The sequence below is a fragment of the Mesorhizobium argentiipisi (SeqCode) genome (genome assembly GCF_037179585.1).
Taxonomy (GTDB): Bacteria; Pseudomonadota; Alphaproteobacteria; order Rhizobiales; family Rhizobiaceae; genus Mesorhizobium; species Mesorhizobium argentiipisi.
The window spans coordinates 1-54,261 of sequence record NZ_JAPYKO010000010.1 but is presented as its reverse complement, the minus strand read 5'-3'; the positions used below and the strand labels follow the sequence as shown (position 1 = coordinate 54,261).

Genomic DNA, 54,261 nt, shown 5'->3' with positions numbered 1-54,261 from the left:
GAACTGCCTCTAGCGTAGCCGGTGCCCGGGTCCCCTCAATGTAGGCTAGCGGCGGCTGGCGCAAACCGTTTTCGGCCGATGCCCAGCGCTACCTCGACACAGGGTTTACAAAGCGTCGACATGTGAGGCGAAATCCCGTGGCGGTACACGGAATACGCGAACCCGCTGACGGATCAGCCCTTGTCGAGCAGCGCCAGATTGGCGTTGACCACCGTCTGGTCGGCCATGCCGGCCTTGGCCTCGAGCAGCAGCGCGCGCGCCCTTTTCTTGTTGCCGCGCAGAAGCTGCGAATAACCCATATTGTTGACGATCTGCGGCTTGCGCCCGGCGACCTTCAACAGCTGCGCGTAGGCGCGATCGGCGAAGTCGAAGCGGCCAAGCTCGTCATAGGATGCGGCAAGCCCCATCCAGGCCTCGGCATTGTCGGATTTGAGCTCGACCGCCTTGCGGAAATGCTGTTCGGCAAGGCCGAAATTCGCCTCGCGGAACTGCGCCTTGCCTTCGACCAGGTCGTTGGCGCTGACATCCTTGGCCACCGGCTGGATCGCCGTGGTCTTGGTCGTGTCGACGTTGTTGTTCGTCGTGCAGCCGGTAATCATCAAGACGGCCGCCAACACCGCCGCTGCCCTGGGAAGTCTCTGACGCATGCCCCTGCCCCATCGCCCGATTTGCCCGGTCGTTCTTCAGGAAAAAAACTACAGGAAAGCGATTAAGCTTCGGTGCCGAAATGCAGCTAAAATTAGGTTGCGCGCCAAGGATGCGTTAACCAGCGCTCGCGTCGGCTTTGAGCCATGTTGATATTCAGGCCAGGCCGGCCTCACCTGAATATCAACGCACCTCAGTGTGCGCTCAGCTTCACGATGATCGGTATGATAGCGACCATCAGCACCACCGGCAGGATGCAGACCGTCACCGGGACCGACATCTTGGCCGGCAGGGCATGAGCCTTCTCCTCGGCCAGCGACATGCGCTTGTGCCGCATTTCGTCGGAAAAGACGCGCAGCGAGCCCGACAGGCTGGTGCCGAGCTCCTTGGATTGCTGCAGCAGCGTCGCGAAGGAGCGGACCTCGTCGAGGCTGAGGCGGTCAGCAAGCGCCTTCAGCGCATCGTCGAGGCTGCGCCCGGCCCGCAGTTCCAGCGACACCAGGATCAGGTTCTGGCTGAGCGACGGATAGGTCCTGGCAAGCTCTTTGGAGACCCGCTCGATACCGGCCTCCATGCTCATGCCGGCATCGGAACAGACGATCATCAAATCCATGAAATCGGGAAAACCGTTGCGGTATTCGCGCATCTTGTCCCGAATTTTCTGCGTCAGCACCAGGCCCGGCAGGAAATAGCCGCCGGCGCCGGACAGGATGATGAAGGTCCAGCGGCTGGTCATGGTCGATTCGGCACTGGCCGCCCAGTGGTTGATCAGGAATGAGCCGAGCGCCGCGCCGACCAAGGTGGCGAAACGGATGAGGAAGAACATGCCGACGGCGCGCGGCTCCATGTAGCCGGCCTGGATGAGTTTCATGCGCAGCCGGGCGACATTTTCCGGATCGCTCTTGGCATAGAACTCCTGCGCCCGTTTCACCGCCTTCTCGCGCACGGCATTGGTGCTTTTCTTGGGCGCGGGCTCCGCCTGCTCGGCCGGCTGCAATGTCTCCACCTTCAGCCGTCGCTTGACCTCGCCGCGATCGCCCTTGGCGAGCACCAGCGGCCATGCTACGGCGCCGGCGCCCAACACAAGGAGCAGCACGGCGACCGGCACCAGCGAGGTCGGCGCGAGCGAGGCGAGGAAGCGGACGACGTCTTCCATCTCAGAACCTGAAATTCGACATCTTGAACATGATGGCGTTGCCGAGCAGCAGCCAGGCGATGGAGCCGCCCATCATGTACCAGGTCTTCGGCACGTCCCAGACATCCTGGTAGAATTGCGGCATCAGCACCATGATGGCGGTGAACAGAAGCACCGGCACCGCGGTCAGGATGTAAGCCGACATACGCCCTTCCGTCGAAATGGCGCGCACCTTGCGGCGCAGCTTGCCGCGCTCGCGGATCGTCGCCGACAGGCCGTCGAGGATCTCGCGCAGATTGCCGCCCGAACTGCTCTGGATCGAAACCGCCGTGACGAACAGCGGCAGGTCCTCATGGCCCACCCGGTCGAAGAGATTGTTCAGCGCCGAGACCAGGTCGGAGCCGTAGGTCACCTCGTCGGCAACGACGCCGAACTCGGTGCCGATCGGATCGGCCATCTCGCGCGCCACCATGGCAATCGCCACGGGCACCGGATGGCCTGCCTTCAGGCCGCGCGTGATGAGCTCCAACGCCTCGGGCAATTGGATCCCGAACCGCTTGTGCCGGCGCTTGCGCATGAAGCGCATGACCATCACCGGCAGTACCGGCGACAGCACGACAAACAGGATGAGGCCGAACAGGAGCGGCAGGCCCTTCCAGATGCCTAAAAGCGCCAGCGCCGCGGCCACACCCGCGGTGATCGTCAGGAACTTCGGTAGCGGCATGGTCATGCCGGACTGCGTGCGCAGGGCGTGGAAGCGGTCGAGGGAAAAGATGGAACTGCCACCGTCTATCCCGCGCTCCTTGCGCAGTTGGATCAGCACCTGCTCCTGGCTGATCTTATTCTCCGCGAGCCGCATGCGACGATTGATGGCCGTGCGCTTGTCGCTGCGCCCGGCATAGAGCAGGTAGCAACCCTCGGCGATCATGATGCCGGTGAGCGCCGCCGCGGCGTAAACGACGTAGACCGGGCTGAATCCCTCGAACACCGGCCTAGTCCTGCGGCCGGCCGGGCTCGAAATACCTGCCCGGGAATTCGATGCCCATGTTGCGCAGGTCCTCGAGGAAGCGCGGGCGGATTCCGGTCGCTTCGAAATGGCCGAGTATCTTTCCGTCCGCTTCCATGCCGGTGCGCACGAAGCGGAAGATCTCCTGCATCTGGATCACGTCGCCTTCCATGCCGGTCACCTCGGCGACGCTGGTCACCTTGCGCTTGCCGTCGGAAAGGCGCGTCAGTTGGACGATGATGTCGATGGCGCTTGATATCTGGCTGCGGATCGACTGCACGGTCATCGGCATGCCGGTCATGCCGAGCATCTGTTCCAGGCGCGAGATGGCATCGCGCGGCGTGTTGGCATGGATGGTGGCCATCGAGCCTTCGTGACCGGTGTTCATCGCCTGCAGCATGTCGAAGGCTTCCTCGCCGCGGCACTCGCCGAGGATGACGCGGTCGGGACGCATGCGCAGCGCGTTCTTGACCAGGTCGCGCTGCTTCAGTTCGCCGTGGCCCTCGATATTTGCGGGCCGCGTTTCCATGCGCGCGACATGCGGCTGCTGCAGTTGCAGTTCGGCCGCATCCTCGATGGTGATCAGGCGCTCGTCTTCCGGAATGAAGGCCGACAGCGCATTGAGCATCGTCGTCTTGCCGGTGCCGGTGCCGCCGGAGATGATCGTGGTCTTGCGGGCATGCACCGCCGCCGCCAGCACCTCGGCCATGTTCTGTGTGATGGCGCCGAATTCGACGAGCTTGTGCAGGCCGAGCTTGTTTTTGGAGAATTTGCGGATCGACACCAGCGGCCCGTCGACGCCGACCGGCCGAATCGCGGCGTTGAAGCGGGAGCCGTCGAGCATGCGGGCGTCGACCATCGGCTGCGATTCATCGACGCGCCGGCCGACAGCAGCGACGATTTTATTAATGATTCGAAGCAGATGCGCCTCATCCTTGAACGGGATGTGAACCTGCTGCAGCTTGCCGCGTTTTTCGACGAAGCAGTTCTGGTGGCCGTTGATCAGGATATCGTTGATCTCGGGGTCCTTGAGCAGCGGCTCCAGCGGGCCGAGGCCGACCATCTCGTCGACGATGTCGTCGACCAGCGCGTCGAGCTCGGCATTGTTGATCGCCATCCGCTCATTGCGCGTCTTTTCAGAAACGAAATCATGCACCTGACGGCGCATTTCATCCCGGGGAAGCCGCTCGAGCGCGACCAGGTTGATCTCTTCGAGCAGCATACGATGTATACGCACGCGTGCGTCCAGCACCTTGTTGGCGCTCTTTGCGGGCGCCGCTTCAGGCTTTGGCGGCGCCGGCTTACGAGTCGTCGGAATGATCACCGCATGGTGGGTGGTGGGCGCGGGCTCCGGCGCGCGCTGCGGACGAACATCGCGGTTCTGCAGGTTGGAAAAGCGGCTGTTCATCCTGCCTTCCTCTTCAGCAAGCCCTTGCCCAGGCCGAACAGCGATTTCGACTTGACCGTGGTCTGGATGGCCTCCTCCGGCAGGATGATCTTCTTCAGGTCGTTGACGACATTGGCATTGGGGTCGATGGCGTGCAGCGGCACGCCGCGGTCGACCGCTTCGCGCACCAGCCGGTAGTTGTTGGAGATACCGCCGACGAAATGCTCGCCGAGTATCTCCTGAACGTCGGCCTGCTTGATGCCGCTGTCGAACATCTTCTGCTCGAAGCGGTTGACGATGACGTTCGGCTTCACTTCCTTGCCGGCTGTCTCATAGACGGCTTGGATCAGGCGCTGCGTATGGCGCAGGCAGGGCACCGTCATCTCGGCGACGATATAGAGCTTGTTGGAACCCAGCAGCACCGTCTCGGTCCAGGGGAACCAGGTGCGCGGCATGTCGATGACGACGTTGTCGAAATAGGCCGCCACGAGGTCGAGCATGCGCACCACGACATCGGTTTTGAACGAGCGCATCTCGGACGGGCGCGTGGGAGCGGCAAGCACACATAGCCCGCTCGCATGCTTGGACAGCATCACATCAAGCAATTGCCGGTCGAGGCGCTCCGGCTGGTTCTCAATTTCCGTGATGTCGAAGCGCGGCTCGAGGTCGAGATATTCGGCGCAGGCGCCCTGCTGAAAATTGAGATCGACGACGCATGTCGAGGCGCCGCGCGTCACGGAATGATGCAACTGGAAGGCCGTCTGCAAGGCAAGCGTGGTGGTGCCGACGCCGCCGGCTGCCGGCATGAAAGTATAGATATGCGATTCGGTGTTCTCTTCCCGCCCCGGCCCTTGCAGCGCACGGATGACGGAACGCACGAGGTCGGCCGTGGTGATCGGCTTGACCAGGAAATCGGCGACCTTGAGCTGCACCAGGATGCGCACCGCCGCCGCGTTGAATTCCTGCGTGACGACGACCACCGGAACGCTGCCTTCCAGCCGCCGCATGACGCGCTGCAGCGACTCGATTTCCTCGAGCTTGGCCGCGTCCATGTCGATGATGACCGTGCCGAAGTCCGCTTCGAGGATCTCGCCGCGCAGCTCGTTGACGCTCTTTTCCAGCGTCAAAAGCTCGATGACCTCGGAGGCCGCAAAAGCGGTCCGCGTGTCCTGCAGAAACGTCCTGTCCGTCGAAACGAGCAGGATCTTCTTCGTCTTGGTACCAGATGCCATCGGCGTCAGCCCATCAGTTCGATGTGGTTGATGATGTCGTCGATGACGGCGCGGAGCCGGCTTTCGCGCCAACGGCAACGCTCTCCGAACCCGGACGCCGGGCCGGCACCAGAAGCCTTGTGTTCTGCACGCCGTATTTCCATGGATCGACCATCTGCATGACAGTGTTGGATGCCTGCGCGTTGCCGGCCGCCAAGGTCACCCCTTCGGCGCGTACATAATCGTCGCTGGTGCAACCGCCGGCGAAACCGGCCAGGAGCAGAGCGATGCAAGCGGGGATGCGCATGGCTTAGTCCTTTGGCAGATCGAGGAAGTGGCCGGACGTGGCGGCAGCCACCGGGCGGGCGGCGCTGCCGTCTGCCAGCGCCACCGGACGCTTCGGCGCCGAAGCGTCCACTTCGTCAGTGTTGTTCAGGAAGTAATCGGCGGGACTTGCCGGCTGGGTGCCGTCGGTCGGCTCGACCATCTTCTTCGAGGGATCGACCGGCTTGACCAGGTAAGGCGTGACGATGATGACCAGATCGGTCTCGCGCCGCTGATAGGATTTCGAGGAAAACAGTGGACCGAGCACCGGCAACTTGCCGATCCCAGGCACCCGCGACGTCGTGATGTCGTTCTGCGATTGCAGGAGGCCGGCGATCATGAAGCTCTGGCCGTTCTTGAGATCGACCGATGTCCTGGCGCGGCGCACGATGAAGGCCGGAATGGAAATGCCGCTGCTGACTTGGATGGAAGCGGACGGATCGATCGAGGACACTTCCGGCGCGATGTCGAGGCTTACCAGCCCGTCCTTCAGCACCGTCGGCGTGAAATCCAGGCCGACGCCATACTTCTTGTACGTGACGCTGATCTTGCCATTGTCCTCGGAAACCGGGATCGGGAACTCGCCGCCGGCAAGGAAGCTTGCGGTCTGGCCCGAACGCGCAATCAGGTTCGGCTCCGCCAGCCGCCGCGCAAGGCCGCGTTCCTCCAGTGCCTTGATGGCGATGTCGATCGAAATGCCGTTCGACAGCAGGCTGCCGATGATCTCACCTGTTCCGGCAGCCGGCAGGTCTCCCCCACCCGGGTTCAGCACGACTTTGCGGTTGCCGATGCCATAGGCAAAATTGGCGGCATATTTGGCGCCGAGGTCCTGGCCGGCCTGACGGTTGATCTCGACGAAGCGGACGTTGAGCTGCACCTGCTGCGAGGACGAGATGTTGACCGAGTTGATGACTTCCTCGTTGCCGGAAAAGCGCGACGCGATCTTGCTGGCCTTGTCGGCGGCGACCGCATCGTCGGCCTCGCCCGACAGCACGACGCGACCGTTCGCCGAACCGACCTTGATCTTGGCGTCGGGCACGCTGGCGCGGATGGTGCTGGCCAGCTGGTCGGTATCCAGCGTCACCTCGATGTCGATAGTGCCGACAAGCTGCTTGTTCTGGTCGAACAGGGCAATGCCGGTGGTGCCCAGATTGTTGCCGAGCACATAGAAGGACTTGTCGGTCAGCGGGTTGACGTTGGCGATCTCCGGATCGCCGATGACGATCTGGTAGAAGGCGGCGCTCGTCATGATGGTCTTCGGCTTGCCCTTGGCGACCTTGATCGAGGCGTTCTTGTTCGCCGAGACATAGACGACGTCATTGCCCGCCTTTGCCGGCGCGGCGACGCCAAGCATTGCCGCCACCAGCACGATCGCGCCGAGAAGACGCCATCCCCCGGTCGTCCGAAATGCATCAAACCCGAACATCCTGCCCCGTCCCCGCCGGTCCCCACCGGCTATTGCTGCAGTTCCTGCGGCGGTTGCCGCGAAGGAACCTTGTATTCCTCGACCTTGTCGCCACGCGTCACGATCACCGTCCTGAATTTCGGCTCGTCCTGGTCCTTCGTCACCGCATTGACGAGCGAGGCCGCGCTTGCCTGTGCGCTTGCGGCAACCGAACCGCCGAAGGACGAGATGGTCGTCAGCCCGCTTTTGCTGGCGCTGGCGTCGGCCGCGGACCGCAAGGATAGCGACAAGGTGCCGACGGTGCGGGCGAGCGCCACTTTCTGCGCCCCTTCGTTGGTCACCTCGATGGTCACCGAATTGGCGACTTGCGGCTCGGTCTTGCGCTCGTCGGCGCCCTGCCCGACCGAAAGCACCTTGACGTCGGCGACGACGACCTCGGACGTCACCGTCGAGCCGGCAGCCCCTTGAGCATTCTTGGATACTTCCTGGATATCGCCAGCGTCGCGCGTCAGGACGACGTCGACGCGGTCTCCCGGCGTGATGAAACCACCGACGCCGGCGATCTCGTCGGTGCGGATGGTGACGGCCCGCATTCCCGGCGACAGCATGTTGGAAAGGGTGGCGCGCCCGTTCGGTCCCGACAGTTTGGTGAGCAAGACCGGTTCGTTGACCTCGATCGGCGACAGCACGACCCGGCTGCCGTCGGCGAGCAGCTTGTCGATGGTCGGGAAGGCACCTTGCGGCACGGAATCCTGCGGCCACGGAATCTCGGCGAGCTGCGGTCGGCCGAGCTCCATGCCGTAGCGCAGCGGCGCTTGAGCCACCACGATGGTCTTGAACTCGACCTTGGGCTGCTGCGGCGCCACGACGACCTTGACCTCTGGTTGAGCCTTCGCCTGGCTTTTGACCCAGAAATCCGCGGCAAAGATCGAGATCGCGCCGAAAACGGCGGCGATGCCGATCATGGTTATGGCCCTGCCCCTCACAATGGAATCCCTGACGCCCGTGGTCTTTTGTTGGTTGGGCCTCACGCTAGGCGTTAATGTTAAAGAATCAGGAATCCCGCGACCCGCCGACCGCCCTATTTCGGCCGGCTTGGTTATCGAATGGTTTTGGAATAAGAGACAGTTTGAATCCCTGAACGGAACAGGAACTCGTTCGCCCGCCAAAAGCGTGGCAGTATCCACGAATGATTCGCATTACCGGACGCTAGGCCTCGCATGGACGACAACAACGACCTCTTCGGCAAGATGGAAAAGCCGGCACAGCAAGTGCGCGCGCCCTCGCGGCCCGCCGATCCGCTGGTGCAGGCCGCGAAGCGTTCCACCGCCACCCGCGACGGCAGCGAAAGCTACAGCGCCGCCGATATCGAGGTGCTGGAAGGGCTCGAGCCGGTGCGCCGCCGTCCGGGCATGTATATCGGCGGCACCGACGACAAGGCGATGCATCACCTGTTCGCCGAGGTCATCGACAATTCGATGGACGAAGCGGTGGCCGGCCATGCCACCTTCATCGACGTCGAGCTTTCCGCCGACGGATTCCTGACCGTCACGGACAACGGCCGCGGCATCCCGGTCGACCCGCATCCGAAATTCAAGAAGCCGGCGCTCGAGGTCATCATGACCACGCTTCATTCGGGCGGCAAGTTCGACTCCAAGGTCTACGAGACCTCTGGCGGCTTGCACGGCGTCGGCGTCTCGGTCGTCAACGCGCTGTCCGATCATCTCGAGGTCGAGGTCGCGCGGGGTCGCCAACTTTACCGCCAAAGATTCTCCCGCGGCGTCCCGGTCAGCGGGCTCGAGCACCTCGGCGAGGTCCACAACCGTCGCGGCACGAAGACCCGCTTCCATCCCGACGAGCAGATTTTCGGCAAGGGCGCCGCCTTCGAACCGGCGCGGCTTTACCGCATGACGCGCTCGAAGGCCTATTTGTTCGGGGGCGTCGAGATCCGCTGGACCTGCGATCCGTCACTGATCAAGGACAAGGACAAGACGCCGGCCAAGGCCGAGTTCCATTTCCCCGGCGGCCTTAAGGATTATCTCAAGGCGACGCTGGGCGACGAATTCCAGGTCACGCGCGAGGTTTTCGCCGGGAAGAGTGACAAGCAGGGCGGCCACGGTTCGCTCGAATGGGCCGTCACCTGGTTCGGCGGCGATGGTTTCCTCAACTCTTACTGCAACACCATTCCGACCCCCGAAGGCGGCACGCATGAGGCGGGCTTCCGCAACGTGCTGACGCGCGGACTGCGCGCCTATGCCGATCTCATCGGCAACAAGCGCGCCTCGATCGTCACCACCGACGACGTGATGATTTCTGCCGCAGGCATGCTGTCGGTATTCATCCGCGAGCCGGAATTCGTCGGCCAAACCAAGGACAGGCTGGCGACGATCGAGGCGATGCGCATCGTCGAGAACGCCATCCGCGATCCGTTCGACCATTGGTTGGCCGACAATCCGCAGGAAGCCTCGAAGCTCCTCGACTGGGTCATCGCGCGCGCCGACGAGCGCGTTCGGCGCCGCCAGGAGAAGGAAGTCTCGCGCAAGAGCGCGGTGCGCAAGCTGCGCCTTCCGGGCAAGCTCGCCGATTGCACACAGAACGCCGCAGCCGGCGCCGAGATCTTCATCGTTGAGGGCGACTCGGCCGGCGGCTCGGCCAAGCAGGCGCGCGACCGCGCCAGCCAGGCAGTGCTGCCGCTGCGCGGCAAGATCCTCAACGTCGCTTCCGCCGGCAACGACAAGCTTGCCGCCAACCAGCAGATTTCCGACCTGATCCAGGCACTCGGCTGCGGCACGCGCTCCAAATACCGCGACGAGGATCTGCGCTACGACCGCGTGATCATCATGACCGACGCCGACGTCGACGGCGCGCACATCGCTTCGCTGTTGATCACCTTCTTCTATCAGGAAATGCCGAACCTGATCCGTGGCGGCCATCTCTACATGGCCGTGCCGCCGCTCTATTCAATCAGGCAAGGCGGCAAGGTCGGCTATGCCCGTGACGACGCGCACAAGGACGAATTGCTGCGCACCGAGTTCACCGGACGCGGCAAGGTCGAGATCGGCCGCTTCAAGGGCCTGGGCGAGATGATGGCCTCACAGCTCAAGGAGACCACGATGGATCCGAAGAAGCGCACGCTTCTGAGGGTCGATGTGATCGATGCCGAGCAGGCCACCAAGGATGCCGTCGACGCGCTGATGGGCACCAAGCCCGAGGCGCGTTTCCGCTTCATCCAGGAGCGCGCCGAATTCGCCGAGACGGACGTGCTGGATATCTGAACGCCGTCCGGTCCATAACAGGCTCCGGCATGGAGACGGGCATGTGACCTGGGCGCGGCTGAAAGAGCTTGCCGAGACACCGTTAAGCGGCCTGGCACAGCCGACCCGTTCGGATTGGATTTTCGCCTTGCGCACGGTTTCGGCGGGGCTGATCGCGCTTCTTGCCTCTTACGCGCTGAAGCTCGACCATCCGCAATGGGCGATGATGACGGTGTTCATCGTCGCGCAACCGGTGGCCGGCATGGTGCTGGCGAAGGGCTTCTACCGGCTGCTCGGCACGCTGGCGGGCGGCTTGGCCGCCATCGGCATCACCTCACTGTTCGGCGCCAATCCGTGGCTGCTTGTCACCGTGCTGGCGCTGTGGATCGGCGTCTGCACGCTGGTCTCGTCGCTGCTGCGCAACCCGGAAGCCTATGGCGCCGCGCTTGCCGGTTATACGGCGATGATCATCAGCCTGCCGGCCCTTGGACAGCCGCATATCGTCGTCGAACTGGCGATCGCGCGGTGCGCCGAGATCGTGCTTGGCATCGTCTGCGCCGGCGTCACCAGCCGGCTGATCCTGCCGAAGCTCGCGGCCGACGCCATCATCTCCCGGCTGAAACGCAGCATCCTCGACCTCGCCGAATATGCCGGTGGCGCCTTTTCCGGCGGCGATCCGGCAAGCCTTGCCGCGCTCCAGCGCAAGCTGATCGCCGATGCCCAGACGCTCGCAGAGATGCGGACCTATGCGCGGCTGGAGGCGCCGAGCTTCGCCACCCGCGCCCACTCGGTGCGGCGCACGATCGGCCAGCTTCTGTGGGCGCTTTCGGCGGCGCGCGCCCTGCACAGCCACCGCAGGCCGAAGAACGCAGCGCTCATTCCCATGCGCAGCGAATTGAAAGCCTTCGTCGGTGAACTGGCGGCGACGCCCGGAGCGCTCGATGACACGAGGCCATGGGTGGCACGGCTCGACGCGATCGCGAGCAAGGCCAGGGAGATGCCCGAACTGCCCAACGATACCGGTCCCAACGATAACGGCGAAGACAAGGTCGGCACCATCACCCGCCTGACCATCGCCGGCGATTTCGCCGAGGCGCTGAAGCAGGTGATGCGCGGCCTTGACGCGCTTCGGTCGCCCGTCTCCCGGACATCGAGCGAGCGGGGCCAGCCGGCGTTGGTCGTCCACCGCGATTACCAGGCCGCATGGCGCAATGCCGTGCGCGCCGCGCTGGCGACGTTGCTCGTGGCGATCTTCTGGCTGACGACCAAATGGTCGGAAGCGGCCGGCACCGTCATCCTCGTCGCCGTCGTCTCCAGCCTGTTCGCATCGCGCCCCGATCCCGTGCAGTCCGCCTGGGGCTTCTTCACCGGCACGCTGATCGCGCTGCCTTTTGCATTTCTGGTCGGCCAGGTCGCGCTGCCGGCACTGCCGGGCTTCGGCTGGTTCACGCTCTTCGTCGTGCCGATCCTGGTGCCCGCAGCGCTCGGCATGGCCAATCCGCGCCATGTCGGCGTCGCCACCGCCTTCGCCATCAACTTCCTCGCCTTCCTCAGTCCGCATCAGCAGATGATCTATGATCCCGGGCCGTTCTTCGCCGGCTCGGCCTCGATCCTGGTCGGCATCCTGATTGCGATCGGCGTCTTCATCGTCGTGCTGCCGGCCGATCCCTGGGTCACCGTGGAGCGCATCTCGCAGGCGATGCGTGAGGATCTGGCCAGGCTTTGCCTGCATGAGCGGATACCCCGGCGCTCAGCCTTCGAAAGCCTCGCCTATGACCGGATCAACCAGTTGATGCCGCAGGTGCAGCAGACGGGCCGCAAGGGCGACCCCATGCTTGGCGGAAGCATCGCCGCCGTCACCGTTGGGCTCGAGGTGCTGCGGCTGCGCCAGGCGCAGCTGAACTCCGCCATCCCGCGCGAAACAGTCGAGTTCATCGGCAATTTCCTGCGCGGCCTGGCGCGCGAATTGCTGTTTCGGCGACCGGGCGAGCCGCAGACCGCGCCCGTAGCGGTGGCGAGGCAATATGCGGCCAGCATCGCCCAACGCAGCGACCGGCTCGAAATGCTGCAGATCGCCGCCTCGCTGCGCATCATCGCCGCGGCGATGGAGGACTATCCGGATTTCTTCGCGAAGGGTCGCGCTTAACCAGATCGGGACGTGCCCGGGTCCGACCCCTTCCGGGAATAGGTCCTTGTTGGACTGGTAGACACCTTTTAGGTTGGACACATGGCGCTCAAGCGGATGGACAACATCGGAATCGTCGTTGAAGACCTCGACGCGACGGTTGATTTCTTTCGTGAGCTTGGCCTTGAACTCGAAGGGCGTGCCACGATCGAAGGAGAATGGGCCGGGCGTGTCACCGGGCTCGGCGATCAGCACGTCGAGATCGCCATGATGCGCACGCCCGACGGCCACAGCCGACTCGAGCTGTCCCGCTTCATCAAGCCGCCCGTCATCGCGGATCACCGCAATGCCCCGGTGAACGCATTGGGTTATCTCCGCGTCATGTTCGCCGTGGACGACATCGACGACACGATTGAGAGGCTCCGCAAGCGCGGCGCTGAACTCGTCGGCGAAGTCGTCCGGTATAAGGACGCGTATCGGCTTTGCTACATCCGTGGGCCTGAAGGGCTTCTCATCGGACTCGCCCAGGAACTCAGTTGAGACCTGATCGTCAATCCGCCTAGGCCGCGGCGATGGCCAGCGCATGTCCGCGCGCGTTTTCGCGCAGCGCGTCGAGATGGATCGACTTCACCAGCCCGGCAAGATCGCCCTCGGCCGATTGGCCGCCGAGCTCCTTCAGCATCAGCCAGCTCACTTCCTGGACGCCGGCCACACGCCGGCCGTTGGCGACCTCGCGCCAGACTTTCAGCGCGCGCAGGATGATGCCATGCGTGGCCGGCGCTAGCCCGGCGCTACGGAACAGCGCCTGCAGCGCCACGTCGTGCCCGCCGGCGAGAAGCGCGGTCACCCGCTGCTCGGACTGTTGGGCTAAAGCCACCAGCGTCGAGCCGAAGAAGTCGACCTTGCCATGCGCGATGGTGCGGATGATGAAACCGGCGGTGAGGTCGCCGCGCAGCCGCAGATGCTCGATCAGCGCGGCATGCTCCTCCATGCGCGTTCCCTCGATCAGCGTGACCGAGGCCTTCACGCAGGCATCGCGCATGACGCGATCGGCACGCGCCGCCCCCATCATCGCCAGCACCAGGGGCGATCCTTTCAGGGTCTCGCCGAGCTTGACCAGCAGCATGTGCCGGCAGTCGGCAGGCAGGCGCCGATCGGCGATCAGCGCCTCGCGCACCAGCGGCAGGTGGCCATGCCGCTCGGCCATGCGGCGGAAGCTGAGCGAAGCAATCTCGGCACCGCTGTTGCTAATCAGCACGGCGCAGGCTTCCGGTTCGCCGATCTCGGCGATTGCCGCCGCCAGCGACATCGACACCACCGGACGGTTGGCAATCAGCTTCTGCGTCGCCTTCTGGCCGCAGGCGACGCGCTCGACCAGGTCGGCATCGGTAAGCAGCGGCGAACGCGCGATCACCAGCGCCGCCACTTCCGGCTGGTCGGCGGCCAGAGCGCTGATCACCTGCGGCGGCGCGTGATGGCTCATCGACAGCGCCTCGGCAAGCGCCAGGCGCACCTTGGAGGAAGTGTCATCCAGAAGCAGCGTCAGCGCCGCCTCTGCGGCGCAGCGATCCTCGAACGGCAGATCGGAATTGATATAGGCGCGCGCCAACGCGCTCGCGGCGGCGGCGCGCTCGGAAACCCTTGCCGTGTCAACCCATTTTAGAAAGTGCGAAACAATCATACTGACCAGCTACGCCCTCGCCGGAAAGATCCCGGCCCCATTGCGAACGGTAGGCTGGAAATGGTTTACGAACGGTTCACCATGTTTCTTAACCGGCTTGATGGGGGCGCAGCCAACGCCTATCAAGCAACGACATTGGAGGAGATCGAACTATGGCCGGGCTTTATCTGGAAGAGTTTGTCGTCGGCCATGTCTTCCACCACACGCTGCGCAAGACCGTGACCGAGAGCGACAACATGCTGTTTTCGGTGATGACGCTCAACCCGCAGCCTTTGCACATCGATTTCGACTTTGCCGCGAAAACCGAGTGGGGCAAGCCGCTGGTGAATTCGCTGTTCACGCTCGGCCTGATGATCGGCATTTCGGTGAACGACATCACCGTCGGCACCACGGTCGCCAATCTCGGCATGAGGGAAACGGTGTTCCCGCACCCCGTATTCCACGGCGACACCATCCGGGTCGAAACGACGGTCGTCTCCGTGCGCGACTCCAAGTCGAAACCCGATCGGGGCATCGTCGAGTTCGAGCACCGCGCCTACAATCAGAACGACGTTCTTGTCGCCAAATGCACCAGGCAGGCAATGATGCTGAGGAAGGCGGCCTGATGCGCTCGCTGCTGTTCGTGCCCGGCGATTCCGAGCGCAAGCTGGAAAAGGGATTCGAGGCCGGCGCCGACGTGGTCATCGTCGATCTCGAGGATTCGGTCGCCGCCGCCAGCAAGGCAGCGGCACGCGCGACCGCAGCCGGTTTCATCTCCAGCCAAAGGCACCGGACGGGTTCGGCCTTCTATGTGCGGGTCAACGATCTTTCCACCGGCCTGACAGACGACGACCTTGCGGCTCTTGTCCCGGCCAAGCCCGACGGCATCATGCTGCCGAAATCGAACAGCGGGCAGGACGTCCAGCAGCTGGCGGCAAAGCTGCGAGTCCATGAGGCCGAAAACGGGCTGCTGGACGGTACCATAAGCATCCTGCCGATCATCACCGAGACCGCGTCGGGCGTGCTGGCGGCGGCAAGCTATGCCGGAACGAGCCCGCGGCTTGCCGGCCTGACCTGGGGCGCGGAGGATTTGTCCGCCGCGATCGGCGCGCGCACGGCCCGCGACGAGAGCGGCCGCTACACTGACGTGTTTCGCCTGGCGCGCACCATGACCATTCTGGCGGCGGGCGCGGCCGAAGTCGCCGCGATCGACACCGTCTTTCCTGATTTCCGCGACATGGCCGCCTTCGAGACAGAATGCCGAGAGGCCGAGCGCGACGGCTTCACCGGCAAGATGGCGATCCATCCCGCGCAAGTGCCGGTCATCAATGCCGCCTTCACGCCATCCGCCGAAGCGGTCGCGCGATCGCGGGCGATCGTCGATGCCTTCGCGGCGGCGGGAAATCCGGGCGTCGTCGGCATCGACGGCAAGATGTACGACCGACCGCATCTGCGGCTGGCCGAGCGTTTGCTGGCTCGCGCCAGGGCGGCGGGCAGCCTTGCCTGAGCTTACCAGACCATCGGGATCAGTTTGTAGCGCACGCGCGCGGCGTAATCGTCATAGCCTTGCAGGCCGGTTCGCAACGTCTTTTCCTCGATGAAGGTGCGGATGGCGAGCAGGAGGATGAAGGCGAGGACCGAGGCCAGCCCCCACCAGGAGCCAAGCAGCAGCGCCGTGCCGGCGAAATAGAGTATGGCGCCGGCATACATCGGATGGCGGACATAACCGTATGGACCGGTGGTGATCACCCGCTGTCCACGCTCGTCCTGGATCTTCACGACAGGCGCAGCGAAGCTGTTTTCCAGCATCGTGAGATAGCAGATCCAGATACCGACGAGCAGGACCAGCACGCCGACCACCCGCACCCAGACGGGAGCTGCCGACCAGCCGAAACGGAAGTCGAGCCCCATCAGGGCCAGCCAGGCGAAGATGCCGAGCAGCAATATGCTCAGCAATATCTTGTCGGCCGCTGTCTGGGTCTTCTGGATCGGCGGGCGGAGACGCTCATTCATCAGGCCTGGATCGCGCCGGGCCAGCGCCACACCCATGGTAAGGCTCAGTCCGACCATCACGACTATGTACACCCAGGCTCCGGTCCAGTGCAGCGTGCCGGCCGACAGAAACAGCAGCACGCCCATGATGCCGAACCATACGAATGTCTGGAAAACCAATCTCGAGATCATGACCAACCTTCCGTGACGTCCCCGCCGCTACTGGCCGCCCGCCGCGCCGTTCCTCCGGAAATCCGCAAAAGGTCCTAACCGGCCCAGGGACCGGCGTAATCCGCGTAGAGCTTCGCCGGATCGGGCCGGGGCCGCTCCGGCGCCGGCCCTTGATAGGAACCGATATGGACAAAGCCGATGACGCGCTCCTGCGGCGAGAGCCCGAGGATCGCCCTGCCCTCCGGCACGTCGGAATACCAGTTGCTGATCATGTTGGTGCCATAGCCCAGCGCGTTCGCCGAGATCATCAGGTTCATGGCCGCCATGCCGCCCGACAGGAACATCTCCCATTGCGGGATCTTCGGGTTCTCCCTCGGCACCGACACCACGCCGATCACCAGCGGCGCGCGCGAGAAGCGCGCCAGTTCCTGGTTGCGCCGTCCTTCCGGCAACGGGCCTTCGCGCTGCTCGGCAAGTGCCGCCAGCTTCTTGCCGATCTCGACGCGCGCCTCGCCGCGATACAGGATGAATCGCCAAGGCTCGAGCCGGCCATGGTCGGGGACGCGCGAGGCCGCCGCGATCATCGTCGCGATCTCGGCATCGCTCGGGGCCGGCTCCTTGAGGTCGGGGATCGGCGCGGAATTGCGGGTGAGCAGAAAGTCGATGATCGGCGACGCCATGGGCGCAAGTCTCCTGAAGGCATTCGATTTTGAGCTGAAGCACGCCATCGGGAGGTCGGGCGGCTCGGGCGGTGGCGTTTTGCGCCTGATAAGAAGCCGCCGCGCCGGGCGGCGCGCTTCTAGGCCTTGAAATTGCCACCGCCTTGGGCTTCAACGCAAGGCATGTTTGAGGGGACCCTGCGCCTTTTCGTGATCGCACTCGTCGCTGCGTTGTTCGCGGTGCCGGTTTCCTTCGCGCTGGCCCAAAACGCCAACGACATCGGCGACATCAAGCTTCCAGGCATTTCGAGCTACGCGACGCCGAAGACCGAGGGACCGCTGGCGCTCGGCAATGGCGGCGCCATCACGCTGTCGGCGCAGTTGACCGACAAGGGCGCCGACATCACCCGCGGCATTGTCTGGCGGGTCTTCAGGCCGCAGCCCGCCAGCGACGGCAAGCTGCCGATGGTGGCATCCGCCCATGGCGGCACGGCCGTGTTCCAGCTCGACCCCGGCAGCTATCTTGTCCATGCCTCCTACGGACGCGCCGGCGCCACCAAGCGCATCACCGTCGGCAAGGAGGCAAGGCGCGAAAGCCTTGTGCTCGATGCCGGCGGCCTGAAGCTCGACGCGGTGACATCGGGCGGCGCGCCCATCCCGCCGAAGAAATTGCGCTTCTCGATCTATGAAGGCCAGGCCGCGGCCAATGGCGACCGGGCGCTGATCGCCCCCGACGTCGCGCCGAACACGGTGGTGCGGCTGAACGCCGGCACCTACCATGTCGTCTCCACCTACGGCGCGGTCAACGCTGTGATCCGCTCCGACATCCGCGTCGAGGCCGGCAAGCTGACGGAAGCGACCGTGGAGCACCGGGCCGCCGAGATGACGATGAAGCTGGTGCGCGAGCCCGGCGGCGAGGCCATCGCCGACACGTCCTGGTCATTGCTCAACGAGAGCGGTGATCCGATCAAGGAAGCGGTCGGCGCCTTCGCCTCGATGGTGCTGGCCGAGGGCCAGTACACAATCATCGCCAAGAACCGCGACCGCATCTATCAGAAGGATTTCAGGGTCGTTGCCGGCCAGAACCAGGAAATCGAGGTCGTGGCCAATGAACAGTCCGCCATCGATCCCGAGGAAGGCGCGGACTAGCTTTTATTCAGGCCGCCTTGCGCATCCGCTTCGGCAGGAAGGGCACGCGGCCACGCTGCGCGGAAGGCGTCGCCAAGTCGAAAACCGCGCGATAGAGGCGATCGAGCAGCACCTTGCGGTCGCGCAGCGGTTCGAGGTCGCTCCAGCTCAGCACGTCGCCGATGCGCACCTCGATCGCCTTGCCCGAGAGGCGGGCGAATTCGCGGATAAGCAACGAGGTGCGCAATGTCAGCGATGCCTTGCCGATGAACTTCGCCACGCGGCTGTCGCGCTCGGCCATGTTCATCGGGCCGCTGACGAGATGGAACAGGCGGCCGTTCTGGCCGGAAAAATGCATCGGGATGACCGAGGCCTTGGCGTCCTGGATTAGCTTGGCCGGGAACATCTTCCACGGCAGGTCGACGGCGCGGCCGAAACCCTTGGGCGCCGTGGCGACGCCGCCGGCCGGGAAGACGACGATGGTGACACCTTCCTTCAACAGCCGCACCGCTTCATGGCGCACCGCCAAGTTGTTCTTCAGCGCTTCCTTGGTCTCGGAGAAATCGATCGGCAGCGAATATGGCTCCATCTCGCGGATCCTCATCAGATCCTTATGGATCATGACCCGGAACGGCCGGCCCAGTTGCTCGACCAGCGACAGCACCGCGATGCCGTCGCCGATGCCGAAAGGATGGTTGGCGATGATGACCAGCGGCGTGTCCGGCAGTTCAGCCGGCGGCCATTGCACGGCGTTGCGGACCTTGACGTCGATCAATTCCAGCATGCGGCTGAACACCCGGTCGCCGGTCGGCACCACCTGGCGGCGCCAGAAGTCGTAAAGCACGGCGAAGCGATCGCGCCCCGACAGGCCCTCGACCGAATGGATGAACCAGCGCGTCAGCACCGGTTGATGCGGGTTGGCGTAGGAGAGCTCGGGAAACCGTCTTTCCCGCAGTTTCAACTTGAGCATGGCGGCTCGTTACAAGGCTGGCGTGACAGGCATGTGAAAATGGCGGTGGACACGCCACCGCCATTTCAAGACGTGCGGGTATGTCAGGCGGCGCGACGCTTGCGGTCGGGCGAGACCGCCTCGTCCGCGAGAGACTTCACGGCATCCTCGAGCTTGAGCGATTCCTGGTCGCGCGAACCCAACCGGCGGACATTGACGGTTTCATCCTCGGCCTCGCGCTTGCCGCAGACGAGGATGACTGGCACCTTGGCCAGGGAGTGCTCGCGCACTTTGTAGTTGATCTTCTCGTTGCGCAGGTCGGTCTCGGCGAGCAGTCCCGCGGCCTTCAGCCGCGCGACCACCTTCATGGCGTATTCGTCGGCATCGGAGGTGATCGTCGCCACCACCACCTGCAACGGCGCGAACCACAACGGGAAATGGCCGGAGTAGTTCTCGATCAGGATGCCGAGGAAGCGCTCCATCGAACCGCACACTGCGCGATGCACCATCACCGGCTGCTTCTTCTCCGAATCCGAGCCGATATAGAAGGCGCCGAAGCGCTCCGGCAGGTTGAAGTCGACCTGCGTGGTGCCGCACTGCCATTCGCGGCCGATGGCGTCCTTCAACACATATTCGAACTTTGGGCCGTAGAAGGCGCCCTCGCCCGGATTGATCGAGGTCTTGATGCGGTTGCCGGAGCGCGTGCGGATCGTCTCCAGCACGTTGCTCATGATCGCCTCGGCATGGTCCCAGGCCTCGTCGGTGCCGACGCGCTTGTCCGGCCGCGTCGACAGCTTCACGCTGACCTCGTCGAAGCCGAAATCGGCATAGGTGGACAGGATCAGATCGTTGATGCGCAGGCATTCGGCCGCGAGCTGCTCCTCGGTGCAGAAGATATGCGCATCGTCCTGCGTGAAGCCGCGCACGCGCATCAGCCCGTGCAGCGCGCCCGAGGGCTCGTAGCGATGCACATTGCCGAACTCCGCAAGCTTGACGGGCAGTTCGCGATAAGACTTCAAGCCATGCTTGAAGATCTGCACGTGCCCGGGACAGTTCATCGGCTTCAGCGCAAAGACACGGTCGTCGTCGGTGTCGTCGCCGGCGACCGTGACCTTGAACATGGCGTCGCGATACCAGCCCCAGTGTCCCGACGTCTCCCACAGGCTCTTGTCCAGAACCTGCGGCGCGTTGACTTCCTGATAGCCATGCTCGTCGAGGCGCCGGCGCATATAGTTGATCAGGTTCTGCACCATCTTCCAGCCCTTGGCATGCCAAAAGACGACGCCTGGCCCCTCTTCCTGGAAATGGAACAGGTCCATCTCGCGCCCGAGCTTGCGATGATCGCGCTTCTCGGCCTCTTCGAGCAGCGTCTGGTAGGCATCGAGTTGCGCCTGGTCGGCCCAGGCGGTGCCGTAGATGCGCGTCAACATCGGGTTGTTCGAGTCACCGCGCCAATAGGCGCCCGCCACCTTCATGAGCTTGAAGGCATTGCCGATCTGCCCGGTCGAGGCCATGTGCGGACCGCGGCACAGGTCGAACCAGTCGCCCTGCGCGTAGATCTTGAGGTCCTGGTCTTCCGGAATGGCGTCGATCAGCTCGAGCTTGTAGCGCTCGCCCTTTTCGGCGAAGACCTTCTTCGCCTTCTCGCGCGACCACACTTCCTTGGTGAAGGGTTTGTTGCGCGCAATGATCTCGCGCATCTTCTTTTCGATCACCGGAAAATCGTCCGGCGTGAACGGCTCGTTGCGCGCGAAGTCGTAATAGAACCCGTTCTCGATGACCGGCCCGATCGTCACCTGCGTTCCCGGCCACAATTCCTGCACGGCCTCTGCCAGCACATGCGCCGCATCGTGGCGGATGAGCTCCAGCGCGCGCGGATCCTCGCGGGTGATGATCTCGACCTTGCCCGACACGCCGAGCGGATCGGAAAGATCGCGAACGATGCCGTCGAGGCTATAGGCGACAGCCTTCTTGGCCAGCGACTTGGAGATCAATTCGGCAAGACCGGCGCCGGTCAGTGCCGCATCGTAGTCGCGGACCGAACCATCGGGAAATGTCAGGGAAACGGAATTCGGCATCAGGGTTCTCCTATCCAGTCCCGCAAACGAGCGCGGGTGGTGAAATGCATGTCGCTGGGCGCGTTGCGGCTTGCAGAGGGTTAGCCGGAGGCATCCGGCGCGGCATCTTTTATGAGGAGTTTCCGCCGCCGTAAAGCCGCATGCCGTTCTATTTGATAACGTCCGGCAAGTCCTTCAGGAACGCCGCCCGTGTCGCGAGACCCTTCGGCTCTCCGGTACGCTTGGCATCGACGACCAGCCTTGCAAAGACGATGCGACGGCCGTCCTTCTCGGCCCAGCCGACGAACCAGCCGAGCGAGCGCTTGCCGTCCTGGCCGAGCCTGGTGCTGCCCGTCTTGCCTTGCACAGTCCAGTCCCCTGCCGCGAAGGTCGGCAGGATCGCCCTGGTCATCTCATGCGCCTTCGTCGACACCGGCATCTTGCCGGCGAGCAGCTGGCGCAGGAAAGCCGTCTGCTCGACCGGCGATATTTCGAGCGAGGAATTGATCCAGGATTGCGTCAGCCCGTTGTCCTTGCCGGCATCGCCCGAGACATCCTTGTTGCCATAGCCGAATTTCGACACGTAGCCGGCGAACTTCTCGGCACCGAGCCTCCGCGTGATTTCGCGCGAGTACCAGACGATGGAATCGCGTTCCCAGATCGTCGGATCGACGGTCTTCTGGTCGCGCTTCGCCGCCTTGAACTCCGGCTTGTAGTCCCAGCTCGGCGTGTGCTGGTCGCCCAGGATGCCGGCATCGTAGCCGATCAGCGCCAGGGGCACCTTGAACGTCGAAGCCGGGCTGACGCGCTGGTCGCAGACGCCGTCCTGGTAAAGTGTTGCGCCGCTTTGCTGGTCCTGGATCAGCGTGCAATGGATGTCGCCCAGCGGCGCCGATTGCGCCCGCACCGGCAAGCCCAGCATCCAGGCCAGAAGGAAAAGGACGATGGCGAAAATGAAAGGATAGCGATCCATCTGGCGCATGGCGAAGTCACTCCGGTATGAGATTACAGGAGCCGCTTAGCGAGGCGACTTGTCTCGATTTTGTCTCAAATTCGCAGTGTTTGTGCAGCTTCGCGTTAACCCTACCGGACCGTTAAATCCGCGTCGCGGGGGACGGCGAAGCAATCAGATTTCGGGTTCGCTGTGCCTTTTGCCGATCCGCCAGTAGCGCCAGGGCATGAACCAGACATAGCGCGCCGCAAGCGTCTCCGGCACGCGGTCGATGCCATGCGTTCCGAATGGCCCGCAGCGCAGCACCCGGAACAGTCCCATCCAGCCGCCCGCCCACAGGCCATGGCGGGCAATCGCCTCATGGGCATATTCGGAGCAGGTCGGCAGGTGCCGGCAGCTGTTGCCGACGAAACCTGAGAGCGTCAGTTGATAGAGGCGCACGAGCGACGTGCCCACGACGCGCCCGGGCGTCTTGCGCCAAGGCCCCGGCCAGTTGCGTCCATATTGGATCGGCCGGGTGCCGTGCGTATGTCCGGAATGGTCGCCCATCGCTCCGCAGCCTGTTTCACTGCGCGATAGATGTGGGCTTCGGTGCTGAAACGCAATACTTTTGTCCTCAAGGTCTGGAGTGCCGGACGGGATGGCCGCCGTCCCATGGGCGATGGTGATGGGGAAGATCGCGACAGTCATGGTGATGTCCGCTGCGCACGACTTCGCCATGCCATTGGAAGGTCGCTATCCGTATCACGTCGCTGAAAATTGCCAGGAATTCGTTCATGGCAGGTCTCCTTTGAAACGGATTAGACCGCCGCTGGCCTTCCCTCTCAAACGAGTATAATTTCCGCTTCGAATAACTTGAGGTTATGCGACATGAAGCGTGGCCGGCTGCCGCTGACGGCGCTCAGGAGCTTCGAGACGGCCGGCCGCCATTTGAGCTTCAGCCGGGCGGCCGAGGAGCTTTACGTCTCGCAGGCCGCGATTAGCCGGCAGATACGCGAGCTCGAGACGTTTTTGGGCAGACCGCTGTTTCTGCGCCTCCATCGCCGCGTCGAGTTGACGGATGCGGGACATCGGCTGCTCGACCGATTGGTCAGAAGCTTCGACGACTTCGACCGCGTGCTTTCGGAGCTTACGGCCTCGCCGGCGCAGGCGATTGTCCGCGTCAGCGTCGAACCGTCGCTTGCCGCCATATGGCTGCTGCCGCGGCTCAATCGCTTTCGCCAGTTGCGGTCCGACATCGATGTGTCCCTCGAAGTCGATCCACGGCCGATCGAGTTCCGCAGCGATCAGCCCGAGCTTGCATTGCGTTTCAGCGCGCACGCCACCTCATGGCCGCGCAGCGAGGCCGAGCGCTTGGCCTCGACCGTCGATTCACCGGTTCTGTCGCCGGCGCTGCTCGCCTCCGGCCCTCCTCTGGAAAAGCCGATCGACCTTCGCCATTACACGCTGCTGCATGAGGAAAACCGCCAGGGTTGGGCGCGATGGTTCCAGGCTGCCGGCGTGCCCGCCGATGCGGTGCCCGCACGCGGCCCCATGTTGGCCGACGTGTCGCTGTCGAAACAGGCCGCGCTGCTCGGCCACGGCGTGGCGCTCGGCGATCTTTTGCAGGTCGGCGAAGAGCTCGCGTCGGGCACTTTGATCAAGCCGTTCGACATCGATGTCGCTTCCGGCGCCTACTGGCTGGTGGCCAGGAGCATGGCGGATCTGCCGGAACCCGCCAGGGCGTTCGCCGACTGGATCCGAAGCGAGTTCGCGGTGACCGGGGGAACGGGCTAAGCCCTATCTTCAAGCCGCCTTTCCGGCGCGCTTCTTCTCGATCTGGCCGATCGCGTCGACCACTGCGTCAAAGGTCAGCATGGTCGAGGCGTGGCGCGCCTTATAGTCGCGCACCGGCTCCAGATATTTGAGGTCGGCGAAGCGGCCCTCCGGCGGCGCGCCGTTCTCCTTCAGCATCTTCAGCATGGTTTCGCGCACGGCGCGCAATTCGTCGGCGCTGGCGCCGACCACATGCTGGGCCATGATCGAGGACGAGGCCTGGCCGAGCGCGCAGGCCTTCACGTCATGGGCGAAATCGGTCACCACATCGCCGTCCATCTTGAGGTCGACGGTGACGGTCGAGCCGCACAATTTGGAATGCGCCCTGGCGGTCGCATCGGCATCGTCTAGCCGGCCGATCCGCCCTATATTCCCGGCGAAGCCGAGAATTTTCGCATTGTAGACGTCGTCGGTCATATTTTTCCAATCCGTCGCCGCCCAGCGAACAGGCTTTGCCGCTCTCGCGTCTTCCTTTCGCTCTGCCGTGCCCATATATAATGTTGGCAGTCGGGCATCGACAAGGCGAATGGAACCCATTGTCCATGCTCATCTGTTCACGCCGCTTGCGGGATGGAAATGGGCGATTTTCACCCAAAAGGTCGTGGTCCGTTCAACTCGTCCCACCTTTGAGTGGGACTACGGGAGACGCCTTTATGGATGCCGTCATCAAGAAAATCATGCCCCCGTCCGAGTATATGGAAAAGCCGGTCACGGACCGGCCGACCGAGGCCGAGGTGGAAGCCGCTGTGCGCACGCTGTTGCGCTGGACCGGCGACAACCCGGACCGCGAAGGCCTGGTCGACACGCCCAAGCGCGTCACCAAAGCTTTCCGCGAAATGTTCAACGGCTATGACATGTGCCCGGCCGACGAGCTTGGCCGCACCTTCGAGGAAGTGGCCGGCTACGACGACCTCGTCATCGTCAAGGACATAAAATTCCATTCGCATTGCGAGCACCACATGGTGCCGATCATCGGCAAGGCGCATGTCGGCTATCTGCCGGACGGCAAGGTCGTCGGCCTGTCGAAGATCGCGCGTGTCGTCGATATCTTCGCGCATCGCCTGCAGACGCAGGAAGCGATGACCGCGCAGATCGCCGGCGTCATCCAGGACGTGCTCAATCCGCGCGGCGTCGCCGTCATGCTCGAGGCCGAGCATATGTGCATGGCCATGCGCGGCATCCGCAAGCAGGACTCGACCACGCTGACCTCGACCTTCACGGGCGTCTTCAAGGATACGCCCGAGGAGCAGGTCCGTTTCGTCACCATGGTGCGCGTAGGCGGCTGATTTCCGGCCCTCGCCGGCTCATCCGGCCATGATCCCGAACCGAAGGACCGCGTCAGCGAAAAGTGGAGACCGGTTTCGGATAAGATCATGGCCAAACAGAAAGATGGACCGACGATGTCGGCAGTCGAATTTCCAAAAGCTCCGTCGGACAAGAAAGCGTTGGAGGAAGGCTCGCTCCTTTCTCCGCGTTTCGATGCCGCAGGCCTCGTCACCGTCGTCGTCACCGATGCCGGCGACGGCATGCTGTTGATGGTCGCGCATATGAACGCCGAGGCGCTGGCGCTTACGCTTGAGACCGGCATTGCCCATTACTGGTCGCGCTCACGCAACGCGCTGTGGAAGAAGGGCGAGACCTCGGGCAATTTCCAGCACGTCGTCGAGATGCGCACGGATTGTGACCAAGACGCGATATGGTTGCGCGTCAAAGTGTTGGGCCACGACGCAACCTGCCACACCGGACGGCGTTCTTGTTTTTATCGGACGGTGGGGCTCAGCGACGGCAAGGCGGTGCTTGCCGGCGACGGTAGCAAGCCGCTGTTCGATGCGTACCAGACGTATCTGAAGCCGGTGTGAACCATTCGATATTCACAAACCACTCAGATTCATTATTCTCAAATATCCTTTTGGTAGAAGGGATATGGGACAAGGGAGATCATGATGCTCGAATGGGCGTCATTGCGCAGCAGACCTGACGTTCGGGAGGCCAATGGCCCGGCATCGTCCGGCGGCGCATCTGACCCGACGTCTCAGAAGAAGATCGGCATTTCGCTGGCGCTTGGCGGCGGTTGCGCTAGGGGCTGGGCCCATATCGGCGTTTTGCGCGCGCTCGACGAGGCCGGCATCGAAGTATCGATGATAGCCGGCACCTCGATCGGCGCATTGGTCGGCGGCTGCTACCTTGCCGGCAAGCTCGACGAGTTGGAGGGGTTTGCCCGAAGCCTGACCAAGCGGCGCATCTTCGGCCTTCTTGATCTCAATCTGCGCGGCAGCGGCCTGTTCGGCGGCATGAAGCTCGACGCGCGGCTGCGCGAACATCTGGCCGGCGTCCGCTTCGAGAACTTGTCCAAGCCGTTTGTCGCCGTCACCTCGGAGATTCGCACCGGCCATGAGATCTGGCTGTCGAATGGCTCGCTGATCACCGCCATGCGCGCCTCCTACGCGCTGCCCGGCGTTTTCGAGCCGGTGAACTGCAACGGCCGCATCCTGGTCGACGGCGCGCTGGTCAATCCGGTGCCTGTGTCGGTCTGCCGCGCCTATGAGCAGCCGCTCGTAGTCGCCGTCAACCTGCACTACGACCTGTTCGGCCGCGCCGCCGTGATAAAGCACAGCGCCGGTGAGCTGGTCGTGGAGAACGACGCGCCGAGACTCGGCCAGCCCGAGCATCAGGCCCATCATACCCGCCTTGGCATCACCGGCGTGATGGTCGAGGCGTTCAACATCATCCAGGACCGGATTTCGCGCGCCAGGCTGGCCGGCGATCCGCCGGACATGTCGCTGCAGCCGAAACTCAGCCATATCGGCCTGACTGAATTCCACCGCGCCGACGAGGCGATCAGCATCGGCTACCAGGCGACAAAGGCGCAGATCAGCGAACTGACCCGCCTGCAGTCCGTTCTGGTGTGATTGCAATCCACCGCCATTCTTAAGGTGGCCTGCATCACCTGAATATCAGCACACCTTACGCCAGCGCGGCATCGCTGATGCGAAACTGCACCGTGCGGTTGCCGTTCCAGTAATTGCCCAACAACGAACCGGCGATATGCACGGTCCTGCCCCTATTTTTAAACAGGAATTCGCCGAGCGCTGTGTCGACGGCACGGAACGCTATGGCTTGGATGTTGCCGCCGCTTTGCGACTGCAGGTCCACCCGAATGTGATTGGTGCCGATCGCGCGCGCATCGGTTAGCCGGTGGCGCGGCAACACGAACACCGGCGCGATGTGCCCGGCCCCGAACGGCCCGGCTTTCTCAAGCGCGTCGAGCAGCGCGATCGTGGCGCCCTCGGCGGCCAAGGCGCCGTCGATCGCCAGGCTTTCCTCATTCTGCAGCCGGAACACGTCGGCCGCGGCGCGCTCCTCGAAGAAGGCGCGCAACTCGCCGAGCTTCGCACGCTCGACGGTGATGCCGGCGGCCATCGCATGGCCGCCGCCCTTGACGATCAGTCCGGCAGCCGCCGCCTCGCGCACCAGCCGGCCGAGGTCGAAGCCGGTCACAGAACGGCCGGAGCCCGTGCCGATGCCGGTCGAATTGAAGGCGATGGCAAAGGCCGGCCGGCGCGCATAATCCTTGAGCCGCGAGGCGATCAGCCCGACGATGCCGGGGTGCCAGCTGTTGCTGGCCGTGACGACGACGGCGGGACCGTTGCCGCCGGCAAGCTCCGCATCGGCCTCGGCCCGCGCCTGCGCCAGCATCTCCTGCTCCATCTGCTGCCGTTCCTGGTTCAGCCGGTCCAGCGTCTCGGCGATGCTTGCCGCCTCGACGGGATCGTCGGTGGCCAAAAGCCGGCTGCCGAGCGCGGCATCGCCGATGCGGCCGCCGGCATTGGTGCGCGGGCCGATCAGGAAGGACAGATGGAAAGTGTTGATCGGCTCGCCGATGCGCGAGACCCGCGCCAGCGCCGCAAGCCCCTCATTCTTCTGTTGGCGCAACACCTGCAGCCCCTTGACGACGAAGGCGCGGTTAACGCCGGTGAGCGGCACCACGTCGCAGACCGTCGCCAGCGCCACCAGATCGAGCATCGAAAGCAGATCGACCGGCGCGGCATCGGGTAGCCTCTCGCGCAGCACCTTGGCCGTCTGCACCAGGCACAGGAAAACGACGCCGGCGGCGCACAGATGCCCCTGCCCCGACAGGTCGTCCTCGCGGTTGGGATTGACCACGGCCTCCGCTCGCGGAAGCGGGCCGCCGACCTGGTGATGGTCGAGCACCACGACGTCGGCGCCGGCTTCTCTGGCCGCCTCGATCGAGATCGCGCTGTTGGTGCCGCAGTCGACGGTGACGATCAGCTTCGCGCCGCGCGAGATCAAGTCTCGCATCGCTTCCGGATTGGGCCCATAGCCTTCGAAGATGCGGTCCGGGATATAGATTTCGGACGGTACGGAAAAATGCGTGAGAAAGCGCTTTAACAGCGCTGACGAGGCCGCGCCGTCGACATCGTAATCGCCGAAGATCGCCACTTTTTCGTGGGCGACGATCGCATCGGCCAGCCTTGTCGCCGCTTTCTCCATATCGGTCAGCGACGCTGGGTTCGGCAAAAGTTCGCGAATGGTCGGGTCGAGGAAGCGCGCGGTCTGTTCCACGCTGACCCCGCGCCCGGCAAGCACCCGCGCCACGATGTCGGGCACGCCATGGCCCTGCGCCATCGCCAAAGCGGCCATATCCTGGCGCTCAGTCAGCCGGTGTTCCCAGGAAACACCGGTCGCCGACTGCCTGACATCGAGGAAGAACCGTTTCTCGCCCGTCATGCGACGCGCCGTCTGCACATCATCCTTGCGCAGATATCAACATGCGACGGCCGGAGCAATTGCCGGGCAGCGAGCAATCCGGGGAAAGGTGTGGAAGGTTTCCCCGGATTGCGGCAAAGCGCCCGGCCAAGGCGAAATCAAAACTTGTCCAGATCCTGGTGACGCGCCTTGATCTCGCGCACCGTGCGCGAGGACGAGCGCAGCACGACGGTGTGGGTGGTGATGAAGGTGCGCCCGAATTTCACGCCGTCGAGTAAATTGCCGTCAGTGACGCCGGTCGCAGCGAACAGCACGTCGCCGCGCGCCATGTCCTGGGCGCGGTAGACCCGCTTCGGATCGGAAATGCCCATCTTCTGCGCCCGCGCCACCTTTTCCGGCGTGTCGAGGATCAGCCGGCCCAGCATCTGCCCGCCAGTGCAGCGAAGCGCCGCCGCGGCCAGCACGCCCTCCGGAGCGCCGCCGGTGCCCAGATAGATGTCGATGCCTGTCTCGTCGGAGTCGGTGGTGTGGATAACGCCCGCGACATCGCCGTCGCCGATCAGCCGGATCGCGGCGCCCGTGGCGCGCACGGCGTCGATCAGCCTGGCGTGACGCGGCCGGTCGAGGATGCACGCGGTGATGTCAGAGACCGCCACGCCCTTGGCCTTGGCCAGATTGGCTAGGTTTTCCTCCGGCGAGGCGTCGATGTCGATGAGGCCTTCCGGATAACCGGGGCCGATGGCGATCTTGTCCATATAGACGTCTGGCGCGAACAGCAGGCTGCCCTTTTCCGCAATCGCGATGACGGCAAGCGCGTTGGGTAGGTTCTTGGCGCAGATCGTCGTGCCTTCGAGCGGATCGAGCGCGATGTCGACGGCCGGGCCCTTGCCGGTGCCGACCTCCTCGCCGATATAGAGCATCGGCGCCTCGTCGCGCTCGCCCTCGCCGATCACCACCGTGCCTTTGATCGCCAGCCGGTTGAGCTCTTGGCGCATCGCGTCCACCGCCACCTGATCGGCAGCCTTCTCATCGCCGCGCCCGCGCAGCCTGGCGGCCGCGACCGCCGCCCGCTCGGTCACGCGCACGACTTCCATCGTAAGGATCCGGTCGAGACCGGCGGCGATGTTCTGGGCGATGTTCATGGATGGCATTCCTCGTTGTCGTGAGAGCGGTTCAGAACTGAACCGCTCTAATTGTTGCTTCGAGCAATTCCAGAACCATTGAGCGCCGGAATTGCTCCGCCTCCCGCCAGAGGCGCGCTTTTTCTGGCAAAGCTCCATGACAACGGCAAGACTTGCCAGGTCATTTTTCGAAATGACAGCAAAATCAATCGATTGAAGGCGGAACCGGACTTGGGCTTATTCCGCCCGCTCGATGCGGATCACTTGCGGCTTGTCGGTCAGATGACCATCCTTGGTGATGCCTTCGACGGCCCTGCGCACCGCAGCTTCCGTCGTCTCATGCGTGACGAGGATCACCGTCTTCTGCGCCTGCGTTTCCGCGCCGGCCGCCTGTTGAACGATCGATTCCAGCGAGATGTCATTGTCGGCCATGCGCTTGGCGATGGCCGCGAAGACGCCTGTGCGGTCATGCACGGTCAGCCGGATGAAATAGCCGCCGGCATGGCTGCGCATCTGCGCTTTCTTGTAAGGCTTCAGTTCCTTCGCCGGCCAGCCAAACACCGGAGCGTGCTGGAAGCCGGGGCGGCTCTTGGCGATATCGGCAATGTCCCCGATCACCGCCGACGCGGTGGCGTTGCCGCCGGCGCCAGGACCGGAAAGCAGAAGCTCGCCCAGAATGTCGGTCTCGATCGCCACCGCGTTGATCACGCCATGCACCTGCGCGATGACCGACGCCGTGGGCACCATGGTCGGGTGCACGCGCTGCTCGATGCCGCTTTCGGTGCGCTGGGCGACGCCAAGCAGCTTGATGCGGTAGCCGAGATCGCCGGCCGCGCGGATGTCGGCCTGGGTGATGTTGGAGATGCCTTCCATATAGATGTCGTTGGCGGCGATCCTGGTGCCGAAGGCAAGGCTGGTCAGGATCGACAATTTGTGCGCCGTGTCGTGGCCTTCGATGTCAAAGGTCGGATCGGCCTCGGCGTAGCCAAGCCGCTGCGCGTCCTTCAGGCAGGCGTCGAAGGAGATGCCTTCGGCTTCCATGCGGGTCAGGATGTAGTTGCAGGTGCCATTGAGGATGCCGAAGACACGCGTCACCGCATTGCCGGCCATTGCCTCGCGCATCGTCTTGATGACCGGGATGCCACCGGCCACCGCTGCCTCGTAATTGAGCAGCACGCCCTTCTTCTCGGCGATCTCGGCAAGCGCCACGCCATGCTTGGCGAGCAGCGCCTTGTTGGCGGTGACGACATGGCGGCCCGCCTCAAGCGCCGCCTTCACCGAGAGCCGCGCCGGCCCCTCGTCGCCACCGATCAGCTCGACGAAGACGTCGATATCGGCCTTTTCGGCCAGCTTGACCGGGTCGTCGAACCATTTCGCGGCGCTCAGATCGATGCCGCGGTCGCGCTTCGGATCACGGGCCGAAATGGCCGTCACGACGATGTCGCGGCCGCACTGCCGGGTGAGCTCGGCCGTCTTGTCGCGCAGCACGCGCGCCACCGAGGCGCCGACCGTACCGAGACCGGCAATTCCAACACGCAACGCTTCAGCCATGTCCGGCGAGGCCCCTCAAAAATTCAATAAATGTCGGCAAACTCAGCGATGAGCGGCTAAAGGCACCACATTGTTGGGCTGCTTGGCGGTGGTCGCGAGGAATTTCTTGATGTTGCGCGCTGCCTGGCGGATCCGGTGCTCGTTCTCGACCAGGGCCACGCGCACATAGTCGTCGCCATGCTCGCCGAAGCCGATGCCCGGCGCCACCGCAACATCCGCATGTTCGATGAGCAGCTTGGAGAATTCGAGCGAGCCGAGATGGCGGAACTGTTCGGGGATGGGCGCCCAGGCAAACATCGAGGCGGCCGGCGCGGGAATGGTCCAGCCGGCGCGGCTGAAGGAATCGACCATCACGTCGCGGCGCTTGTGGTAGACCTCGCGCACCTCTTCAATGTCGGCACCGTCGCCGTTCAGCGCATGTGCCGCCGCCACCTGGATCGGCGTGAAGGCGCCATAGTCGAGGTAGGACTTCACCCGCGTCAGCGCCGAAATCAGCCGCTCGTTGCCGACCGCGAAGCCCATGCGCCATCCAGGCATGGAGAAGGTCTTCGACATCGAGGTGAACTCGACGCAGACATCCATCGCGCCCGGCACCTGCAAAACCGAAGGCGGCGGGTTGCCGTCGAAGTAGATTTCCGAATAGGCGAGATCCGACAGGATGATGATGTCGTTCTTCTTCGCGAAGGCGACCACGTCCTTGTAGAAATCGAGCGAGGCGACCAGCGCCGTCGGGTTCGACGGATAGTTGAGGATCAGCGCCAGCGGCTTCGGGATCGAGTGGCGGATGCCCCGCTCCACCGCCGGGATGAAGCCGTCATCGGGCTCGACCTGCAGCGAGCGGATGACGCCGCCCGACATGATGAAGCCGAAGGCATGGATCGGATAGGTCGGATTGGGGCACAGGATCACGTCGCCGGGTGCGGTGATCGCCTGCGCCATGTTGGCGAAACCCTCCTTCGAGCCGAGCGTCGCCACCACTTGCGTGTCAGGATTGAGCTTCACGCCGAAGCGGCGCTGATAGTAGTTGGCCTGGGCGCGGCGCAGGCCCGGAATGCCGCGCGAAGCAGAGTAGCGATGCGTGCGCGGATCGCGCACCACTTCGCACAATTTGTCGACGATGGCCTTCGGCGTCGGCAGGTCCGGATTGCCCATGCCAAGGTCGATGATGTCGGCGCCGTGCGAGCGGGCGCTGGCCTTCAGCCGATTGACCTGCTCGAACACGTAAGGCGGAAGCCGGCGGACCTTGTGAAATTCTTCCATTTCAGTTCCAGACGATCGAAGGGAGCGCTTATGGCGCGCGATATAGACCTAATTGCAGTTGGGGTCGAGTGTCGGGTCGCATTTGCCCTCGATCTGCTTCAGCGTGTCATCGCCATGCGTGTTGGCAAGCGTCTTGAGCGCCGCCGAATTCGTCGGCGCCTTGACGCTGCCGCCCTTGGCGAGCTGCGCCTGCTGCTCGGCCTTGAGCCGGGCGAGGTTCGCCGCGGTCTCCTCCTTGGTGAGCTGCTTGGCGGCCACCTTCGGCGGGATATTGAGGTTGGGATAGGACCCGGTGTCCTTCGGGCCTTCAGTCAGCGCCGTAGGCGCCGTATTGTTCGGGCTGGTACTGGTGCAGCCGCCGGCGGGCAACAGCACGCTTACCAACCCCGCCACCATCGCCATGCGGCAAATAGAACCCGGCCTGAGAAAAAAAGTCCCGCCAACATTAATCGTCATATTGTTTTCCTGGCAGCCGGGTTACAGCGAATTGGACCCGGTCAGATGTCCCATGGTAATATGTCAAGAAAACGCTCCGGGAGGAACCCCGCGCACCATGTCCAAAGCTCCCGATTCGGACAAAGCGGAAAATGGCGGACCTTCGGCCATCGAGCAATATCTGGTGAAGGACCCCGAGCGTTTCGCCTTGAACATGGCCCGCATGATCGAGCAGGCCGGCAAGGCAGCTTCCGCCTGGACCGAACCGCGCGAGAAGGGCGAGGTGCGCGATCATGTCGCCGAACCGGTGGTCGACATGGTCAAGACCTTCTCCAAGCTGTCGGAGTACTGGCTGGGCGATCCGCAGCGCGCGCTCGAAGCGCAGACGCGGCTCTTCGCCGGCTATATGACGGTCTGGGCGAACGCCATCCAGAAGGTCAACCCCAACGCCGAGGCGCCGCAGGACGCGGTTCAGCCCGAGCGCGGCGACAAACGCTTCCAGGACCCCGAATGGGGCCGCAACGCCTTCTTCGACTTCTTGAAGCAGGCCTATCTCGTCACCTCGCGCTGGGCGAACGAGCTCGTCGAGCATGCCGAGGGCCTGGACGAGCACACCCGCCATAAGGCGAGCTTCTACGTCAAGCAGGTGTCGAACGCGATCGCGCCGTCGAACTTCATCCTGACCAATCCGGAGCTGTTTCGCGAAACGGTTGCCTCGAACGGCGAAAACCTGGTGCGCGGCATGAAGATGCTGGCGGAGGACATCGCCGCCGGCCGCGGCGACCTGAAGCTGCGCCAGGCCGACTACACGCCCTTCGAAATCGGCAAGAACATCGCCACCACGCCCGGCAAGGTCATCGGCCGCAGCGATGTCGCCGAGATCATCCAATATGATGCGGTGACGGAGACGGTGCTGAAGCGGCCGCTGCTGATTTGCCCGCCATGGATCAACAAATTCTATATCCTCGACCTCAACCCGCAGAAATCCTTCATCCGCTGGGCGATCGAGCAGGGCCACACAGTCTTCGTCATCTCCTGGATCAACCCCGACGAGCGCCACGGCGCCAAGGGCTGGGAGGCCTATATCCGCGAAGGCCTGCAATTCGGCCTCGATATGGTGCAGAAGGCCACCGGCGAAAAAGAGGTCAACGTCATCGGCTACTGCGTCGGCGGCACGCTTCTCGCGGCTGCGCTGGCGCTGTTGGCGCAGGAAGGCGACTACCGCATCAAATCGGCGACCTTTTTCGCCACCCAGGTCGACTTCACCTATGCCGGCGACCTCAAGGTCTTCGTCGACGAGGACCAGGTCGCTGCCGTCGAGCGCTCGATGAGCGAGAAGGGCTATCTCGAAGGCACCAAGATGGCGACCGCCTTCAACATGTTGCGCTCGGGCGACCTGATCTGGCCCTATGTCATCAACAACTACATGCGCGGCAAGGAGCCTCTGCCCTTCGACCTGCTTTACTGGAATGCCGATTCCACGCGCATGGCGGCGGCCAACCACTCCTTCTACCTGCGCAACTGCTATCTCGAGAACAATCTCTCGCGCGGCACGATGGAACTTGCCAGCCGCACCGTCTCGCTGGCCGACATCACCATCCCGGTCTACAACCTGGCGACGAAAGAAGACCACATCGCGCCCGCGCTTTCGGTGTTCCGGGGATCGCAGTTTTTCGGCGGCGACGTCGAATATGTGATGGCGGGTTCGGGCCACATCGCCGGCGTGGTCAACCCGCCGGCGGCTAAGAAATACCAGTACTGGACCGGCGGCAAGCCGGTCGGGGATTTCAACGCGTGGCTTGCCGCCGCGCACGAGCATCAAGGCTCCTGGTGGACGCACTGGCAGCACTGGATCGAGAACCAGGACAACATTCGCGTGCCCGCCCGCAAACCCGGCAAGCGTATGAAAACCTTGGGAGATGCGCCGGGCACCTATGTCAAGGTGCGTGTGTAACGGACTGTAATGTCTGGTGAGTTGACGGGCCGCCAAAACAGGGCGAAATGGTGGCGTCAATCGTTTGGCGGCCTCAAATCACCTTCCGACGCAGATTAATTCCGAGGCTTGCAGATTCGACACATATCCCGTTCCGGTTGGGAACAGGAGGGTTTATCGCGGCGCGGTGCTGGAGTGGCGCGGCGATGACGAACCGACCGGGTACCGAGGGGGATTTTATTTTGAAATCAGCAGGTTGGCGTCTCGCACGAGGGGAAAGCCGTAGCATCGCGGCAGCGCTTTTCTCCGTGCTTCTGGCCTCCTGCACCTCGACCGGCGACCCGACGATGTCGGTGGTTTCGCCCGCTTACAATTCAACCGCCACCGAAATGAGCGCGACATCCGCCGTAAAGGCCGCAACCGCGGCCGATTCGTCGCTGCAGGCGTCCGCGCCGGCCGAAGCGGCATCGACCGTGATGAGCGAGGGCGATACGCCTTTGCCCCAGAAGGTCGCCTATGTGCCGGAGACGCGGCCGCAAGCCGCCTTCCCAGCCGTCGCCGTCCCGGCGGACTCCGCTGCGATTGCCGGCCGCACGCCGCAACCGCTGGTTCAGCAGGCGCAAACGGCCGAACAGACGCAAACCGTCGCCCAGCAGGTCGCCGCCGGCGATGCCGCCGCCATTGCCTCGAAGGCGCAGGCGACCACGCAGGCCATGAGCAACGGCGTCTATGTAACCGCCGGCGAGCCCGCGCAGCCGCAGATCGCCGCGCCGAAGAAGAGCCTGTTCGCCTCGTTGTTCAGCACCACGCCGGCTTCGGCCGCTCCCGCGCCCCTGATCAACAACGCGCGTTCCGGCGAGCAGTCCGCCGCGCAGGCCAAGACCACGCCGCCGCCGGCCAAGCCGATCGTGACGCTGGCCTCGGCGACATCGGGCGACAAACCGGTGCAGCTCGCGTCGATCGACAATCCGGCCAATCACATCACCGGCGCCGATGCCCTGCCCGGCGTGCGCCAGACCGCGCTGTTCGAGATCAAGCGCAAGTCCGGCATCGACGACGAGAGCGACGTCGACCTCAACGAGGATGAGGGCGGTTCCTACCAGGTGGCGTCGGCCGCCGGCATGGCCAGGCTCGCGCCCAACGGTCTTCTGAAACAGAACGAAAGCGTCGACGTCGCCTGCCTCAAGCCGTCGCTGGTGCGGGTGCTGAAGACGATCGAGGGCCATTTCGGCCGCAAGATGGTCGTCACCTCCGGCTACCGCGACCCCTCGCGCAATCGTCGCGCCAACGGTGCCAAGAACTCGCTGCACATGTACTGCGCCGCCGCTGACATCCAGGTGCCTGGCGTGTCGAAGTGGGAGTTGGCGAACTATGTCCGCTCGATGCCCGGCCGCGGCGGCGTCGGCACCTATTGCCACACCGAATCCGTCCATATCGACGTCGGCCCCGAGCGCGACTGGAACTGGCGCTGCCGTCGCCGCAGCGGTGGTGGCGAGGACGGCTGAGCCCGCCTGCCCTTCGTCCGCCCAAGTGTTTTTTGTCAAACCCCAGGCGTTTAACAGCGTTGTGAAAAAAGTTGTCGCATGTGGCCGCCGATGGGTTGCCGGTTGGCAACAACGCAATTATAAGCCGCTTCGTCTGAGCGCGCCCATCGTCTAGCGGTTAGGACACCGCCCTTTCACGGCGGTAACAGGGGTTCGATTCCCCTTGGGCGTACCAGGCTTTTCAAGACCTTAGCTGAATATTTTTTGTTTCTGTCCAATTTCTGGCCAATATCCACTCGAATCGCGGGGAATAGAATTCGAGATGATTGCTCTGTTCGGCCGGGACTGCAGTCCTGTCGCGTGGCTGCACGACAGCGGGAATATCTTCGACCAGGATTTGAAATTCGTTGCGCTTGTCCGAGGTGGGAACGTTTTCAGGGCCTTCGATGTAGCTTGGCTCGGCCCGGTAGACCATACGACCCTGATGGACCGAACCGGACTACCGGTCACGTTCGGCAACGGCTACGCGCCAAAGAGCCGACTGGCTCCTTTGGAGCCCGTGCAGCCGCTGAAACCCTTGAAGCCGCTGCAGCCTCTCAGACCTCTGCCACCACCTACGCCTTTGGTGCCTCTGGTTCCACTCGGTGGGTGGTCAGCCTTGGACTTTGACGAATACCTTCGATCGTAAAAAGGCCCGGAAAGCCGAAGCCGCCGGGCCAATGAAAATGAGCCAAGAACGGGAGCATTCTCCTCCCGCTTCCGCCGTTCGTCAACCGAACCCCTTCGCCGCCCAATAGTGCGCGCGGAGGTCCATGGCGTCGGGATCGAGTGGCAAAGTTGGAATCTGCACCTTTGCCTCGATCTCCCGCACGATGTCGCCCGATGGCAGCCGCCTTGCGTTCTCGCGTAGCTTCTTCTCTGGCTTGGCGGCAGGGCCTCGGCCGTCAGGCTCCCGCCCATCGACATGCTCGCACACGTCGGCGATGTCCTCGCCCTTGCGCCAGCCGGTCCCGATCCCGACAAAGCCAAGCTCGGGCTCGCCGTCGTCGGTTAGCCAGCGGCCTTCCTCTACCTTGCCGGCGAGCGTCTGGTCGACATGCTCGGTCCAGCCCAGCTCCGGCTCTTTGTCGTCCTGACCCCAGGAAAGGCGCGCCTGGCTGTTTTCATTCTGCCAGCCAAGCGAATCCTCCAATTCGCTCTCGTCGACCTCGCGGTCTTCACAGGCGCTGCCGCGGGCATCCATGATGAAGCTGCTGATTACCCTTGGGCCGTTCCCTGTCCAGCCGAGCCAAGGTTCGGCGTCATCGCCGTCCTCGAGGTCGCAGTCGGGCGAGAGATCGTCCAGCATGTCGATTAAGGCTTCGATCGATCCGGCGAGCGACTTGCGACTGGTGCGGTCGATCTGCAGGGTGAGCAGTCCGGGTTCGGCAAATTGCTCAGGCTGAGCGCTTTGCGCGGCGACATAGGCCTCAGCCTTTTTGGTGAGTTCGAGGTCGCTCATGATGCCGCCCCATCGATATCGGCGACAAGGCTTTTGAGCAGTTCATCGTCCTCGTATGTGCCCTGCCAAGTTTCATTGACGCGAAGCTTGACCTTCATTCCGACCAGCGAGCTGGCGCGTGTGGTCAGGATCTCGCGGGCGATAGCCGCGGCGGCCTCAGTCAATCGGGCCTGTTTCAATTCAGCCTCAAGCATGTCGTCGTGAAAGTGCCCTTGGCCCGTGCTCTGGAATAGCCCTTCAAGCTCCTCGACCCTATCGGCCGCAGCATCCATCGAGGCGTATGCTGCCTTGAATTCGGCATCGAGGCGAAAGAGTTTTTCGTCGCTCATGACAGCCTCCGCTGCACGAGCAGGATGCGGCCGGAAAAGCGGCCGATGATGATTACCCGGTCAGCGGGCATAGCTCCGCCGGCTGCCGGAACGGTGGTGTTCGGCATCGTATTGCTCCATGAGCATCGTTGATGTAACGTCATGCAAATTAAATGACTTCGGCGCTAAGTCAATACAATTTGAATGAAGTTGGAGCAGATGACGATCACAGCAGGGCAGTTGAGGGCCGCCCGCGGCCTCATTGGTTGGTCGCAACAGGATCTCGCCGACAAGGCTGAAGTAGGCCGTGCGACGATCGCCGACTTCGAAGCGGGGAAGCGTGCGCCCTACGCCACCACGTTAGCGCGCATGCAAGAGACGCTGATCGCGGCCGGCGTCGAGTTCATTCCAGAGAACGGCGGTGGCGCCGGTGTGAGGCTGCGGAAGAACGGTGGCCAAGACGGTGGCGGCTGACAGGCTACTGCGACCGCTCCACCGCAAACGTTGGCGCATCATCGCCTTCACCAGCTTGGAGAAAATCCACCACGGCAGAATGAAGTCGTTCGGCGACGATCCTGTTCATCGCAAGGTCAATCTTGCCGCTGTCAGTCTCTAGGTGAAGCAGTCCGATTAGCGGCTCTACTGAAAGCGAGGTCGTCTCGGCGGCGAGAAGTTTGACGAATCCGCTCTTGCCAGGCTTATGTTTCATGCTCCACCTCCATCGGACGCAAATCCTGCCGGCCACTCGATGAAATCGCCAAGCGCGCCCTTGCGGGAGCCGGCTTTCGTGTTGTTTGGCGTCAAGCGACGCGATTGGCCTGGAAGTATTTTAGCGTCGACGGAGTGGTAAACGGCGACGCTGCTACCCCAGCACACAGCCGCACGAAGTGCCGCGTTCCAAAGTCCTGCTTCGCAATGAAATAGCCTTTGTCAACCATCCGCGAAATGCCCGTGGAGAGCCTCATATCGGGCTTGCGATAGTAGACGTAGCTCGGCCCTGTGATGAATTCATGCTCGCCCCCGTCGAACTCACAGGTCGCGTCATGCTTGATGTTCGGACGAATACTGCAAATTGAAATCAAGAGGTGCTGACCATCTCCGCACCGCTGAGTCACTACGACGAAAAGGTGCTTCAAGTTGCCCGGGCCGGAGGGAATCAAGAGCGTTCCCTGTGGGTACGGAGCATAGCTCATCCTTGAAAAGACAAGGCCTTCGCTAGTTTCCGGCGCTCATCGATCTGCTGGCTCAGAGCTTTGGCATCTGGCTTACCCAGCACCCGGAAAATTCTTTCATAGGGAATATCGTAGGACGATCCGTCCGGATCCTCCCATTCAGGAACGTTTTTCTTTTCGTGTGTCCAGTCCCTGATCGCGTACTTATCGAACCCGCCAAATTTCCCCCATAGATAATCGAGTACATCTATCTCTGCGGGGCTCAGGTCTTCAAGAGATGCAAAATCCACCCCTTCCCTTACGCTGACATCAAACCCCTTGCGTGGGGAAACGTAGCGTTGCCAGGCATCTGCCTCGAGACGTCCATCAACAAAGTTATTCGTTATGGATGTCACCGGGCCGTCTGGCATGGACACCAGCCGGTCGTAAAACATCGGCTCGTCGTGCCGGTTCATAAATTCACGATCGGCGAGGTAGAGCAACTTCGCCAACTTCAGCACATTGATCTTGCCGCCGGACTTGAGCGCGAAGTAGGCAACTGCCTGAGCCGCCTTGGCGGCGTCATATCCTGGCAGTAGCATCGTCATTTCGCTCCATCTCTTCGGCATCACAGCCGAAGAGTCTCCCCCGAGCCTCGAATCGAACTGTATGCCCAATGCCATACCCACACAATATGGTGCCATTGTGCAGTGCGGCAACCAGTACGGCCACGGTCTTCATCCTGACACCATAGCCTGAAGGAACAGTTTCGAAGGGGAGTCCCGCCAGCGCGCGTTTCCTCTAGCCGCTTTCTTACGCCGCCCTTGCCTCGATCGCCTTCTGACTGGCTTCCCTGGCCAGCGCCATGCACTGGAGAGCCATTGACCGGGACAGGCCTTGCTGCTTCTCAACCCACAGGCCAAAATGCCCGCGCGGCAGAGTTTCCTTCATGTGCATCAGCCAGCACCCGACCTTGAGCTTGATCTCGGCCGACCAGCGGCCTCCAGGAAGCGTCACGACGTCGTTGTCGGCCGGCTCCGGGTCCGGTGGCGCCATTAGCGCAAGATAAGCCCAGTGGACGGCCTGCTGCCTATCCAGAGGCAGCTTGGCGAACTGGCGAACCGTCATGCCGCAGCCAAAGGCCAAGACCGCGGTGTGGCGCTTCTCGCCCCGCATTCGGCCCAGGCGACGGTATTGCCATTCGTTCGGCAGGCGATAGGTGCCGACGCCATCGACCTCGATCTCTGTCATGCCCGCGCCTCCTCGGTGAGTGAGCGGATCATGCATAAGTCGCGGCTTATCGGCAAGACAGCCGGTTAACCTATTCGGTGGAACGCAGCGCACCCCAACTTGCTTGTGCCCTCAACTTGCGCGATTCTGATCCGTGGGGGTGGTGGCTTGGGGAAGCACCACGATGACATTTGTTGATTACTACGAGCTGCTGGAGATCAGCCCGAGGGCGACGCCAGAAACGATCGAGCGTATCTTCCGCTACTTCGCTAAACGCTACCACCCGGACAATCGGGAGACTGGCGACGAACGGCGCTTTAGCGATCTTGTCGAGGCGCACAACACGCTCAAAGATCCTGCCAGCCGCGCCCAGTACGACATCCATTACGGAGAGTACTTAGGCCATCAGCGTGAGACGGCTCAGGAAGCCAGCGACCCACGGGTGGTCGAGAAGGACACGATCGTTCAGGACAGGGTGCTCTCTTTGCTCTGCATGAAGCGCCGGCAAGACGTCAACAATCCGGGTATCGGCGACGAAGAGCTCGAACGTCTGTCGGGCTGTTCGCGCGAGCACCTCGAATTCCACCTGTGGTATCTAAAGGCAAAGGGTTTCATAGGAAGGACCGAGAACGGGACGTTCGCCATCACAGTGCAAGGCATTGATCGCGCCTACTCGGAACGGCAGGAATCTAGGCCGGTCGCTACAAGACTGCTGGAAAGCACGGCCAGCTAACATTCAACTAGTCGCGGTTTATCGGCAAGCGTCATGCTCGCAAGCGCTGTTCGGCGCCGCGGGAGAGAATGCTGATTTCGGCTTCGGTCAGTGTGATCTGATAGCGCTGTTTGGAATGCTTCGAGTAGATGTCGTCAGCAACAATCGAGACGGTCACATCGCCGTTTTCGTCGATCTGCACATCCTCGATCCGCAGCGGCGCTGAGTATATGCATTTCGGTGATCCTGACTTCCGCGCAGGCTGAGCAGACAATCGCATGTGAACGCTGTCTTGGGTTAACAAGTCGTCGAGAAGATACTTTACGAATTCGTAAGGTCGCAAATCGTTCGTTCGCATGACGGTGTGCTTTGGCGAGTATTGCTATGGTTCTGCTGCCTGTGCGGGCTCTCCCTCAAGAGCCCCACGGTCGGCCCGGCAGCCATCCTGAGCTGGCCTGCCGGGCCGGTAGCCTCACGGGCAGATGGCCTTCGACGCGCAACGGGCGAGATTGAGCAAAACCCGGTGGAACCATCAAAAGTATATCTATCTATGGCGCGCCGCTAATTTACCCTCGTCTGCAGCCGACTCAACCACCCTAACCCGAGTCGGTTAGGCCCGGCGGTTCAACCAACGCAAAGCCCAAAGCGGAACTGTCGGGCCGCTAGGACTTCTAGCCCTTCCGCTGCTCTGGCGTCATCGCGTGGTTGGTGAACTGGAGGTTCCGGTCGTCGCGGCCGGCGGCGCGGCACTCGTGGCAGTAGATCACTTTCACCAGATCCCAATGCAGGCAGCCGTGGTCTGGCCCGAGCCGCTTCACCAGTTCGGCAACGTCGAGCAGCGCGGTGCGCCTGCATGTGAGGCAACAGACCGACAGGCCCGTGCCGGCCGCGAGCTTCTTGCCAAGCGTGTCTTCAACGAAGGGATATTCCTTGCCCATGGCGATCTCCAGAGAGGTCGCCCCATCCGAGCGCGATATGGCGTTTGCATATCATCGTTGGCAAGAGGCAGGAGCAAATATCGTTCCTCCCTTCGAAGGATGATGTCAGCGGTACATCGCGCTAGTTTGCTGAGAGAAGATCGGCATTTCCTCTTCAGCCGATCGTTCCGGCACCCGTCGCTGACTGCGGATGTACCAGCGGCGACGGGAGCGGCGGCGCGATGAGTTCCATGCCCAACGGCTATTTGGCTTCGCTAATGGGTAAGGCCCTCATCCGCTTCGCCTTCCTCCGCTTCCTCAAGAGCCTCGAGTAGCGAGACGAAGTTGAGCGGCAATTCCGGATCGACTTCCAGCCCTAACAGCTTTTGTAACGCGCGGCGGTTTTGCTCGTCTCGGATCATCGAGCGAATGAATTCCGCGCCACCGTGGAGCCGCCTTTGTGCCATGGAGGTTCGTCCCCGAATTGGGTCCAACCCCATTAGCCGGGACAGGTTCCACTCCATTGTCAAAATGCACATGAGGGCGGGTCATCGGGCGCCGGCCCCGGCAAAGAAAACCCAGAATGAGGATTGAAAGAGCCCGCCTGCCATGGGTGCCAGGCGGGCTCTTTATCGGGCCTCCCTGCGGATTCGCATTTCCAGTGTGGGCCTGGTTGCGATGGACCCCACCCGACGCAGCGCGCGGATACAAGCAGCCTGTCCGCGAACCACCTTTTTGGTCAACTTTACGCCGGGTCCGATGTTCCATTAGCAAATGCTTGACTAAGCCACTGCCCGCTCCAGAGTCATCGCATGGCGAAGGGCTCTTTCAACATTGGCGATGAGGTCGCCATCACGGCCAAGGTGCGCAGACGGGTGACGGAAGACCGAGTGAGTGTGTCCATTCCGTCCTATGGCCAGCCGCATTCGATTGTCGATCGAACGTCGAAGGTGAAGCACGGCCAGGAAATCGAGCTTATCGGCGATGTTACCCGTGTCGATGAGGAAGCCGGCAAGGTGACCGTCAACCTGGGTATTCCTGTGACCGTGAAAGCTGAAACTCTCAGGCTGGTGACGCGCTACGTTCCGCCGAAGCGGAAGGTGCCGCTGATCGACAAGGCGACATAAAAAGAAAAACCGTCGGCCCGAGATTTGCGCTGTATGCTCCTGTTTTGAACAGCTTTTAACCGATTGCTAACGAAACTCTTGCCGCCCTTTGGTTGCGGGCTTATGCTTGGCGCACGGGGAAATAGCTGCGGCTAGTGGGGTGTGGAGGGCACTGCGATGCTTCGCGTCTTGCGTGAATTCTGGAGGGATCAGCGCGGCGTCGCGATGATTCTGGTCAGTGTGATGCTGCCGGTGCTTGTCGGCTTCGCGCTTCTTGCAGTCGACATGAGCCGCGCGAACGGGCTGCATGCAGATTTGCAGAAAGGCGTCGACGCGATTGCCCTTGCCGGCGCCGCGGAACTCGACGGCAGATCGGACAGCATCGTCCGCGCCAACAGCGCGATCAACAATCTCATCGCAAACCACACTCGGTTTTCGACCCTCGGCGACCACCAGATTGCCCGCGCCGACATTACGGTGACTTACTTGACTGGTATTCCCGCCAGCGACAACACGGCGCTTGGGGCCAACGGCGTCGATGCGAATGGCGTCAACTGGGCCAGCATCGATCCGACTGCAGTGAGCCTAGTCGTTGTCACCTTGAATGCATCGAGCGGCGGCACCTTCGAGAGCATTTTCCCGGTGAGCATGTCGAGCCGCAGTACGATGGATATACGGCCGCAAGCGGTTGCGGGCTTCAAGCAATCGATCTGCGAAACCGTGCCGCTCTTCATGTGCAACCCCTTCGAGACGGCGACGCCGGCAACCAGCCAGACCATCCAGCAGGCCTTTGCGTCGGGCAACACCTACGGTCGTGAGTTCCGGATTCTGAAGGTGGATTCGAATCCTGGTCCGGGCAATTTCGGTTTGATCGACAACAATCTTACATCCTTGCGCGATGCCATCGCCATGGGCACCGCCGGCACCTGCTACAGCCGAGACGCACTAACCACGAAGACCGGTGTGACCCTCGGGCAGGTGAACACCGGGCTCAACACCCGCTTCGACCTGTACAGCGGCTCTCTCTCCAAGAACAACAAGGATTGGAATTACCGGCCCGCCAGCAATGTCCGCAAAGGCCAGAAGACCGGCTGTAACAAATATGACCCGGTGACCGACAACACGGCGTTACCTCTTCCTCCCGGCGAGGGCTACAACGACACCTTGGGCAGATCGCTGCCGATGTCAGGCCAAGGCTTCTGGAGTAGCTACTGGTCCATCAACCACGGGACTGCCTATCCAAACGTGCCGAGCGCCACAAACCCGACAGGTTCCAAGACGGCTCCGGCATCGCGATATGACGTCTACAACTATGAGATCGCCAATAACCTGGTCGGCGACAAATCGAAGGCGCCGACAAAGGAGACAGGTAATCCATCCTGCTTCAAAGGTGACACACCCACCGCAGCGCCAGACCGCCGCTTGCTCAACATGGCAATCGTCAACTGCATAGCGAACCAGGCGAAGATCAACGGCCATATTCAGCTAAAGCCGGACGGCTATGTCAGCGTGTTCGTTAACACCCCAGTTCAGAAGCAGGACAATACGAAAGACCCGGAAGACCCATCAGCGGGCGAGAAACCCATCAGCATCGAGATCGTCGATGTCGATGGCAGTTTTGCGAACAACACTTTGGTCGACAAAGCCTTCAGAAACGAGGCGCAGTTGTACCGATGAGAGCAGGCCTGATCGCGGCCATGGTCATGTTTTCGGGGCCGTCAATCGCCGACGAAATGTCGATGGTTGATTGCAACATCCTCAGCAATTCGGCGTCGATAGGGGCACTGAAGCTTCGTGAGGCGATCGGCCTGGTCAAAGGCCAGGCGCTTCATGAGGTCATTCCCGTTTTGCCGGAAAGCGCCAAGGACGAGGCCAAGGATGTCGAGGATGCCCGGGTCGGTGTGGAGTCGGCGATCCGCGAATACATGATCTCTCTTGATGCTTTTTCGAAGGCGGTGAGGGACTGCGGAAACTAGACTGACAAAGGCATCTGCACGGCGAGCTCGTCGAATGACCATCCTTCCGCTCGTGATCAATCCGGGCTGGTATACTTACGTTCTCAACGAGAACGTCGATGAGATGCGCCCTGGCATCTATGAGTGGCATATAGCGGGCGTCGGAACGTACATAGGGAAGTACACCTGGATCAGCAGGCCTAAACGAGAGTACGAACGAAACGTGCTGAAGATACTGAACGGCCGTCCCTATCGGCCGCAAAAACCAACAGGCTTCAGACGGATCCATCGCGAACTGTTTGACGCCTATCGGAATGGTCGGCAGATCAGGCTGACAATTCTTGAAAACGTCGAGCCGGCGCTTCTCGCTAAGCGTGAGAGCGAATTGATTGCCGAGCGAGGAACTTTGAACGGTAGATGAGTCCAATGGAAGAGATGACGGATGAGCAGGAATCTGCGGCCAAAAGGTTCTCAGCCTCGCCTCGGAGATGACAGATGCACTTCAGCGCGCGAGAGATTTAGGCGTCCCCATGATCCTTCAGGTGGATGATCTCGTCATCGGCGAGATGGTGCATACGCAGGTGATTGCTCGGCTGCAGATAGAGTGAGAACCCGCTACGGTCCAAAGCTGGGTCGACACCTCCAACGAAGGTCTTCGACGCGGATAGCGTGAACGTGAAGTCGTCCGTTGTTGTCGCCTCGGTCGTTGCACTCCTCGTGGGCTTCGCGATCGTCCACGCTTCGCGGGCTGAATAAGTCGCGGCTTATCGGCAAGGGACGGCTGCTGCCTACGCGAAGCGAGGGAAGGCAGCGGTCGGCACACTGAAGCCGCTGTCTGACGCATAGCGTGCAACACCCTTGGTGATGCGGAGCTCGTCAATCCAGCCATTCAAAGGAGCAAGCGTGGTCTGGCCCGGCACTGTTCCAATGCCGAAAAGGCCGGTGCCGTCTCTCATGGTCTGAGTGTAGATAGTTTTCGCCACCATGTTCCCGTCGCGATAGATCCGGAAGTTGTTGAATTCATCGCGGTCTGCCGCAAGATGGTACCAAGTATCCACAGCGGGCGTCCACGCGACCTCGGTATCTCGCGTTGTGCTGGATGTGTCGTAGAATCTGAACTGCAAGCTCCCGGAGCTCAGCCAGAAAAACCACGAGCAATTGGTTACGGATGATCCCCACTGCCCGCAAAATGCTTCCGACGCGCTGAACCCTGTAGCGAAGCGGACAAACAATTCGACGGTGAAGGGCAGTGAGCCGAAAGTGAAGTCGGGGCTGTCTGGTGCCGTGATGGCATCGCCTGTGCCGTCGAAGAGGACTGAACTGGATCCGATCTTCGCTTGGGCTGTATCGATCTGGGCGTCGCCAACGAAGGTCAGCGTCTTTGGTGCCGCGCTCTGGTCTGTCGTCGTCGTCGCGCCATCCGCTCCCTCGAAGCCGCACAAAAGCACTGTTTTCGGAAAGAACGGATCGCCGGCCGCACCCTTGCGCCAATTTTTGCGATCGTTGAGCATTTCAGGGAGGAGCATCAGTGCGTCTCCTTTTCAGTGCAGCAGCAGCGCGCCGACGACGGCCAGCGATGCGAGGAAGGCGAGCAGCGGCATCATGCGGAGCCCTTCACGTTGAGCTGAGCCAACTGCCGCTCGCCCATCTCGTCGATCGAGGCGGCGAGGTCCGTGAAGAACAGCTCGACCCTGTGGCCAGGCAGGGCGAACCTGTGGATCGAGCCGTCAGGCCGATGGAACTGGAAGGCGAGGTATTTGCCATCCTCTGACGTTCCCAGCCAGTAGGAGACGAACTCGACATCTTCGAAGCTGCCGAACTGCGCCTTGAATTCAGCGCGGTTCTTCTCGACCACCGGAGCGAGCTCGGGCGGCGATTTCCACCATTTGCCAGGGTGCTTCTCATTAGCCATCAGGTGCCCCTCCTCGGCGAACGGCCAGCGCTGGCGCGCGCCGCCTTAAGAGAAACCTTTTGAAGCTGGTACGCGACATAGTCAGGCGCGATCAGGTCGATGACGTCGCGGGGGCCAAGGCCGAAATCCATCTTGACCAGCACCGTCTTGCCTGACGTGTTTTCTTGCTGGGGTGACGATGCTGCAGCCACCGCAAGCCCTCCGCCGGCGAAGCGCGGGATTGCGAGCGAGCGGCTGACGTTGTCGACGACACCGCCCATCCTGAACCCGCGCAGCCCCGAAAGGATGTCTCGGCCATAGTTCCAGGCATTGAGGGCATCGACGCCAATCCGCTGCACTGCCTCGGCCGTCATGATGTATTCGCCGTTGCTGAGCCAAGCCAGGATCGAATCCGACTTCGGGCCACCGGCGCCGCGCACATAGCCACCGCCGGCAAACCCGCCGTGGCCGCCGCCGCTGTCGCTTGAGCCAGATGCCTGCGCGCGGAGCTGCTGGGCTTGGGCGACTGCCGCCTGCAACGCCGAGATGATCGAGGCGATTTCGGTCCGGATCTGTGCGGCAAGGCTGCTGATGACCGAAGAAAGGTTACCGAAGCCGCCCTGGACGAGAGCACTGAGGCCGGAGAAGATGCCAGAGAAAACCCCAGGCAGCGCCTGGAACGGCTGCGCGAGGTTTGTTGCCGCCTGCTCTGCGCCGCTGGTATCGATGTCGGAAAGCGCGCTGTTGAGGCCACCAACGGCTTCTGACGCGGCATCTGGCATCTTCTGCACGTCGGTGATGACGCCGTCGACCGCAGTCTCCACCGCCGAGTTCAATCCGCCCCCAACGCCGTCGTCAGGGTTGAGCGCGGCCTTCAAGCCGGTGGCGGCTTCATCGGCCGCCGGCTTGATTTTCTGAACGTCGGAAACGACGCTATCGACCGCGCGGGAAGCGGCATCCGGCTTGATGGCGTCGGGGACAGCTTTGACCGAGTTCGCCACCTCCTGCGCGACGGTACGGACATGATCGCCCGCCGCCTGCGCACTGGTGGCCACACCGTCGAGCGCGGCCTTTGACTGGTCGGCCCTCCTCGCAACGCCGTCGACAACATCGAAAGTTTCCTTGGAGATGCTGCCGCCGGCGCCACCCCCTCGAAAGACCTGGATAGTGTGATCGAGATTCTTGACCTTGGTGTCCGCCCCATCAGCGGCAGCGCCAGTCTTGTCGAGGCCGGCCGCAGCGTCGGTGCCGAGAGCCTGGAAGCCAGCGCCAGCTTGCCGGGCCTGGAACTGCGCATCGGTGATCTTGTGGGTGAGCAGGTCGAGGAAGTCGGCCGAGGGCTTAATCTTCGTCTGCAGCTCGGTCGCCTTGTCGGTGAGGTGCACGAAGGCATCGGCTGCGGCGTTGAGTTCGGGATTGGCAGCACCGATCTCCTTCACCGCCTTGAGATAGGCGTCGAGACTGCCGCCCGCGGCAAAGTCACGGAGTGCTTGGCTGAACGGATTTTCCTTTGCCGGAGCCGCCGCGAGGTCGCGCAGGCGCTTCAACTCGGCTTCGAACGCCGGTACCAAATCCTGAAGGGCGGCGCGCTGTTGGATGATGAGACCGTTGCGGATCTCATCGGTCATGTTCTTGACGTTGTTGCTGGCCTTCGCATAGGCGCCAGCGACGCCCTCTACCAGCCCCTCATGGCGCTGTAGTGCCGCTGTAGCTGCGTCAGTGCGAGTGACCCAGATCGTGATACCGGCCGCAACCGCAGTTAGGGCAGCAACCCACGGATTGGCGAGCAGGAAGGTGCTCAACGCCGACAGCGATTTGATGGCAACGGCCCCGGCCTGGATAATTAGCTGAATGGCGCCAGCAGCGCGCGCGATTGCGAACGTTACCAGAAGCTCGCCGCCGGTGAGGCCGGCACCGCTGAGCGCGTTTATGGCCTTGGCCGCCAGGTCGGCGCCTGCGCGTATCTTCTCGAAAGCTGGGATTACCAGACCAGTGATGACCCGGCTGACGTCTTCGCCGAAGCCGACAATGCCGTCTCGCAGGGTGAGTATCCAGCGATTTGAGGTGACGTCGGAATCGCGGCCGGACAAAGCGGCGAAGAAGTCGGCCACCAGCACCTTCGCACGCGCCAAAGCATTGTTGGCGAAGTCGAGGACGGCGGCGCGGTTGCGTAGGATCAGATCGCGGAAGGCGTTGGCCCCCGTCGTGAAAGCTGGAACGAAGATCAGACCGATGCCACGCAGGACGCCACCTATGGCCTTCTGAAGCTCATTGAGTGCGTCATTGAACTTCGCGGCGGCTTTGATTTGGTCGTCTGTGAAAACGATGCCGAGCTCGGCGGCGCGAGCCTTGAATTCCTCAATTCCCGCGGCGCCCTGGTCCAGGAGAGGGATCAGTTTAGCACCGGCCTCCCCGAAGAGTTTGAGAGCCACCGAACTCTTGAACGCGCCGTCGGGGAGTCGCTGAAAGGCGGTCGCTACCTCAACCAGCAACTGCTCATTGGTCTTCAGCGACCCGTCGGCGTTCTTTACCGAGATGCCCAGGTCGTCAAACCCTGTTTTCATCTTGGCTGCGCCCGACTTCGCCTTATCGCCGGAGGCCTTCGAATTGTCACCGAAACGCGTGACTTCAATGTTCAAATCCTTGAAAACCTGTGTGGTGTAGCCAAGCCCTTTGACGATATCCTGCCCAGCCTGGCCGAATGATCCGCCGATTTTCTTCCCGCCTGCAGCGGCCTCATTTGCCGTCTTCTGCACCTGCTTCGAGAAGGTTCCCAACGCGGTGTTGAGCTGCTGCTGGCTGACGCCGACCGAGTCGGCCGCAAACTGCCACTCCTGATAGCTCTTCGCCGAAAGACCGGCCGCCTGTGCAGCCTTGCCGGCAGCATCCGCCGCTTCGGCTCCCGACTTTGCGAGGAAGAACAGGCTGGCGCCGACGGCATCGGCAGCGCCTTTAAGGACTGTGAGCGCGATGATCGAGCGCTTTGCGACGAGCTCGACCTGCGCGACTGCGTTGGCGATATTGTTGCCGATGCCGGCAAACTGCACCTTCTCAGCGGCATCCTGGATCGAGGCTAGGGCCTTCTCGCCTGTGCTGCCGAGCTTTTCCAACTCGGCCGTCATCGCCTCGCCGCCGAGAAGCTTGATCAGTACATTGATCGCGTTACGCTCAGCCATCGGTCAGCCTCCAAATCTAGCAAGTCGGTCGGGGAAAGACCCCATCAGGTACGAGGAGCCCGGCAGCTTGCTTTGCGCCGATGCATCGGCCGCGTTGAAGAGCCGCGTCGCCATCTCGACAGCGCGCTCGGCGGTGATATCGGGAAGCGTCAGCGCCAGATCGACGGCGCCCGCCAAATGCCGGCGGTTGTTCTCGCAAAGCCGGACAATGGCCGCGAAGCGCTCTCGCTCCTGCGCGGCACCGCGGAGCTTTCCCGCCTCGAGCCCCTCGGCGTAGCCGGCGTCGTAGGCCTCGCTGCTCTCGTCCACTTCGGATGTGATTGGTGCCATGGTGTGCTTCCCTCGCTCTACGGCCATCTCACCCAGCCGCCCTTAGCGATCGGGCGCTTCCTGTGCGTAGTTAGCTTGGCCTGGTTCGATGCAGCATCGGCCGCCTCCTTGGATAGGCGCTTAGCGCGGGCCTCGGCCACGTAGTCGCGGTCTTCTACCTCTCCCGCCTTCACCGCTCTGGTGCGCTCGGCGTAATACTCGGTGAGGGAAGCGCCAACGCTCTCCGAAACGGGTGTGTAGTGCCAGAGTTGGGGGCTGATCAGCACGGGTTGGCCCCATTGGTCGATCACGTAAGGCATCTTCAGTCCTCCAGTTCCAGGACACGGTGTTTCGCCGGCTTGCCGGTTCTCAGCTCTTCGCGCAGGAGCGCCCATTTTTCGGAAAGCCGCTGGCAGTCGGAGGCAACGATGGCGTCGATACGCCCGCGCTCCCGGGGATCGGTGGTGATCAGCGCCGGGAGTCCCTTCAGCATGCCCAGGAAGTCGTCGGACACTTCGTCGAACGACTGCAGCGCCTCGGTCATGGTGATATGGTCGGCGTCGAACTTCCGGATCCGCGACTGGATCATCTCCGCCTTCGCGGCGTTCAGCCGATCGCTGGTCGGATTGTTCCGGCGCTCGGCCGCCCCCTTCATCATCGCCCCATAGCTGGCGATCGCATCGCGCAGCACGTAGCGCCCGTCGTCGTTCGCAGAGAACCATCCTTCAGCCACGATTTGTCGGATGCGCCGAGTGGTGATCCCAAGCGTTTGAGCAAGCTCTTGCTGGCTGACAGCGTGCGTTGCGGCGTCGATTTTCATGCCGCCTCCGAGGAAGCGGAAGTGTGTTTTTCAATCGGCCAAAAATGCAGAAGGCGCGCGCGCAAGCTGTCCCGCTGTACCTGTCGCCATGCAACCGGAACCTTACATAGGGGTATGGGCACAACCTCAAGGTGGTGGCGGCCGACCGCTGTCCAGTTCAGTCGGCCGCCATTGGCTGCAATGCTGTGTCGATCGGCGCGCCCGCATCGAATCTCCACAACATCAGACAGCCGCACTACCGATCGGAAGGAGTGGCCAACCGATAGCGATGAACGGCTCCACCTCGCGAGTGACCCGCCGCTCATGTTCACGCTGCTTGCTCGCTGTTGTTGCTGGCATGGTCATCGGCGATGGGGATTAGCTCGACGACAGGCTGGCCAGCCTCAGCGGGTGGCGCCGGCTTCAGGGTCGCAAGCTCCTGCAGGCGAGCCAGGATCGAACGCGAGCTGTGGATACCAACTCGGAACTGGTCCCAGAAAGGGGGATCGCCACCGACTAGCCCGGGCAACTCGATCGAAGCGAGCGGTGTATGCAGCATAGCGCTACCGCGCGGGATGTAGGTCTTGCGGATGAAGCGGCGCTTCGCCACTCGGCTGCTGCCGACCTGGATGACGCCGTCGGGCGGCATGCCATTCCAGTTGGCTGCGTAATCCTTCTCGCGCTGGTCGGCTTCCGCCTGGCGGTCTTCTGCAAACGGGGTCACAGTGCCAGCGTGTACCCAGAGCGAAACTTCCTTCTCGCTGATGATCTTCTCGTCGGTGCCCGGCCGGCGGCGCACCACGATTTCTGCAGGAAGCAAGGGCGGCGCATCCGCGGGCAGTCGGCGGTTGGCTTCCTCAACAGCCACGTCGGCCTCCGCTAGGGTACGGATCAAGCTGACAAGACGCTTGGCAAGCTCGGGGTATTCCTTCCGAAGCATCTTGCCGGCGGCGTCTGACTTGGCCTTGGCAGCGTCATATCTGGCGCGCAGCTCGCTCTCGGTTGCTGCAGCCTTCGCCAACTCTAAACGCTTGGTGAGTTCCGTCTTGGCAGCGTAGGCGCGCTCAACGTCTCGGTTTGCTGACGCGATCTTCGCCTCGATCGCCTCGACGTCTTTGTCGGTGCCGTCCAACAGGACTCGGCGGCGCTCGACCTCAAGGTTCTCTGCCGCAGCCTCCAATCCCTCAATGTCGAGGGCGTCGAGCGTAGCCTGCAGCTGCTCAACGGTGTTGGACTGGCCACGCATGGACTTCAGGATTGCCTGCATATTCATCTGATTTCGCACCTTCAGGGCTGATCAATGCAGCCAAGGTGGCGGGCGAAACGCGACAAACGAAGTGGGAAAAACGCGACAAACGCGACAAACGCGACAAGGTTATCAGCGGATGCCCAGCCGCGCCTTCGTCTTGGAGATAGAGACGAGCCAGCCACCACCGTGTTTCCAGGCAAAGCACTCATCACGCTGGCACCAGGATCGGATCAGTTCCTTCGATTTGCCGAAGCGCTTCGCTGCTGTCGAAATCTCAATCCATTCCAGCCCGATGAGATCCGGTCGCCGCTCGGGCTCGGAAGGGATCGTTGGAGGCCGCACCGGCTCAGCTTTGGGGCCCGCGCCAACGTAACGGCGCAGCTCCGCCAATGCTGCGTCCGTTGTCGCCATCGCAGCTTCTACCGCGGCGACGTAGGCCTCGAGTTGGGGATCTGGAGGGCCGCCGGTCATGACCTCGCCCCCGGTCGATCCGTCGCAGGAACAAAACCCTCGAGCGCCGATTGGTTTCCTGAAGGGACCAGAAACCCGGAGTCGGGAAGATGGTCGAAATCTTTAGCTTTGAACTCGCGAAGGCCCGCCTGCGCGTCAATCGAGCCGAGCGCTCTCTCAACCGCTCGAATGAGTTGTTGGACCAAGGTGGCGGCAACGTCGCCGTGAACCTCTCCCTCTGCGATCGGATCAGATCCCAGCAACGACGAGTCGCCGAGGCACGAGAGCGACTGATGAAGCTCAATACCATTCCGCGCTATTGAGCAGCGACCGCCTTTCTGGTCGACGTCACACGTGAGGACCGTGGAGAGGCGCGCTGTCACTCGTCGCGGCCCTCTGGCCAGCGCCTCCACCATTCCCTTTCAAGGATTGACGCCACGAGGTCGCCGGCCGGTGTCCGCGGCGCGTTGTGCGCGGCCGCATGCTCCTGCAAGAATGCAGCCTCGGGCATTCGCTCTGCGGCTTCGGACAGGCAACCGAGAGCGGTTTCGATCCATGCAGCGGCAGAGCGGTAGGCGTTCATGCGCGCCTCCGCAGAGGCACGATGTGCGGCGGGTTGTTCGGCTGCTGCATGTGCCGCTCCCGCCACATGCGTTTGGCGACGCCGGGAATAGCGCTGATCACCTTTGCCGTCGGCCGAGCGGCGGCCCATGCAAAGAGATCGAGCTGGTCGGGGTGAACTTTCCTGCGCTTGGTCATGCCGCGAACTTCCTCTGCTGCTCGACCATGGCGGGCGTCAGGGTGCCAGCCATCATGTGCCGTCGTAGGACCTTCATCACGCCAGGCGAAAGTGCGTGGCCGGCCGCTAGCTTCTCCAGCAATCCGGTCGCTTCGGTTTCACTCGCCGGCACGGGATACGGAACATCATCAGGACTATTGGGGAGGGCAGAGCCAGCCTTGATAGGTTGGTCTCTCTCTTCAGAGCCTAGTTCTGTAGCCATCCGGCGAAGACCGCAGTCGTGCGTATCCGGCTGCCATGAGCCCCTGACCCACTGCGGTGCTGGGTCAAGGTTTCGATGGTGAGAGGCGATGATATTCTTCGAGGAGGAGTTTGACCTCC

General features: G+C 62.7%; 62 protein-coding genes and 1 tRNA gene (1 of these 63 only partly in view). 22 read left to right on the top strand and 41 right to left on the bottom strand.

Features of this window, described 5'->3' with window-relative positions:
• On the top strand, positions 1-18 hold the end of the coding sequence (locus O7A05_RS15750; protein WP_337093983.1) for a hypothetical protein. It extends 132 nt beyond the left edge of the window; only the last 18 of its 150 coding nucleotides appear in the window; its start codon lies off the left edge, out of view; its stop codon occupies positions 16-18.
• Positions 19-173: 155 nt separating this feature from the next.
• Here O7A05_RS15750 and O7A05_RS15745 read toward each other — a convergent pair whose 3' ends face one another.
• The 8 genes from O7A05_RS15745 to cpaB all read right to left on the bottom strand — a co-directional run bounded on the left by O7A05_RS15745 (position 174) and on the right by cpaB (position 8,078).
• On the bottom strand, positions 174-647 hold the full coding sequence (locus O7A05_RS15745) for a tetratricopeptide repeat protein (RefSeq protein ID WP_337093982.1): 474 nt from the start codon (positions 645-647) through the stop codon (positions 174-176).
• Between the two features lie 191 nt (positions 648-838).
• Positions 839-1,801: a type II secretion system F family protein gene (locus O7A05_RS15740; RefSeq protein WP_337093981.1), complete on the bottom strand. Its 963-nt coding sequence runs from the start codon at positions 1,799-1,801 to the stop codon at positions 839-841.
• 1 nt (position 1,802) lies between these two features.
• Positions 1,803-2,768, bottom strand: coding sequence for a type II secretion system F family protein (locus O7A05_RS15735; RefSeq protein ID WP_224511435.1), 966 nt, complete (start codon positions 2,766-2,768; stop codon positions 1,803-1,805).
• A 4-nt stretch (positions 2,769-2,772) separates the two neighbouring features.
• The gene (locus O7A05_RS15730; RefSeq protein WP_337093980.1) at positions 2,773-4,194 is read right to left on the bottom strand and encodes a CpaF family protein; all 1,422 of its coding nucleotides are present in this window, start codon (positions 4,192-4,194) and stop codon (positions 2,773-2,775) included.
• The gene (locus O7A05_RS15725; protein WP_337093979.1) at positions 4,191-5,405 is read right to left on the bottom strand and encodes an AAA family ATPase; all 1,215 of its coding nucleotides are present in this window, start codon (positions 5,403-5,405) and stop codon (positions 4,191-4,193) included. Before O7A05_RS15725 ends, O7A05_RS15730 begins: the two co-directional genes overlap by 4 nt.
• A 13-nt stretch (positions 5,406-5,418) precedes the next feature.
• Positions 5,419-5,691 carry a hypothetical protein gene (locus O7A05_RS15720; RefSeq protein ID WP_337093978.1) on the bottom strand — a complete coding sequence of 91 codons (273 nt, stop codon included), beginning with the start codon at positions 5,689-5,691 and terminating at the stop codon, positions 5,419-5,421.
• A gap of 3 nt (positions 5,692-5,694) precedes the next feature.
• Positions 5,695-7,134: a type II and III secretion system protein family protein gene (locus O7A05_RS15715; protein WP_415927016.1), complete on the bottom strand. Its 1,440-nt coding sequence runs from the start codon at positions 7,132-7,134 to the stop codon at positions 5,695-5,697.
• 29 nt (positions 7,135-7,163) lie between these two features.
• Positions 7,164-8,078, bottom strand: a complete 915-nt coding sequence (cpaB, locus tag O7A05_RS15710) for a Flp pilus assembly protein CpaB (protein ID WP_337093977.1) — start codon at positions 8,076-8,078, stop codon at positions 7,164-7,166.
• A 255-nt stretch (positions 8,079-8,333) separates the two neighbouring features.
• Here cpaB and parE point away from each other — a divergent pair, with 255 nt between their 5' ends.
• The 3 genes from parE (at position 8,334) to O7A05_RS15695 (ending at position 13,032) form a co-directional block, all read left to right on the top strand.
• Positions 8,334-10,388, top strand: a complete 2,055-nt coding sequence (gene parE / locus O7A05_RS15705; protein ID WP_337093976.1) for a DNA topoisomerase IV subunit B — start codon at positions 8,334-8,336, stop codon at positions 10,386-10,388.
• A gap of 43 nt (positions 10,389-10,431) precedes the next feature.
• Complete coding sequence (locus O7A05_RS15700; RefSeq protein ID WP_337093975.1) at positions 10,432-12,513, top strand: FUSC family protein; 2,082 nt, start codon at positions 10,432-10,434, stop codon at positions 12,511-12,513.
• 81 nt (positions 12,514-12,594) lie between these two features.
• On the top strand, positions 12,595-13,032 hold the full coding sequence (locus O7A05_RS15695) for a VOC family protein (protein ID WP_224631831.1): 438 nt from the start codon (positions 12,595-12,597) through the stop codon (positions 13,030-13,032).
• Positions 13,033-13,051: 19 nt separating this feature from the next.
• On the opposite strand, the gene O7A05_RS15690 is transcribed toward O7A05_RS15695, so the two are convergent.
• Positions 13,052-14,173 (bottom strand): DUF2336 domain-containing protein, encoded by a 1,122-nt coding sequence (locus O7A05_RS15690; protein WP_337093974.1) that lies wholly within the window; start codon positions 14,171-14,173, stop codon positions 13,052-13,054.
• Positions 14,174-14,325: 152 nt separating this feature from the next.
• Here O7A05_RS15690 and O7A05_RS15685 point away from each other — a divergent pair, with 152 nt between their 5' ends.
• Both O7A05_RS15685 and O7A05_RS15680 read left to right on the top strand, forming a co-directional pair.
• The gene (locus O7A05_RS15685) at positions 14,326-14,778 is read left to right on the top strand and encodes a MaoC family dehydratase (protein ID WP_337093973.1); all 453 of its coding nucleotides are present in this window, start codon (positions 14,326-14,328) and stop codon (positions 14,776-14,778) included.
• Entirely contained in the window at positions 14,778-15,659 is an 882-nt protein-coding gene (locus tag O7A05_RS15680) for an HpcH/HpaI aldolase/citrate lyase family protein (protein WP_337093972.1), read from the top strand. The genes O7A05_RS15685 and O7A05_RS15680 overlap by 1 nt, the downstream gene beginning before the upstream one ends.
• A gap of 2 nt (positions 15,660-15,661) precedes the next feature.
• Here the strand turns inward: O7A05_RS15680 and O7A05_RS15675 are convergent, their stop codons facing one another.
• Together O7A05_RS15675 and O7A05_RS15670 are read right to left on the bottom strand one after the other, a co-directional pair.
• Positions 15,662-16,336 carry a methyltransferase family protein gene (locus O7A05_RS15675; protein ID WP_337093971.1) on the bottom strand — a complete coding sequence of 225 codons (675 nt, stop codon included), beginning with the start codon at positions 16,334-16,336 and terminating at the stop codon, positions 15,662-15,664.
• A gap of 74 nt (positions 16,337-16,410) precedes the next feature.
• The gene (locus O7A05_RS15670) at positions 16,411-16,995 is read right to left on the bottom strand and encodes a nitroreductase family protein (RefSeq protein ID WP_337093970.1); all 585 of its coding nucleotides are present in this window, start codon (positions 16,993-16,995) and stop codon (positions 16,411-16,413) included.
• A 162-nt stretch (positions 16,996-17,157) separates the two neighbouring features.
• On the opposite strand from O7A05_RS15670, the gene O7A05_RS15665 reads away from it, so the two are divergent.
• A complete protein-coding gene (locus O7A05_RS15665) occupies positions 17,158-18,123 on the top strand; it encodes a hypothetical protein (RefSeq protein ID WP_337093969.1) in 966 nt (321 codons plus the stop codon).
• A 7-nt stretch (positions 18,124-18,130) separates the two neighbouring features.
• On the opposite strand, the gene O7A05_RS15660 is transcribed toward O7A05_RS15665, so the two are convergent.
• From O7A05_RS15660 to yidD, 4 genes are all read right to left on the bottom strand, one after another.
• Positions 18,131-19,072 (bottom strand): lysophospholipid acyltransferase family protein, encoded by a 942-nt coding sequence (locus tag O7A05_RS15660; RefSeq protein WP_337093968.1) that lies wholly within the window; start codon positions 19,070-19,072, stop codon positions 18,131-18,133.
• A gap of 83 nt (positions 19,073-19,155) precedes the next feature.
• Positions 19,156-21,129 (bottom strand): threonine--tRNA ligase, encoded by a 1,974-nt coding sequence (gene thrS, locus O7A05_RS15655; RefSeq protein ID WP_337093967.1) that lies wholly within the window; start codon positions 21,127-21,129, stop codon positions 19,156-19,158.
• Positions 21,130-21,277: 148 nt separating this feature from the next.
• On the bottom strand, positions 21,278-22,090 hold the full coding sequence (blaOXA, locus tag O7A05_RS15650) for a class D beta-lactamase (RefSeq protein WP_337093966.1): 813 nt from the start codon (positions 22,088-22,090) through the stop codon (positions 21,278-21,280).
• A gap of 144 nt (positions 22,091-22,234) precedes the next feature.
• Positions 22,235-22,609 (bottom strand): membrane protein insertion efficiency factor YidD, encoded by a 375-nt coding sequence (yidD, locus tag O7A05_RS15645; RefSeq protein WP_337094092.1) that lies wholly within the window; start codon positions 22,607-22,609, stop codon positions 22,235-22,237.
• Positions 22,610-22,930: 321 nt separating this feature from the next.
• Here yidD and O7A05_RS15640 point away from each other — a divergent pair, with 321 nt between their 5' ends.
• On the top strand, positions 22,931-23,836 hold the full coding sequence (locus O7A05_RS15640; RefSeq protein ID WP_337093965.1) for a LysR substrate-binding domain-containing protein: 906 nt from the start codon (positions 22,931-22,933) through the stop codon (positions 23,834-23,836).
• A gap of 9 nt (positions 23,837-23,845) precedes the next feature.
• Here the strand turns inward: O7A05_RS15640 and O7A05_RS15635 are convergent, their stop codons facing one another.
• Positions 23,846-24,292: an iron-sulfur cluster assembly scaffold protein gene (locus O7A05_RS15635; protein WP_337093964.1), complete on the bottom strand. Its 447-nt coding sequence runs from the start codon at positions 24,290-24,292 to the stop codon at positions 23,846-23,848.
• Positions 24,293-24,528: 236 nt separating this feature from the next.
• Here O7A05_RS15635 and folE point away from each other — a divergent pair, with 236 nt between their 5' ends.
• The 3 genes from folE (at position 24,529) to O7A05_RS15620 (ending at position 26,784) form a co-directional block, all read left to right on the top strand.
• Positions 24,529-25,161, top strand: a complete 633-nt coding sequence (gene folE, locus O7A05_RS15630) for a GTP cyclohydrolase I FolE (protein WP_337093963.1) — start codon at positions 24,529-24,531, stop codon at positions 25,159-25,161.
• Between the two features lie 114 nt (positions 25,162-25,275).
• Complete coding sequence (hisI, locus tag O7A05_RS15625; RefSeq protein WP_337094091.1) at positions 25,276-25,734, top strand: phosphoribosyl-AMP cyclohydrolase; 459 nt, start codon at positions 25,276-25,278, stop codon at positions 25,732-25,734.
• Between the two features lie 84 nt (positions 25,735-25,818).
• On the top strand, positions 25,819-26,784 hold the full coding sequence (locus O7A05_RS15620) for a patatin family protein (protein WP_337093962.1): 966 nt from the start codon (positions 25,819-25,821) through the stop codon (positions 26,782-26,784).
• A gap of 55 nt (positions 26,785-26,839) precedes the next feature.
• On the opposite strand, the gene recJ is transcribed toward O7A05_RS15620, so the two are convergent.
• From recJ to O7A05_RS15595, 5 genes are all read right to left on the bottom strand, one after another.
• Positions 26,840-28,624: a single-stranded-DNA-specific exonuclease RecJ gene (gene recJ / locus O7A05_RS15615; RefSeq protein ID WP_337093961.1), complete on the bottom strand. Its 1,785-nt coding sequence runs from the start codon at positions 28,622-28,624 to the stop codon at positions 26,840-26,842.
• A gap of 137 nt (positions 28,625-28,761) precedes the next feature.
• Complete coding sequence (gene glpX, locus O7A05_RS15610) at positions 28,762-29,745, bottom strand: class II fructose-bisphosphatase (RefSeq protein WP_337093960.1); 984 nt, start codon at positions 29,743-29,745, stop codon at positions 28,762-28,764.
• Between the two features lie 216 nt (positions 29,746-29,961).
• Positions 29,962-31,275 carry a homoserine dehydrogenase gene (locus tag O7A05_RS15605; protein ID WP_337093959.1) on the bottom strand — a complete coding sequence of 438 codons (1,314 nt, stop codon included), beginning with the start codon at positions 31,273-31,275 and terminating at the stop codon, positions 29,962-29,964.
• A gap of 42 nt (positions 31,276-31,317) precedes the next feature.
• Positions 31,318-32,535, bottom strand: a complete 1,218-nt coding sequence (locus O7A05_RS15600) for an LL-diaminopimelate aminotransferase (protein ID WP_337093958.1) — start codon at positions 32,533-32,535, stop codon at positions 31,318-31,320.
• 48 nt (positions 32,536-32,583) lie between these two features.
• Positions 32,584-32,991, bottom strand: coding sequence for a hypothetical protein (locus tag O7A05_RS15595; RefSeq protein ID WP_337093957.1), 408 nt, complete (start codon positions 32,989-32,991; stop codon positions 32,584-32,586).
• Between the two features lie 97 nt (positions 32,992-33,088).
• On the opposite strand from O7A05_RS15595, the gene O7A05_RS15590 reads away from it, so the two are divergent.
• From O7A05_RS15590 to O7A05_RS34425, 4 genes are all read left to right on the top strand, one after another.
• On the top strand, positions 33,089-34,924 hold the full coding sequence (locus O7A05_RS15590) for a PHA/PHB synthase family protein (protein WP_337093956.1): 1,836 nt from the start codon (positions 33,089-33,091) through the stop codon (positions 34,922-34,924).
• A gap of 326 nt (positions 34,925-35,250) precedes the next feature.
• On the top strand, positions 35,251-36,408 hold the full coding sequence (locus O7A05_RS15585) for a YcbK family protein (protein WP_415927017.1): 1,158 nt from the start codon (positions 35,251-35,253) through the stop codon (positions 36,406-36,408).
• Between the two features lie 139 nt (positions 36,409-36,547).
• Positions 36,548-36,622 (top strand) — tRNA-Glu (locus O7A05_RS15580).
• An 87-nt stretch (positions 36,623-36,709) separates the two neighbouring features.
• A complete protein-coding gene (locus O7A05_RS34425) occupies positions 36,710-37,075 on the top strand; it encodes a 4-fold beta flower protein (RefSeq protein ID WP_415927015.1) in 366 nt (121 codons plus the stop codon).
• Between the two features lie 81 nt (positions 37,076-37,156).
• Here O7A05_RS34425 and O7A05_RS15575 read toward each other — a convergent pair whose 3' ends face one another.
• Positions 37,157-37,888 (bottom strand): hypothetical protein, encoded by a 732-nt coding sequence (locus tag O7A05_RS15575; protein WP_337093954.1) that lies wholly within the window; start codon positions 37,886-37,888, stop codon positions 37,157-37,159.
• Positions 37,885-38,217, bottom strand: coding sequence for a hypothetical protein (locus O7A05_RS15570; protein WP_337093953.1), 333 nt, complete (start codon positions 38,215-38,217; stop codon positions 37,885-37,887). The genes O7A05_RS15575 and O7A05_RS15570 overlap by 4 nt, the downstream gene beginning before the upstream one ends.
• Before the next feature lie 198 nt (positions 38,218-38,415).
• Between O7A05_RS15570 and O7A05_RS15565 the strand changes: the two genes are divergently transcribed.
• The gene (locus O7A05_RS15565) at positions 38,416-38,670 is read left to right on the top strand and encodes a helix-turn-helix transcriptional regulator (protein WP_337093952.1); all 255 of its coding nucleotides are present in this window, start codon (positions 38,416-38,418) and stop codon (positions 38,668-38,670) included.
• 4 nt (positions 38,671-38,674) lie between these two features.
• Here the strand turns inward: O7A05_RS15565 and O7A05_RS15560 are convergent, their stop codons facing one another.
• The 4 genes from O7A05_RS15560 to O7A05_RS15545 form a co-directional block, all read right to left on the bottom strand.
• Complete coding sequence (locus O7A05_RS15560) at positions 38,675-38,905, bottom strand: hypothetical protein (RefSeq protein ID WP_337093951.1); 231 nt, start codon at positions 38,903-38,905, stop codon at positions 38,675-38,677.
• A gap of 91 nt (positions 38,906-38,996) precedes the next feature.
• Complete coding sequence (locus O7A05_RS15555) at positions 38,997-39,356, bottom strand: hypothetical protein (RefSeq protein ID WP_337093950.1); 360 nt, start codon at positions 39,354-39,356, stop codon at positions 38,997-38,999.
• Positions 39,357-39,385: 29 nt separating this feature from the next.
• A complete protein-coding gene (locus tag O7A05_RS15550) occupies positions 39,386-39,955 on the bottom strand; it encodes a Panacea domain-containing protein (RefSeq protein ID WP_337093949.1) in 570 nt (189 codons plus the stop codon).
• Positions 39,956-40,160: 205 nt separating this feature from the next.
• The gene (locus O7A05_RS15545) at positions 40,161-40,598 is read right to left on the bottom strand and encodes a hypothetical protein (RefSeq protein ID WP_337093948.1); all 438 of its coding nucleotides are present in this window, start codon (positions 40,596-40,598) and stop codon (positions 40,161-40,163) included.
• A gap of 163 nt (positions 40,599-40,761) precedes the next feature.
• On the opposite strand from O7A05_RS15545, the gene O7A05_RS15540 reads away from it, so the two are divergent.
• Positions 40,762-41,310, top strand: coding sequence for a J domain-containing protein (locus O7A05_RS15540; RefSeq protein ID WP_337093947.1), 549 nt, complete (start codon positions 40,762-40,764; stop codon positions 41,308-41,310).
• Positions 41,311-41,341: 31 nt separating this feature from the next.
• Here O7A05_RS15540 and O7A05_RS15535 read toward each other — a convergent pair whose 3' ends face one another.
• The 3 genes from O7A05_RS15535 to O7A05_RS15525 all read right to left on the bottom strand — a co-directional run bounded on the left by O7A05_RS15535 (position 41,342) and on the right by O7A05_RS15525 (position 42,673).
• A complete protein-coding gene (locus O7A05_RS15535) occupies positions 41,342-41,491 on the bottom strand; it encodes a hypothetical protein (RefSeq protein ID WP_337093946.1) in 150 nt (49 codons plus the stop codon).
• Positions 41,492-41,960: 469 nt separating this feature from the next.
• A complete protein-coding gene (locus tag O7A05_RS15530; protein WP_337093945.1) occupies positions 41,961-42,227 on the bottom strand; it encodes a hypothetical protein in 267 nt (88 codons plus the stop codon).
• A 254-nt stretch (positions 42,228-42,481) separates the two neighbouring features.
• On the bottom strand, positions 42,482-42,673 hold the full coding sequence (locus tag O7A05_RS15525) for a hypothetical protein (protein WP_337093944.1): 192 nt from the start codon (positions 42,671-42,673) through the stop codon (positions 42,482-42,484).
• A 345-nt stretch (positions 42,674-43,018) separates the two neighbouring features.
• Here O7A05_RS15525 and O7A05_RS15520 point away from each other — a divergent pair, with 345 nt between their 5' ends.
• The 4 genes from O7A05_RS15520 to O7A05_RS15505 all read left to right on the top strand — a co-directional run bounded on the left by O7A05_RS15520 (position 43,019) and on the right by O7A05_RS15505 (position 45,688).
• On the top strand, positions 43,019-43,333 hold the full coding sequence (locus tag O7A05_RS15520; protein ID WP_337093943.1) for a transcription elongation factor Spt5: 315 nt from the start codon (positions 43,019-43,021) through the stop codon (positions 43,331-43,333).
• Between the two features lie 156 nt (positions 43,334-43,489).
• Positions 43,490-44,989 carry a TadE/TadG family type IV pilus assembly protein gene (locus tag O7A05_RS15515; RefSeq protein ID WP_337093942.1) on the top strand — a complete coding sequence of 500 codons (1,500 nt, stop codon included), beginning with the start codon at positions 43,490-43,492 and terminating at the stop codon, positions 44,987-44,989.
• Positions 44,986-45,288 (top strand): hypothetical protein, encoded by a 303-nt coding sequence (locus O7A05_RS15510; RefSeq protein WP_337093941.1) that lies wholly within the window; start codon positions 44,986-44,988, stop codon positions 45,286-45,288. Before O7A05_RS15515 ends, O7A05_RS15510 begins: the two co-directional genes overlap by 4 nt.
• A 34-nt stretch (positions 45,289-45,322) precedes the next feature.
• Complete coding sequence (locus O7A05_RS15505; protein ID WP_337093940.1) at positions 45,323-45,688, top strand: hypothetical protein; 366 nt, start codon at positions 45,323-45,325, stop codon at positions 45,686-45,688.
• Positions 45,689-46,055: 367 nt separating this feature from the next.
• Here O7A05_RS15505 and O7A05_RS15500 read toward each other — a convergent pair whose 3' ends face one another.
• From O7A05_RS15500 to O7A05_RS15465, 8 genes are all read right to left on the bottom strand, one after another.
• Positions 46,056-46,793, bottom strand: a complete 738-nt coding sequence (locus tag O7A05_RS15500; RefSeq protein ID WP_337093939.1) for a LamG domain-containing protein — start codon at positions 46,791-46,793, stop codon at positions 46,056-46,058.
• Positions 46,794-46,867: 74 nt separating this feature from the next.
• Positions 46,868-47,179 (bottom strand): hypothetical protein, encoded by a 312-nt coding sequence (locus O7A05_RS15495; RefSeq protein WP_337093938.1) that lies wholly within the window; start codon positions 47,177-47,179, stop codon positions 46,868-46,870.
• Positions 47,179-49,914 (bottom strand): phage tail tape measure protein, encoded by a 2,736-nt coding sequence (locus tag O7A05_RS15490; RefSeq protein ID WP_337093937.1) that lies wholly within the window; start codon positions 49,912-49,914, stop codon positions 47,179-47,181. The genes O7A05_RS15495 and O7A05_RS15490 overlap by 1 nt, the downstream gene beginning before the upstream one ends.
• A gap of 423 nt (positions 49,915-50,337) precedes the next feature.
• Positions 50,338-50,664 carry a FliH/SctL family protein gene (locus O7A05_RS15485; protein WP_337093936.1) on the bottom strand — a complete coding sequence of 109 codons (327 nt, stop codon included), beginning with the start codon at positions 50,662-50,664 and terminating at the stop codon, positions 50,338-50,340.
• 17 nt (positions 50,665-50,681) lie between these two features.
• Positions 50,682-50,963, bottom strand: a complete 282-nt coding sequence (locus O7A05_RS15480) for a hypothetical protein (RefSeq protein ID WP_337093935.1) — start codon at positions 50,961-50,963, stop codon at positions 50,682-50,684.
• A gap of 2 nt (positions 50,964-50,965) precedes the next feature.
• Positions 50,966-51,463 (bottom strand): hypothetical protein, encoded by a 498-nt coding sequence (locus O7A05_RS15475; RefSeq protein ID WP_337093934.1) that lies wholly within the window; start codon positions 51,461-51,463, stop codon positions 50,966-50,968.
• 307 nt (positions 51,464-51,770) lie between these two features.
• On the bottom strand, positions 51,771-52,715 hold the full coding sequence (locus O7A05_RS15470; RefSeq protein WP_337093933.1) for a hypothetical protein: 945 nt from the start codon (positions 52,713-52,715) through the stop codon (positions 51,771-51,773).
• Between the two features lie 105 nt (positions 52,716-52,820).
• Positions 52,821-53,162, bottom strand: a complete 342-nt coding sequence (locus O7A05_RS15465) for a hypothetical protein (RefSeq protein WP_337093932.1) — start codon at positions 53,160-53,162, stop codon at positions 52,821-52,823.
• Positions 53,163-53,251: 89 nt separating this feature from the next.
• Here O7A05_RS15465 and O7A05_RS15460 point away from each other — a divergent pair, with 89 nt between their 5' ends.
• Positions 53,252-53,464, top strand: a complete 213-nt coding sequence (locus O7A05_RS15460) for a hypothetical protein (protein ID WP_337093931.1) — start codon at positions 53,252-53,254, stop codon at positions 53,462-53,464.
• A 56-nt stretch (positions 53,465-53,520) separates the two neighbouring features.
• On the opposite strand, the gene O7A05_RS15455 is transcribed toward O7A05_RS15460, so the two are convergent.
• The 3 genes from O7A05_RS15455 to O7A05_RS15445 form a co-directional block, all read right to left on the bottom strand.
• Positions 53,521-53,724, bottom strand: a complete 204-nt coding sequence (locus O7A05_RS15455) for a hypothetical protein (protein WP_337093930.1) — start codon at positions 53,722-53,724, stop codon at positions 53,521-53,523.
• Positions 53,721-53,900, bottom strand: coding sequence for a hypothetical protein (locus O7A05_RS15450; protein ID WP_337093929.1), 180 nt, complete (start codon positions 53,898-53,900; stop codon positions 53,721-53,723). Before O7A05_RS15450 ends, O7A05_RS15455 begins: the two co-directional genes overlap by 4 nt.
• On the bottom strand, positions 53,897-54,261 hold a 365-nt coding region (locus O7A05_RS15445), incomplete at its 5' end, for a hypothetical protein (protein ID WP_337093928.1). The genes O7A05_RS15445 and O7A05_RS15450, both read right to left, overlap by 4 nt.

Coding starts and splice junctions, on each gene's coding strand:
- O7A05_RS15520 (WP_337093943.1), top strand. CDS start 43,019: ATGGCGAAGGGCTCTTTCAACATTGGCGATGAGGTCGCCATCACGGCC.
- O7A05_RS15605 (WP_337093959.1), bottom strand. CDS start 31,275: ATGGCTGAAGCGTTGCGTGTTGGAATTGCCGGTCTCGGTACGGTCGGC.
- O7A05_RS15675 (WP_337093971.1), bottom strand. CDS start 16,336: ATGATCTCGAGATTGGTTTTCCAGACATTCGTATGGTTCGGCATCATG.
- O7A05_RS15685 (WP_337093973.1), top strand. CDS start 14,326: ATGGCCGGGCTTTATCTGGAAGAGTTTGTCGTCGGCCATGTCTTCCAC.
- O7A05_RS34425 (WP_415927015.1), top strand. CDS start 36,710: ATGATTGCTCTGTTCGGCCGGGACTGCAGTCCTGTCGCGTGGCTGCAC.
- O7A05_RS15690 (WP_337093974.1), bottom strand. CDS start 14,173: ATGATTGTTTCGCACTTTCTAAAATGGGTTGACACGGCAAGGGTTTCC.
- O7A05_RS15590 (WP_337093956.1), top strand. CDS start 33,089: ATGTCCAAAGCTCCCGATTCGGACAAAGCGGAAAATGGCGGACCTTCG.
- O7A05_RS15465 (WP_337093932.1), bottom strand. CDS start 53,162: ATGACCGGCGGCCCTCCAGATCCCCAACTCGAGGCCTACGTCGCCGCG.
- O7A05_RS15660 (WP_337093968.1), bottom strand. CDS start 19,072: ATGCTCAAGTTGAAACTGCGGGAAAGACGGTTTCCCGAGCTCTCCTAC.
- O7A05_RS15450 (WP_337093929.1), bottom strand. CDS start 53,900: ATGACCAAGCGCAGGAAAGTTCACCCCGACCAGCTCGATCTCTTTGCA.
- O7A05_RS15505 (WP_337093940.1), top strand. CDS start 45,323: ATGACCATCCTTCCGCTCGTGATCAATCCGGGCTGGTATACTTACGTT.
- blaOXA (WP_337093966.1), bottom strand. CDS start 22,090: ATGCGCCAGATGGATCGCTATCCTTTCATTTTCGCCATCGTCCTTTTC.
- O7A05_RS15740 (WP_337093981.1), bottom strand. CDS start 1,801: ATGGAAGACGTCGTCCGCTTCCTCGCCTCGCTCGCGCCGACCTCGCTG.
- O7A05_RS15635 (WP_337093964.1), bottom strand. CDS start 24,292: ATGACCGACGACGTCTACAATGCGAAAATTCTCGGCTTCGCCGGGAAT.
- O7A05_RS15550 (WP_337093949.1), bottom strand. CDS start 39,955: ATGACGATGCTACTGCCAGGATATGACGCCGCCAAGGCGGCTCAGGCA.
- O7A05_RS15530 (WP_337093945.1), bottom strand. CDS start 42,227: ATGGGCAAGGAATATCCCTTCGTTGAAGACACGCTTGGCAAGAAGCTC.
- glpX (WP_337093960.1), bottom strand. CDS start 29,745: ATGAACATCGCCCAGAACATCGCCGCCGGTCTCGACCGGATCCTTACG.
- cpaB (WP_337093977.1), bottom strand. CDS start 8,078: ATGATCGGCATCGCCGCCGTTTTCGGCGCGATCTCGATCTTTGCCGCG.
- O7A05_RS15680 (WP_337093972.1), top strand. CDS start 14,778: ATGCGCTCGCTGCTGTTCGTGCCCGGCGATTCCGAGCGCAAGCTGGAA.
- O7A05_RS15665 (WP_337093969.1), top strand. CDS start 17,158: ATGTTTGAGGGGACCCTGCGCCTTTTCGTGATCGCACTCGTCGCTGCG.
- hisI (WP_337094091.1), top strand. CDS start 25,276: ATGTCGGCAGTCGAATTTCCAAAAGCTCCGTCGGACAAGAAAGCGTTG.
- O7A05_RS15485 (WP_337093936.1), bottom strand. CDS start 50,664: ATGGCACCAATCACATCCGAAGTGGACGAGAGCAGCGAGGCCTACGAC.
- O7A05_RS15470 (WP_337093933.1), bottom strand. CDS start 52,715: ATGAATATGCAGGCAATCCTGAAGTCCATGCGTGGCCAGTCCAACACC.
- O7A05_RS15540 (WP_337093947.1), top strand. CDS start 40,762: ATGACATTTGTTGATTACTACGAGCTGCTGGAGATCAGCCCGAGGGCG.
- O7A05_RS15585 (WP_415927017.1), top strand. CDS start 35,251: ATGTCGGTGGTTTCGCCCGCTTACAATTCAACCGCCACCGAAATGAGC.
- O7A05_RS15620 (WP_337093962.1), top strand. CDS start 25,819: ATGCTCGAATGGGCGTCATTGCGCAGCAGACCTGACGTTCGGGAGGCC.
- O7A05_RS15720 (WP_337093978.1), bottom strand. CDS start 5,691: ATGCGCATCCCCGCTTGCATCGCTCTGCTCCTGGCCGGTTTCGCCGGC.
- O7A05_RS15515 (WP_337093942.1), top strand. CDS start 43,490: ATGCTTCGCGTCTTGCGTGAATTCTGGAGGGATCAGCGCGGCGTCGCG.
- parE (WP_337093976.1), top strand. CDS start 8,334: ATGGACGACAACAACGACCTCTTCGGCAAGATGGAAAAGCCGGCACAG.
- O7A05_RS15745 (WP_337093982.1), bottom strand. CDS start 647: ATGCGTCAGAGACTTCCCAGGGCAGCGGCGGTGTTGGCGGCCGTCTTG.
- O7A05_RS15455 (WP_337093930.1), bottom strand. CDS start 53,724: ATGAACGCCTACCGCTCTGCCGCTGCATGGATCGAAACCGCTCTCGGT.
- O7A05_RS15495 (WP_337093938.1), bottom strand. CDS start 47,179: ATGGCTAATGAGAAGCACCCTGGCAAATGGTGGAAATCGCCGCCCGAG.
- O7A05_RS15510 (WP_337093941.1), top strand. CDS start 44,986: ATGAGAGCAGGCCTGATCGCGGCCATGGTCATGTTTTCGGGGCCGTCA.
- O7A05_RS15670 (WP_337093970.1), bottom strand. CDS start 16,995: ATGGCGTCGCCGATCATCGACTTTCTGCTCACCCGCAATTCCGCGCCG.
- O7A05_RS15545 (WP_337093948.1), bottom strand. CDS start 40,598: ATGACAGAGATCGAGGTCGATGGCGTCGGCACCTATCGCCTGCCGAAC.
- O7A05_RS15730 (WP_337093980.1), bottom strand. CDS start 4,194: ATGAACAGCCGCTTTTCCAACCTGCAGAACCGCGATGTTCGTCCGCAG.
- O7A05_RS15695 (WP_224631831.1), top strand. CDS start 12,595: ATGGCGCTCAAGCGGATGGACAACATCGGAATCGTCGTTGAAGACCTC.
- folE (WP_337093963.1), top strand. CDS start 24,529: ATGGATGCCGTCATCAAGAAAATCATGCCCCCGTCCGAGTATATGGAA.
- O7A05_RS15575 (WP_337093954.1), bottom strand. CDS start 37,888: ATGAGCGACCTCGAACTCACCAAAAAGGCTGAGGCCTATGTCGCCGCG.
- O7A05_RS15525 (WP_337093944.1), bottom strand. CDS start 42,673: ATGGCACAAAGGCGGCTCCACGGTGGCGCGGAATTCATTCGCTCGATG.
- O7A05_RS15595 (WP_337093957.1), bottom strand. CDS start 32,991: ATGACGATTAATGTTGGCGGGACTTTTTTTCTCAGGCCGGGTTCTATT.
- O7A05_RS15460 (WP_337093931.1), top strand. CDS start 53,252: ATGGTCGAAATCTTTAGCTTTGAACTCGCGAAGGCCCGCCTGCGCGTC.
- O7A05_RS15600 (WP_337093958.1), bottom strand. CDS start 32,535: ATGGAAGAATTTCACAAGGTCCGCCGGCTTCCGCCTTACGTGTTCGAG.
- recJ (WP_337093961.1), bottom strand. CDS start 28,624: ATGACGGGCGAGAAACGGTTCTTCCTCGATGTCAGGCAGTCGGCGACC.
- thrS (WP_337093967.1), bottom strand. CDS start 21,129: ATGCCGAATTCCGTTTCCCTGACATTTCCCGATGGTTCGGTCCGCGAC.
- O7A05_RS15640 (WP_337093965.1), top strand. CDS start 22,931: ATGAAGCGTGGCCGGCTGCCGCTGACGGCGCTCAGGAGCTTCGAGACG.
- O7A05_RS15570 (WP_337093953.1), bottom strand. CDS start 38,217: ATGAGCGACGAAAAACTCTTTCGCCTCGATGCCGAATTCAAGGCAGCA.
- O7A05_RS15715 (WP_415927016.1), bottom strand. CDS start 7,134: ATGTTCGGGTTTGATGCATTTCGGACGACCGGGGGATGGCGTCTTCTC.
- O7A05_RS15480 (WP_337093935.1), bottom strand. CDS start 50,963: ATGCCTTACGTGATCGACCAATGGGGCCAACCCGTGCTGATCAGCCCC.
- O7A05_RS15565 (WP_337093952.1), top strand. CDS start 38,416: ATGACGATCACAGCAGGGCAGTTGAGGGCCGCCCGCGGCCTCATTGGT.
- yidD (WP_337094092.1), bottom strand. CDS start 22,609: ATGGGCGACCATTCCGGACATACGCACGGCACCCGGCCGATCCAATAT.
- O7A05_RS15560 (WP_337093951.1), bottom strand. CDS start 38,905: ATGAAACATAAGCCTGGCAAGAGCGGATTCGTCAAACTTCTCGCCGCC.
- O7A05_RS15475 (WP_337093934.1), bottom strand. CDS start 51,463: ATGAAAATCGACGCCGCAACGCACGCTGTCAGCCAGCAAGAGCTTGCT.
- O7A05_RS15500 (WP_337093939.1), bottom strand. CDS start 46,793: ATGCTCCTCCCTGAAATGCTCAACGATCGCAAAAATTGGCGCAAGGGT.
- O7A05_RS15725 (WP_337093979.1), bottom strand. CDS start 5,405: ATGGCATCTGGTACCAAGACGAAGAAGATCCTGCTCGTTTCGACGGAC.